A 44,767-nucleotide genomic window follows, 5' to 3' on the forward strand; every position below is an offset into this window, starting at 1 on the left:
TTTTTATGCATCTCGTTCTATCAAGAAAGAAACAAATAGGTTTTTAGAGGTGCCCTTATCATAAAGGGACTACCACCACTAATAGGAATGAAACATGATCCCATGAACACGCAATGCCCATACCAGTGGGAATTAGAAGATGAAGAGAATGTTAAAAAAAATGAAAAAATTCTATGAACGTTATACTTCTTATGAATGTTATCTCGGACTTAGTCTGGCATTAATCATAGTTGGGTTCCTTCTGCAGATACTTTCAAATCACATAAAATACTGCCTCTAGAAAAGAACATGAAGCTTGTGGGAATGTTTGGTTCTTCTTTCGCTAATTTCTCAAAGATGGTCACCATCGCCATGGCTTTGAGCATCAGCTCCATTCTTGATGTGGATTCACGTCGAAGGCCCTTAAGAGATGCCAAAATCGAGGTCAAAAAAACCAGCGAGGTTGTCTCCAACTGCTCCTTGGGTTTGTTCTGCAGCTTGTCGTATCTGCGCTTCATCGAGTTTCCCGCTCAATGCAACCCGTCGAAAATAGAAGCGCAATTTTTCAACTACTGTCCAAGGATACATCAGTCCCAACGTGATTGCGACAACCATGCCAAAGAGCATCGCTTGACGAAAAAGTTGCCATCCCGTGACACTTGACTGGAAATGGACACCAGCGAAATGAATGTGCCCCCAATGATAGCGGTGTTTACGGGCACGAAATACAAAAACACATGCAATCACAATGCCGTACAAGATCAATATGAGGAGAAGAGAGAGTACAGGAGAAAGCCATTGCAGCTCTGATGGAAGTGCAGACGACATGCCGTCCAAGGTCGATATGAGGAGAGGAGAGAGTACAATAGAAACCCATCGCAGCTCCGATGGAACTCCAGACAACGACAGTGGAAGAAAAGTAGGGCCCACCAACATCAAGAGAAGTACAAAAATAAGAATATAAAAAATTCTCACCTCGCGAAAGAACTCTCCTCCTTTTCCGTTATATTGAAAAGAGACAGAGCCGAGCTTAGTGTGATTGATCCAATATTCCTGCATCCGGACGGAGAAATAGGGTAGATAAAACCCAAGTGTCAGCACAGATAAAATCGCACCACAGAAAAATCGTTTATAACATTCCGCCAAACTCCCGGAGAAATGAAATCGAATCCCCCTCCACGAAGAACGGCTTAAGCGATAACGCTTAGAGCCAAAGAGTGCTAATGGCATCACAAATAAAATACTAAGATAAAAAACAAGAATGGCAATGATATTGAGCGCTATTATGTTCCAAATTAGGTTCCAATACAGTTCGGCATAAAAAAGGAGCGCCACAGATGGAAGGGCAATGACGACCAGCTTGAGAAATCCAATGAAGATCTCAATACCTCTGCCATGATATTCAAAGCGGTCGCCAGCAAGATCGGATTGACGATAAAGATATTTTCGAACCGCAACTTTTCCCCAAAATGTATATACCCCCAGTGTCAGAATCGAGAGGGCAATATTTTTGAGGTACAGTCCAAGAAGAGTACCTGCACGGCCATGGAATTGCAGATTAGTCATTTCATTCCTTTACTTCAATACTTCAATTTCAAGATGCTGTCGATAATATTTATTCACTCCTCGACAAAATGAAGTCACAGCGATAGAAACCAAACCACTATGGAACGCATTGCAATCTGTACGGGAAGTTTTGATCCTCCAACGTATGGACACATCAATATTATCGAGCGGGGGTTAAAACTTTTTGATCGCATTATTATTGCGGTTGCGACCAACACCACCAAAAAAACAACGTTTACTCCTGAAGAACGTGTAACCCTGCTCAAAGAAATTTTTAAAGAGACGGATCGCGTTATCGTTGAATCCTTTCACGGGCTCTTAGCTGAATACGTTAAGCAGAAAAGGGTGACAACCCTGCTTCGCGGTATTCGCAATATGAGTGATTACGAATACGAATCCCAAATGGCGCTTGCAAATAAAACGCTCTCTCCCGAAATTGAAACGATCTTTATGATGACCGAAGGAAAATATGCTCACTTAAGTTCTTCCATTATTAAAGAGATTATTGCCTTTGGTGGAAGTGGTGGAGAAATGATTCATCCTGTCGTCGAAAAACGGCTGCGAGAAAAATTGTGTCGATGAAACCTTTTACGCCTTATCTCTCTGATCGCGTACGCCAACTTGCACCTTCGGCAACACTCGCAATGGCGGCACGTGCAAAAGCCTTGGCAGCGCAGGGACACCACATCATCTCTTTTTCAGTTGGTGAACCCGATTTTGACACTCCTTCTCATATTAAAGAAGCCGCCAAAAAAGCGCTCGATGAAGGAAAAACAAAATATACAGCGGTCAGTGGAATTCCAGAACTCAAACGCGCCATCATCACGACTCTCAAACAAAACCATCAGCTTGACTATACACCTGAGGAAATTATCGTCACATGCGGCGCGAAACACGCTCTCTATAACGCGTTCATGACAACGCTCAATCCCGGAGACGAGGTAATCATCCCTGCTCCTTACTGGGTCTCTTATACAGAACAAATTCAATTGTGTGGCGCACATTCACGAATCGTGATGACAGAGGAAAAAAATCGCTTTCTTTTAACGGCGAGCCAATTGAAAAAAGCGATCACTTCAAAAACACGCATGCTGGTCCTCAACTCTCCCTGCAATCCGACGGGAAGCGTCTATCATCAAGAAGAGCTCCAACCTCTTGTCGATCTTATCCTTGAAAATAATCTCATGCTTGTCTCTGATGAAATTTATGAACATCTCGTTTACGGTCATGAGAAACATGTTTCTCCTCTTTCGCTGCATCCTGCGATGAAAGAGAGATCAATTCTCATTCATGGCGTTTCGAAAACGTATGCCATGACCGGATGGCGCATGGGATATGCTGCGGGACCAAAAAGTATTATCGAAAAAATGGATGATCTTCAAAGTCAGCAAACCACTAATATTACCTCGTTTGTGCAGGTAGGATGCGTCGAAGCGCTTGTGGGTTCTCAGGAATCGGTCAAAAAAATGCGGGACATTTTTGAACACCGAAGAAATGTGATGCTCGCGCATCTCAAACAAATACCTGAAATAACTTGTTTTTCTCCTGAAGGAGCTTTTTATCTTTTTCCGAATGTAACGGCGTACCTTCAGCAAAAAAATTCCAATGGAAACATTGACAGCGCTCACGACCTCGCAGAATATCTCCTTACAGAAGCGCATGTCGCCGTGATGCCTGGAGAAGCGTTTGGCACTCCGGGGTATCTCCGTTTTTCGTATGCGACCTCTGAAGAAAATATTGAAGAAGGAATGCAGCGTATCAAAAATGCTTTGGAAAAATTAAAAACATGACCGAAGGAGAAAAAAATGAATACCTGGAAAACACCTGAAGAGATAAAAACAGCGGGCGCTGGTCTTTTCACCATTCGCGATCAAAAATTTATCATCGAACATGAAACTCGTTTTCGAAATACCTTTGTCGATCAACTCATCTGGAATGTCGTCTTTGCCGAAAATGAAAACGTCAAAGAACTAGCACGTTGGATCATCTGGGAAGCATCGCAGAGTCTTGGATCTCCTGCCTCCTCGATCCACGATTTTTATATTGCGCGCGCGACCGATCATTGGACAGACCGAACTGTTCCCGCTATTAATATTCGCACTCTGACGTATGATACGGCTCGCACTCTTTTCCAAACCCTTCAAAAAATGAAGGGGGCTGCTTGTGTTTTTGAAATTGCTAAAAGTGAAATCACGTACACCATGCAAACCCCATCAGAATATGCGTCGTGTATTTTAGCCGCGGCTCTCAAGGAAAACTATAAAGGTCCTGTCTTTGTTCAAGGGGATCATTTTCAAGTCAACGCGAAAAAATATAAAGAGAGTCCTGAAAAAGAAATTGAAGGATTAAAGGCAGTGATACGCGACGCAATCAATGCCGGTTTTTATAATATTGATGTGGATGCCTCCACGACCGTGGATTTAAGCAGGCCAAGTCTTCTGGAACAACAACGAACAAACTTCGAAATCACGGCACAGCTCACAAAATTTATTCGAACCGTTGAACCAGAAGGGATCACGGTTTCTGTCGGTGGTGAAATTGGAGAAGTAGGAACAAAAAATTCTACCGTCGAAGAACTCACTGCTTTTATGGAAGGTTATAATGGAGCTCTTTCGCTTGGTCGTGAACCGACAGGTATGAGCAAAGTTTCAGTCCAGAGCGGCACAACGCATGGTGGAGTCGTTCTTCCCGATGGATCAATTGCAAAAGTGAAAATTGATTTCGATACACTGGAAGAACTCGGAAAAGCCGCACGCGAACAATTTCGCGTAGGTGGTGTCGTCCAACACGGGGCTTCAACGCTTCCACAATCAGCGTTCGACAATTTCCCACGACGTCAAACTCTTGAAATTCATCTGGCAACTGCATTTCAAAATCTTGTTTATGATTCAAGTGCATTTCCAGACATGCTCAAAAAGAATATCTATCAATGGCTTGAAAAAAATTGTGCGGATGAGCGAAAAACAGATTGGACGAACGAACAGTTTTATTACAAAACACGCAAAAAAGGCTTCGCCTCTTTCAAGAAAGAGTTGTGGTCACTTCCTGAAGCTACAAAGGCCAAACTTAAAGGAGAGCTCGCAGAGATGTTTGAACAGATGTTTGAAAGCTTGGGGATTCCAGAGAGCCGCACACCTGTGGAAAAATTCACTCGTATAACGAAGATGCATAAACCCTGCCCTGTTTCTCTCGAATGAATTTTCTCTCTTTTCTTCTCGTCGGTACATTTTGGGGGCTCTCCTATCCTGCGATTAAAATTATTCTTGCCGATTTTCCCCCGTTTTTTGGAGCAGCACTTCGGGTGAGTCTGTCGTTTTTCTTTTTATTTTTAATAGCACGCGTACAGCATATTCCGCTAACACTTGCCAAAGAGAAGCGACGGAAAAACTGGATTGCTGGTCTCTTTCTGCAAGGCGTCCCCCTTCTTTTTCTTTTTTGGGGACAACGATTTGTCGCTCCGGGGCTTACGGCCATTATTAATAGTACAGCCCCTCTTTGGACCTTCTTTTTTGCCATGATGTTTTTACGACAGGATGAAGGTTTCACAATCCAAAAGGTCTTAGGTCTTATGTGCGGCATCAGCGGCATGTTTCTCATCTACGGCCCGCATGTCCGTTTTCAGGGAGATCATCAGGAACTTTTTGGCATTATGGCAATTACCATAATGTCATTTTGCTACGGCATTGGGAATGTGATGAATCGACAACTCTTGCGAAATCAAACAGAAAAACATTTTCATGGAAGTATTTGTCATCAACAAGGAATCAGCGCGATCCTTCTTGTTTGCGTTTCTTTTCTTTATGAAGACTGGCCAAGCTTCTCGCATGTGATGACATCCTGGGAAGCAGTCCTTGCCATGCTCTATCTCTCTTTTTTCTCCACCGCTCTTGCCTGGATTCTTTATTTTCGTCTTCTCAAAAATTGGGGATCAGTTCGAGCCGCCGGCGTTACCTATCTCTCACCACTTGTGTCGATTGCGGTCGACAAACTGATGTTTGGAAATAGTCTGCGTCCTACGGAAATCATCGGGGCTCTGACAATTTTCGCAGGAATTTTTCTGATTCAGAAAACTTCACTAAAATCCTTTCCCCTCTTCACTCGGAGATTATGGTCAAAGGCAGAAGTGGTGAAATAAAAGAAAGTTATTGCTAACGTTCTAAACGTTAGATATGTTAACGTTATGGACGTTAAGACACTGAACAGGCTTTTGGCAGAAGGTCAAGTCGACCGTGAAGACATGTGGCCGCGGATTGTAGAAATGGAATCCAAGGCTGCTCAATTTCGTTTTGAATTTGGACTCGATGAGTTGCCTTTAGAACCGGGGTTGATTCTCATTCGCGGCCCGCGTCAATATGGAAAAAGCACATGGCTTGACATGCAGCTTCGGTGGTCCATTCAAGATCATGGAAAGGCCTCAGCATTTTATTTAAATGGCGATGAGCTTGCATCTGCAGAAGACCTTGCCCAGGAAATGATCGCTCTTTCCCATGCGTATCATCCCCATGCAAAAATCAAACGTCTCTTTATCGATGAAATCACCGCAGTTCCGGCATGGGAAAAAATTGTGAAGCGACTCATCGATCAAGGACTCTTTCGAGACGTCCTTATTATTACGACAGGTTCCAAGGCAACAGATCTTCGCCGTGGATCAGAGCGTCTTCCTGGCAGAAAAGGAAAACTCAAACAAAGTGAATATATTTTTCTTCCGATTTCCTATCGAGAGTTTAAGCATGTCACCGGAAAAGAATTGGGAGAAAAAACATGGATCGCCTATCTTTTGGCCGGGGGCTCGCCTATTGCGTGTAATGACATCTTTCAATTTGAAAGGTTACCCGAATATTTTATTCAGCTTATGCGTGATTGGATTTTAGGCGAAATAGTTGCTTCGGGCCGAAGTCGTTTAGCTCTTACACAGCTTCTGCATGTCATCATGCGCTATGGAGGAAAATCCGTTGGCTATGCGAAGCTTGCACGCGAAGGGGGACTTGCGAATAACACGGTTGCAAGCGGCTATATTGAGCAACTCTCGGATCTTCTCACCGTGCTGCCATCGTGGCCGTGGGATCACAATACAAAAACCCTTTCACTCAGAAAACCGTGCAAGTTTCATTTTGTGAATCTGGCTGCTGTTTCGGCCCTTCATCCTGCGGGGCTTCGACACATTCACGAATATGAAGCGCTCTCTCCGGACCTCCAAGGGATATTTCTTGAGTGGCTTGTTGCACAGGAACTCTGGCGGCGCGCTATTTTAGCGAACGTTGAAAATCCGGAAGCACTCGGATTTTGGGCTTCCAAAGAACATGAAATCGATTTTGTAACGCCGGACCATCACTTGATTGAAGTAAAGCGAGGGAGAGCTGGTCCACTTGATTTTTCCTGGTTTTCAAAAATATTTCCAAAATCAAAACTGATGGTCATTTGTGATACGCCATTTCAAACACAGAACATCACGGGCATGACGATAGAAGACTTTCTCTTAACAGCACCAACAACACTGAAGTACTCTGATGAATAAAATTTTTTCTGAATGACTGATGGAAAAAATGAGAGAAGAACGACTTGAATTTTCTGACCGCTTTGATGCTACTCGCAAAGCATTTGAGTTGATTCGTAACTGAACGTTGAGAAAGTATTAAATGGGTCTTTTATTGATACGGATAACATTCGCCATAAAATACATTTGTTCTGTTATAAAATGGATTCACGTGTTGGGTTGAGTAAACAAAAGAGCCATTTTCGGGATCAATCGTAATAACTTCAGGTGATACACCCGCGTTACGCAATGATACTAAAAGTAGTCCATCTTTAATTGGAGTTTTTTCTAATTGAAAAACTTGAGGATCCTCGATCGTTTGAGAAGCTCCTGAATATCTTGTGATATGAGCCAAATCATCTTTAATTTTAATCCTCCAAGTTGTCGTTTGCGATTCTGTATTTGTGTAACCTTTTTGCTCTATTTTCTTAGATGTTATATCATTCCAAAAACCTCCACTCACTAACTTGTTTGATTTACAGAGAAAATCATTCCCAGTAAGTTTGGTGCCGACATAAATTGTTTTTTCAGTGCACGCTGATGACAAAAAATCCCCCATATCAACAATAAATTCTTCATATTTTTTTACCTTTCTTTTTCGCAAGTACTTTTATTCTCTGTCGCTCAATTTTACTGACGGCCTTTTCAAAATCTTTTTCTACCGGACTCGGTTCATTCAGTGCTTTCTTGCGATAGCTTTCAAATTCCGTTTCTGCTTTAGCAACCGCGACTTCATGACTGATTTTTCCAGCATGGTTCAAAATGTCATGCTCTCCTATACGTAAGAAGTCATCGAGCTTTACAATCCAATCTCTCATATACATGGCTTTTTGCCGAACAGCCTGAAGTTCAGCAAATTCAAGATAGGCAGTGACAATCCTGTTAAGAAGCGTCAACTCCTTTTCGTGAAGATAATTTTTAGCAATAGAAACATCTGACTTTCGAGGTTTTGTTCCGGTCCAACTCGTGAGTCCCATATAAGGCTTTGAAGCATCAGCACGTTCTGAAATAATTTCTGCAGCTGTCTGTCCATGCACTGCCCAATGCATTTTGTTTTGAATCGTGGCAAAAAACTTTTGTGAAATTTCGGTATCAGGGTCGTAATCAATACTCGTAGCATAGATATCTAAAACTTTTCGCCAGAAGACTTTTTCCGATGAACGGATATCGCGAATTCGTTCCAATAATTCATCAAAGTAGTTGCCACCTCCGGATTGTTTCAGACGCTCATCATCCAGAGTAAAACCTTTAATCATGTATTCGCGTAATCGCTGCGTAGCCCAGATGCGAAACTGGGTACCTCGGTGAGAGTGGACTCTGTAACCCACGGATATAATGACATCGAGATTATAGGCCTCGATATCGCGCATGACTTGCCGATTTCCTTCATTTTGAACTGTTGCAAAATTTGCAACAGTTGAATCCGGAGAGAGTTCACTTTCTTCAAATATATTTTTGATGTGCTTAGAGATTACCGATTTATCTCTTTGAAAGAGATCAGCTATTTGATTGAGTGAGAGCCAAACGGTATCTTTTTGGAGCCGTACCTCAAGCCGAGTTTCCCCATCTTCTGTTTGATACAAAAGGATTTGTGATTCCGGTGATATCAATTGTGAACTTTTCTTCTTCATCATCTTTTATCTTTTCCCATTCAACTTCCACGGGAGTTTGGCTCTCATCTTTACGGTTACTTTATCCGCAACATAATAGAGACACGGGAGTGTATAGAGCGTAAAAAAGATCGAGACACCGATGCCCCAGTTGAGGGCCAGTGCCATCGGTTGAATGAAGGGATCGCTTCCGCCGATGCCATACGCAGCCGGGATGACACCAAACACAGTTGTCATCGTGGTCAGAAGGACAGAGCGAAATCGGACTTCACATCCTTTGATGATCATCTCTTTGAGATCGCCCCCCTCTTTTCTGAGGCGATTGATGAAAAGAAAAATGAGGGTCCCACCATCCACCACAATTCCCGTTAACCCTATGATCCCTAAGAAAGCGAGAAAGCCGATCGGCTCACCTGCAAGTCCAAAACCGATGACAACTCCCACAAGACCAAAGGGAACCGCGAGCATAATGATAAAGGTCTGCAAAAAGTTTCCGAAAGTCACAAGGAGCACAATAAAAATCATGAGCATCGCCGCAAACAAAGCGCGGAAAAGACTCTGCATCGATTCCTGCGTATCTTCATCCTCTCCACCATACGTAAAAGTGACGCCCTGATGTTCATGGGATATCGTTCCAAATTTCTTTTTCAATTGCCGATTCACTTCTTGTGAGGTGATTTTTTCGTCGTCAATATTCGCTGTTACCGTCACCACACGTTTGCGATCAAAATGTTTGATGAGACTTACGCCAGCCACTTTCTCAAGTTTCGCCACATCTGAGAGATGAATCAGATCTCCAGTTTTATTCAGAATTAAAAGAGACTCAATGGCTGCAAGATCGTGGCGTTTTTCTTCAGGGAGTTTTACCACCACATCGATTTCGTCATCTGTTTTTCGGATGGTCGTGGCTGTCATCCCTTGAAATGCTTGGCGTACGGTGGAAGCAATGTCTTGATACGAAAGCCCTGCTTGCAGCGCACGTTTTTCATCGACCACAATACGGAGTTCTCCCTTCCCTGGTTCGTAGTCATCTCGAATATCGTGCACCCCATCGATGGTCGTCAGTTCCTTTTTGAAAAGTTCCGCATGCGGCTCAAGTGACGTGAAATCATCTCCGCGGATCCTCACCGCAACAGGTTTTCCCACAGGTGGACCTGGTGGTACCGCATCAAAATTGACGCGCTCAAATCCAAGTGCACTCGGGTTTTGCACCTTTTCTCGGAGTGCTTGCATAATTTGGTCTGCATCCCGATCTCTTTTGGTTTCAGGCATCAGATAAACGCCTAACTGTCCAAGATGTGATCCTCGTTCCGTGAAGGGATCACCTGGTTCAAATTGAGTAATGCCAATCTTTGTGACCACATGATCGAGTTCATTTTTGGCAAGACTCATCGCGAGCTCTTCTAAAGGTCGCATGAGATCTTCCATTCTTTCAAGAGAGGTTCCCATGGGAGCAGCAGCGCGGATAAAAAAGGCTTCAATTCCTTTGGCGGGAAAGAGAACAAACTTCAGACCAAAAACTGCCACCAGAATCGCGCCAATGATGGTCCCGAACGAAATACCGGTGGTCCAGATCGGGTGTTTGAGAGAAAACTGGAGAGATTTTATGTAAGCGTTGCGCAGCCGGTCAAAGTAGTGATGCTGCCTCTTTTTTTCGAACGATGACACCCGTCCCCTTTTCGTGGGGCGACTCAAATCAGAAATGTGTGAGGGAAGAATAATGAACGCTTCCACAAGAGAAGCGAGAAGCGTGATGATGACGACTTTTGGAATATCACTGATAAATTTTCCAAAAATCCCACTCATGAAAAGAAGCGGCACAAATGCAATAATCGTCGTGAGCACCGTGGAGAGAATACCGCTCATGACTTCAGAGGTTCCGAGAATTGCGGCGTCGATATGCGACTTCCCCTCTTCTAAGTAACGCGAGATGTTATCCGCAACAACGAGATCTTCATCGACAAGCATGCCGATAACCATGATGAGTCCAAACATGGAAATAAGATTGATACTGATCCCAAAGAAGTTCATGGCGGCGATCGCTGAAAGAAGCGCTACAGCCATACCAGCGAGCGCACCAATCGCAATTCTTCCGGAAAGAAAAAGGACCATGGGAATCATGACGAAAATGAGTCCAATCCATCCATTTGAAACAAGCACATTTAATCGACGCTTGATGTAATACGAGATGTCATCAATAAAGGAGATTTCAAGTTCTGGATTATTTCGCTCCTTGAAATTTTCAACGAGTGTTGTGAGTTCTTCTTTGAGTCGAATCGCATCGGCCTTGTCTTTCTTGATGATCATGAGATTGATCGAACGCTCGCCATCGGTTTTCTGGATGATGCGTTCTTCTTCAAAGCTCTCTTTGACATTGGCAACATCATTCACTGTCACGCCATATCCTTCTTCATTCACGCGAAGAATGACATGCCGAATTTCTTCAGCGGTTTCGAGTTCGCCCGATGTGCGGAGGATCAATTCCCCCTCTTCTCCCTTATAAAGTCCTCCTGCGATATTGATGTTACGATTGGCGAGAACCTGCATCACCTGAGAAAGGGCAATGTGATGTGACGCCATTTTTTGAGGATTGAGTTCAACCCAAATTTCACGATCGCGCATACCATCGCGATAAACCGTCGATACACCTGAAAGATCGAGCATTTCAGTTTCAAGATTCCTGGCGATTTCACGAAGTGTCGTCTCAGGAAGATCACCAGAAAGAGATACCGAAACCAGTGGCGTATCGCGTGTTTTGAGTTCTAAAACTTTTGGATCTGCATCCAGATCAACCGGAAGGTCGTCTGCGGCATCGACTGCCTTTTGAATATCATTATAAACTTTGGTTTTATCGGGAGCGTCAGGTTCAATTTCCAAAATAATTTCGGAAAGTCCTTCCACCGAAACTGAATAGAGCTTTTTAATGTCATCAACTTCTTTGAGTTCCTTCTCAAGAGGAATCGTGATCCTTTTCTCGATCACTTCAGGAGGAGCTCCTTTATAGGGAGTGCTGACAATAATAATGTCAAAGGAGAAGTTGGGAAACGCTTCCCGTTCAATGCGAAAGAGGGCAAGCAGTCCACTCACCACGAGAAAAACAGAGATGGAATTGACCAGCAACGAATTTCGTACCGAAAATTCAGCAAGTTTCACGGGAATGTTCCTTCTGCAAGTTGAAGCGTATAGACCGATTCGATATAACGACGCCTCGCTTCAATGGCTCGTCGCTCCGCTTCAAGGAGATCATCTTGAAAACGAATGATCATCTCCGCAGAGGATCGACCTTGAGTATATTTATGAAACTCCGCGCGAAGTTTTGCACGCTCCAGTTCTTGCGCACGCGTGAGCTTCATGACTACCTCTTGATGGGAGCTGACGTCCTTATAAGCACGCGTTACACCATTTTCAATGCCGAGTTCCAAATCTTTCATCGCAAAAAGAGCTCTGGCGACTTCCGCCTTTGCGCGTCTTGCTCCTGCTCGTGCTGCACGGTTTTCAAGAGGGAGCTGTAGGCTTACGCCTACGGTCCAATTCGTATGATCCATACTCTGCACTGCAGAAGAGTAAGAGGGATCGATTTCATTGAGCGCGAGGGTTCCTGTGAGATCAAGTCTTGGCCATCGACTTAAGTTTTCCATTTTGAGCTTCACTTCAGAGTGTTCCAAATCTTTTCTAGCAGCGAGATAATCATTTCGATGCTCAAACGCATCTTTCAGAAGATCATTGAACTCTTTGTCGGGCGGTAAGAGCTTTTGAGGACCATCTTGAAGATGAAGCACGACATCAGGACCAATCTCGAGATCAGCACGAAGTGCTTCTTCAAAACGGGCTCTTTCACGTTCGGCAGAAAGAAGTTCCCCTTCACGTCGGAGAAAGATTGCCTCAGATGAGAGAACATCTGTTGACTGCGCTGTTCCAAGCTTTCGCTTTTCTCGTGTGGTGGAAAAAAAAGAACTCGAAGCTTTTACCGATTCTGCGAGCGCGTCATAATGTTGCTGTGCAAAAAAAAGATTCCAGAAATTGACAAGCGATCGAAAGATCACCTGCTGCACCGCATGTTTGGTGTGGAAATCAGCCGATTCATACGCTCGCTTTGCCATTTCCACCTGGCGACGATCATCGAGCCCAAGGGCATTTTGCACCAGCGACTGTGTCACGGAAAAAGAGAGAGTCGGTTCATAAAGAGGAGTAGTGGAAATAATAGGAACTCCACCAATCGCTGCCGCACCAAAAGTTTTTTGACGTTGATTGGTGAAGGAGAGTTCTGTTGTCGTGCCCGTAGGAATCTTTCGTGTGAGACTCACATCCCATGCTGTTGTGTCTGTTCGATCTCCAAAAAAAGTCGAAGCGCGCGCAGATGTATCGACATTGTGAAATGCTTCTGCTGAAAGATTTGTATCAAAAAGACTTTTTGTCTCGCGCAGATTTTCTTCTGCGATCTTTGTCTGAAGTTCTGTACGCTTAATCGCAAAATTCTTTTCGAGAACGAGTCGAACTACTTCATCAGTATTTAAAGTAAGCGATTCCGAAGCAAAAAGTGGAACTGAAAAGCAGAGCAGGAGACTGAGGCAGAAAAGGGAGCGAAACATGTTTCAGCTCCCTACCAACCTGGAAGAAGCATTGCAAGAATGCGTTCCATTTAACTGCGTTTCTGTTAAGTTTTTGCCTTCTTCTTTTTCTTTGCTTGGAGAGCTTCAACATCACGTCTTTGCTTCGGTGTGAGGCCACAATTTTTAAGCTGTTTCTGAAGATGCGATCCTGTAATTCCAAAACCATCGAAAAAATCTTGTACGCGTTGTGGAGAAAAAGAGTTCTTCGGACTTCCTTCTAATGTGGGGAAAATTCCGAGCCGAGAAACGGGATCCGCATAACACGATTCATCTGATTCTCGTGGAGTAAAACCGATATCCCGAACAAATCGACCCGTATCAATGTCGTTCATTTGAGTTAATCGTACAAACATCAGGATGGTCAGAACAATCGGCAAAATGGCAGTGAACCAGGAGGCGATGTCCCAATCCGTCCATTGGTAAACTCACCCATGATTTTTTCGATTGTTGAAGATGCACTATAAGAAGTTGGATGATGGTCAAAGCGCTACACTTACCATCCAAAAGCTTTCACAATCCGTTTTCGTTTTGGGCTATCAGGTATTTTTTGCATAACGAGTTTTTGGACCAGCGCAGAAAATGTTTCTACGGGTATAGTGATTGTTTCGGCTTTGTGATCAATATTAGTAATGCTTCTCGCACGAATTATCTTTGCCACATCGACTAAATCTGACTCAATGAGCCCTGCAGGAAGTGTTAAGACTTGATTTAACCATACTTCACTACATGCAAGAAATTCTTTTTCATTTTTCCATGCACGAATCAATATTCCGTATTGAATTTTCTTGAGGAAAGGACGTCGTTGTATCAAACGATTTGAATCTCCAAACTGTCGATTAATCCATGAAAGTCCATAACGAAAAAGTTCAAAAGCTTGAACATCACTTATAGGAGAACGGGCAATGCTTTTTACCGCATAATCAAATAAAAGAGCTTGGTCGTTGCTATCGGAGACCTTTCCGCTTTCTTCAATCGCCGCTTGATATATTCGTGTCGCCTGGTCAAAAAAACCTGTTTCTTCAAAGTGATAGGCTGACCATCGAAGCACATCTCCACGATATCTTTCCGGATCATCTTCGTGCTTATACTTCCACTTCTTTTCAATCGTAGCATCCAAAAGTGCTCTTGCAGCTTCCAATCTCTTCTGTGGATTGGAAATCCCCCGAATACTAATAACAGCATGCTTGTGGATGCTTATCCCATGTAGTGCACCGGCATAATCCAAAAGGGTCACAGATACAGCACTTAAAACTGTAGCTCGATCTTCTGGTGTTAGAAAAAGATCGTTTGCAACGATTCCTATGTATCTCAAAAAATCAATGTAAACATCGTAAAGAGCCTTAGGAAGCAATGTATGTGGATAACGACCCGAAATTGATCTTATAAAAGAGAGAGTTCTCTCTTTTGGATCTGATGAATTTTGAAGATGGCCAAGCCATTCTCTTGCTACTTCTTCATTTTCCTCCCTCTCCATCCGACAAACAAAATAGAGAAAGGGGTCATGAAAATAAGATTCAGCACGTTCGATGAGCGTACGAACATATTCATAACCACTCAACTCACCCGTATCTTCACCATTTTGAGTTCCATCGCCGTTGTGATCAACCAGACGTCCACTGTCTGTTTGTGGCCAAAACATTGTCTGACCACTCCTATAAATAGTAACGCTTTTACTTAACCCAAGCTCTTTGATTTCTATTCCAGTTTCTCCATGGAAACTAATGTGTATCTGCTCTCTACAGAGGTGTGTCAGTGGTGTTCCAACATAAGTATGATTCCCAAGCTTGCTTCCTCCTGTGAAAAAAAGTTTCCGAGCCAATGTAGGAGGAAAAAAGGTCGACGGAACTTTCAAAATGTAATCGCGAACTGCTGTGACACATTCTTGTTCCGAAAAAGTCCGTTCTGGATTCCCGCACGCTTTTGCATCTTCTTCACATCGAGCGATGAGAGTTCGATCGCTAAGAGAAGCGCAGATTCGAGATCTTAATCGAGTACCTGTATCACCTGCTGAATTCATCTCGTTTCACCTTTTCTCTTTATACTTCGTCGAAAGTGAAAAATAGTTGCGTAAACTTTTTTACCGAATATTTTAGAAAAGCATGAAGAGCATCACTACCGTCAGAACGATAAGAGCGATGACGGTAAACCAGCAGATAAAATTTCCCAAACGACTGTTGGTGAATTCTCCCATAATCTCTTTTCGATTAATGAGAATGAGCATGAAGATGAGAATGAACGGAAGAAGAATACCGTTGAGCACTTGAGAGAAAACCATGATGAAAAAAAGTGGGAAGTTTGGAATGAGAACCACAAGCGCGCCGATGACGAGGATCGCCGTGAAAAGGCCGTAGAAGTGCGGAGCTTCACGAAATGTTTTGTTGATCCCTGCTTCAAACCCTAACCCTTCACACACATAATAAGCTGTCGTGAGCGGCAACACCGATGCTGCAAAGAGAGAAGCATTGAAAAGCCCAAAGGCAAAAAGCCACGAACAATATTTTCCTGCAAGTGGTTCTAAAGCAAGTGCAGCATCAGATGCAGTTTCGACTCGTATCCCTGCTGGATAAAGAACAGCGCCGCAGACCACCATAATAAAAAAGACAACAAGTCCTGCCATAATGCATCCGACCCAAATATCCCACCGACAGAGTCGATAGGTCTGCACATCGATCCCTTTTTCCACCACAGAAGCCTGCATATAAAATTGCATCCACGGAGCAATCGTCGTTCCGACCACACCAATGAGCATATAAAGATAGGAAAAGTTAAATTGGAGATGTGGTTGTAAAGCTGCCTGTCCAACCTCTTGCCAATCAGGAGCTGCCATAAAACCAGAAATAATATACGTCCCATAAAAGAGACAGGCAATGAGAAAAACTTTTTCAACCGAATGATAATTTCCTTTGACGACAAGCAACCAGACAAAGAGAGCTGAAAGAGGAACAGAAATAAACGCGGGAACATGAAAAAGTTGAAGCGCGGCAGCAACACCTGCAAATTCCGCCATGGTGTTTGCAATGTTCGTCACCAAAAGCGCAAGCATCACGTAAAACGTAATCTTCACTCCGAAATGTTCACGTATGAGATCAGCGAGTCCCTTGCCGGTCACTGCTCCCATCCGAGCGCTCATTTCTTGAATAACGACTAGGAGCACAATAATCGGGACCACCGACCAGAGAAACGCATAGCCAAAATGAGCGCCCGCAATCGAATAGGTCGCAATACCACCAGCATCATTATCGACATTCGCCGTGATAATTCCCGGACCCAGGACCGCAAAAAAAAGGGCGAGATTTTTCCAGATGCGCTTCATGAAATCGATGACCTCTCTCCCCATAACTCTTCAATAACGATCGAAAAAACGTCGTCGACGGTAATAATCCCTTCAAGAATTTCTTGATCGTTAATAACAGGAGCTACAAAAAGATTATATTTATCAAATGTTTGCGCAACATCCTTCATGGTGTCGTTGATGCGAAGCGCTGGAGGGGAACGAAGCATCAAGTCTTCGATATTCATTTCAAGGGGAGCCAAAAGAAGCATGCGCATCGTCACAACCCCCACCAGTTTTTTCCCTTCATCGACAACATAAGTGCTTTGAATCGTTTCAACCTGTTTTCCTCCTTGACGCATCAATTCAATGGCCTCCCCTACTTTCATGGAAGGGGTAAGAACAAAATATTCTGTTGTCATGAGTCCACCTGCTGAATCAGTTTCATGCTTCAGAAGCCCCGAAATCTCCCTCGCTTTTCGGATCGAAAGTTCACCCATAATACGAGCGACATCCCGTTTTGAAAGAGCCTGGAGAAGATCGGTCGCTTCATCAGCAGGCATGCGTTCAAAAAGTGCAACGGCTGCCTTGGTATCAAAATCTTCGATCAGATCGCGTTGCCATTTCAAGTCGAGCTCTGTCAAAATATCGACCTGACGCGCAACATCGAGCGTGCGGAGCAGAGCTGATCGCTGATGAGGATCAAGCTCCATGAGCATCTCAGAAATATCCGAAGGGGGAATATGACGAAGTGACTCCTGATCCACATTGAGTTTGACCCTTCCTGCAGCATCACGAATGGAAAGAGGCTGAACATATTTCCAGGCAATAAATCCGTTGAGAATCAAATAGGAGGCATGACGATTGAAAAGACGAACGATGGCATCGATGGTTTTCTCCCACCCCAGTCTTCTCACCAGTCCCCGCATGCCAACATCGACGTGAGCAAGTCGAAGCTCACCTCCTACAGACAATAAATGAATATCATTCACGCGCACAACTTTTCGGTTATACGTATCGACAACTTGTTGATCGAGAATACTTTGACGAAGTGTCGGAACCCCTTCTTGCTGATATTTTTTCTGCGCACCAAAAGAATCTAAAGCGCCTTTGAGACGAAATTGTTCTTCAGAAAAAGTGAATTGACTCCAAGGGATCGTAAAAAAATTTTTTTGTACGATCCCCACAGTAACGACTAAAGCTGTAAGTTTGGGATAAGACCCACTTAGATCTGCAAAGAAGTCATAAGGATGACCGAGAAAACGGCCATATCGATCAACGACATCTTTTTTCAGAAGTTCTGTAAAAAATGTGAACATGAGTTTCCTTACGAGAGACTTTTCAAAACAATGCAACGTCATCCCTGCGAAAGCAGGGATCTCATGGAATCACTGGGATTCCCGCTTTCACGGGAATGACATCACTTTGTTAAAGAACATCAATCACATCGGGTAAAGGCTCTTCTGGAGCAAAGAGTTGTTTCTCCAGTCGCTCACGACAAAGTCCCACAAGTGTTTCAGCTTGCTCTGTCGTCAGAATCCCTCGATCGAGCATGCCACGAATTCGGTGACGTAAATTTTTTGCATAGGCAAGGCGCTTCAGTCCCGCTGGATCCACCTGCAAACAAGGGGCATGCTCAGGGTCAGACAAAAATCCTCTGACACTGTTCCATGTGAGATCCAGATATCGTTGACGGTTTTCCTCTTCAAGCTCCCATTGTGATTGCATGGCGTAAAGTTTTAACGTCTCACGAGTGCTTCTCATCTTTTGAATGATGAGAATCGTATTAAAAATACGCTTGTTCGTGGAAAAAGAAAAAAGCGTCTTCCGAAGAACTCGCTCCAGAAGCTGATCAAATTCGTCAATAGAATGGACTGGAATTTTTGCAAGTTGTGCCCAGGCTTCATCTGGAACTTTCAGATCAAAGCGCATTTCCCAATAGGTGTGGGAGAGAAGTCGTGTGGGATAACTGCGCACTATTTTGAAAGGGACATAGTAATTGTGCGCAACCACATCCATCGCAAGGTGAACCAGATAACCATAACTCGCCGCGCGTTGCCGATCGGTTTGTGCTTCAGAGAGAATGAGTTTTCCCATCCGCCAGTTGTGACAGTGGTGATGATATCCAGCATATTTTTTGCCGACAATAATATCAGGACTGGTCACACCATAAATAAAATCCTCAGGAAATTGTTGAATCAACCTTGCAATAAAGGGAACGACGAACGTCGCATCCGCAAGAATGCGCATGGCCATTTCGACGTGTGTTCCTGGACCCCACGCATAGGCCTCTGAAGGGGAAAAAAGAAGAAACCAAAGAATCATCATGACAAAAAACATAACTTCTCTATATAAGTGAACAACGAGTAAAGGCAAGCAAAGCCGCCATGTCCAAAGAAAAAATATTACATGAAGTTCATTCCTACCTTGAACATCAGCGAGCCATGGGAATTACTGAAATTCCGATCATGAAAAAAATAGCTCAAAAAAAAGAATCTCTTTCATCAACAGAAAAACAAAGTCTTCTGGAAAGCTTTTCTCAGGAAATAAGCGCCTGCGCCAAATGCAGACTCTGCAAAGGACGAAGCCGAGTTGTTTTTGGAGTTGGGAACCCAGACGCTGAGCTCATGTTTGTCGGTGAAGCTCCGGGGTATGATGAAGACCGACAGGGCGAACCTTTTGTCGGAAGAGCAGGGAAACTTCTCAACAAAATTATTGAAGCGATGGGTTTTGAGCGTAAGAATGTCTTTATTGCGAATGTGGCAAAATGTAGACCTCCCAACAATCGCACTCCCAGCGATGATGAAATGCAGGACTGCCTTCCCCATCTCCGACGTCAAATTGAAATCATTGATCCCAAAGTGATTGTCTGCCTTGGCAGTGTGGCGGCACGCGGTCTTTTGCAAACCGAGCAAAAAATAAGTCAGATTCGAGGTCAGTGGCAGACATGGGATGGAATCAAAGTGATGCCGACCTACCATCCAGCCTTTCTTCTGCGAAATCCCGACATGAAAAAATTTGTGTGGGAAGATATGAAAAAAGTAATGACGTTACTGAATCGTTGAAAGAAATTTTTTCTTCTCTCGTTTCTCTCCTGAGGGCGAAATCACAGGTTCTGCTTCTGAGGCAATCGTCGGTTTCGGGAGCGCATAACAGACAACTCGGTTACGTCCTTCTTCCTTGGCTCGATAGAGAGCAATATCTGCATGATCAATGAGATCATCAATTTCTGCGACATCATCGGGAAAAGTCGCAATCCCGACCGAAATGGAAATGGATCCTTGAAAGAGCGTCCGATCGCCTCGCGACTGTTCTTCAATCAATCGTCGCATCTTTTCTCCGACCACAATGGCGCCTCGTTTATCGGTATCCGGCAACAACAAAATAAATTCTTCTCCTCCAAAACGTGCGGCCGTATCCACTTCGCGTAAATTATTTCGAAAGACCGCTCCCAGCGCACGAAGCAGTTTATCTCCTTCGAGATGACCATGAGTATCATTATATTTTTTAAAGTAATCGACATCAATCATCAGAACAGAGAGGTCACGACGGAAACGCACTGCCCGCTTCCATTCCACTTGAATCATCTGTTGAAAATATCGGCGATTCGCAAGACCCGTTAACTCATCCTTGATCGAAAGCTCTCTGGTTTTGGTGTAAAGCTGTGCATTCGCAAGAGCAAGCGCAACTTGATTCGCCACAAGTGAAAGCATTTTGACATCCGCAGCGGTGAATGCGCTCGTTTGCGCACGACCAAAATTGATGACACCCAAAACATTTTTCTTATAGATGAGAGGAAGAGAAAGAAATGAAAGACTGCGAGAGAGTTGCTTTCCCTTATAATGAAGAAATCGCGTCTCTTCTCGAGTATCCCGAATATAAATTTTTCTCCCTGATTTTGCAGCAAGACCTGAAATACCTTCATCTTCATGAAAAATAGTTCGAAGCACGGCTTCATCATCGGTAAAGCCATACGCAGCGCGAACATGCAGCTCCTCTTTCTTTTCATCAAAGACCATGACCGCAAATTCTTCGATTTCCAAAGATTGTTTCAGAGTTTGCGTAATCATGGTGTAGAGATCATCCAGATCCACAACACTATTCACCTGCTGGCCGATCGCATAGAGCATAGCCATATCTTTAATGACGTTCTCTAAATGCGCATTCGTATGAGAAAGGACATGTTCTTTATGCTGCAACAGAGATTGCAGCTCTCGGTGTAGCTCAGTGAACTCTTCTTCTGCAGAAAAAGAATCGGAAGATTCTCCTTTTTCCAAGCGAATGGTTTCGAAAAGTTGACGAACAGGACGATCAAAAAAGAAATAACTTCCAGATGTGGTGGCAATCGCCACTGCCAACAGTGAAGCAATTCCAAACCAAATGTGCAGCTCAAACCCCAAGAACGTTTGCGTGAGATCGGCGCCAAAAAGAACAACCAGAAGGCGCAGACACCATACCGCTGCATACGCAGCCCCGGCAAAGAAGAGAACCTTGACCGGAACCGAAAGGCGCAGTAAGTTTTTCTTCATTGTTCCCAAAGTTATCATCGTCCTTTTCTATAACGGGGTTATCGGTCACCGCAAGAGAGAGTTGTCAAATCTTTCGACGAAAAAAAGAAATGCGATTTCAACTCCTTAAAACTGTTATGTTTTCCGCTCTTTTGGCTAGCGGGTTGACCTTTTTCTCCTCTGACGTTTTTCCCTCCACCCCTCCTTCAATTCGAGTCCAAGTGTTGGATCAGATGACAGAGATCATCCTGCAAAGCTCAAGTCCTGGTTTTGTGGTCACAGATGACAAGGAAAAAACACGCACGTTCAAAAAAACTCAACTTCACCTTATTGCAGAGGGACAAAATCGTTTTCGGCTTGATTCGAAACTCCTGACATCAGGATTTCTGAAGATCACCCATCCCCTCTCCACCTTTACGATTGCACATCGCACCTTTCATGGAACGCTTTTGATTGCTTCTGCATCGGAAAAAACATTCATGGTCATCAATGAACTTCCTTTGGAGTCTTATCTCGTCGGCATTATCAATAGTGAAATCTCTTCGAGCTGGCCTTTAGAATCGATCAAAGCGCAAGCGGTTGCAGCACGAACATACGCATCTGCAACGCTCGATCGGACCAAACAGAGTTCTCGCCTTTTTGATATTCGAGGGACGGTGGATGATCAAGTCTATCACGGCACACATCTCGATGATGCACGATCTGCAAACGCCGTGAAAGCAACGGCAGGAGAAGTTCTCGTGAAAGCAAAAAAACCTCTCATGGCGTATTATCACAGTTGCTGCGGTGGACAAACTGAGCACGCACATAATGCTTGGGAACACAGTCATGGACCTCCAACGGTCATTGATCATTTTTGTGAAAAAAGTCCGAAGCTCACTTGGGAATATCGAATTCCATTACATGCTTTTGAACAACTCCTTCGAAAAAATGGACATGCGATGAAAGGGCTCCTCGATATTTCGACAACACAACTCCCAGATTCACCGCGAAATAGTTTGGTTTTAATAACGGATCAAGATCGGCTTCACACAATTTCAGCAACTGAGATTCGAAAAATATTTGGGTATCAAAACATTCGAAGCACATGGTTCAATGTTGGCATAGAAAACGGCGCAGCCGTTTTTGCAGGACGCGGGTATGGACACGGCGTCGGCATGTGCCAGTGGGGAGCGAAGGGGATGGCTGAAGCAGGACATAACTATCGTGATATTTTGAAATTTTATTATTCTGATGCTGAATTGATGAAAACTTATTAAAAACCCATTTCAAAATGTTACTTATTTGTTACGGGTCCTGCCACCTGCGGTGTTCCGGCCCTCCGCTAAAGACGGAGACCTCCCGGAACACGCTCCGGTGTCACCCGAATCTTGATCTATTTTGAAATGGGTTTTTATGAAATTGTCTGACTTCAATTATACATATCCAAAAGAGCTGATCGCGCAGCGTCCGCTGAAAGAACGCGATGCCAGTCGCATGATGGTCATTGATCGCACAAAAAAAAACTGGGAACATTCAACGATAAAAAAACTTCCTGATTTTCTTCAGCCACAAGAGCTTCTTGTAATCAACAACTCCAAAGTTCTCCCCTCTCGTCTCTTTGGAGAAATTCGAAAGAAGAAAATGGAAGTATTACTTGTGGAACAGGATTGTAGGGGCGCACAAGAAATTTGGCGATGTCTCACTAAAAAAGCCAAACGTATTCGTCCTGGAGAGAAAATATTTTTTGGGATGACCGCTCACGCAACGGTCATCGGCCATGAAGATATCTATTTGCTCCTCGCATTTGAACCAGGCCATCGGCTTCGCGCAATAGAACGACGAGGAGTTCCTCCTCTTCCTCCTTATATTGAACGTGAAGGGATTGAATCTTATTCCGATGAGGATCGAGAACGGTATCAAACGATCTACGCCAAAGAAGAGGGCTCAGCCGCAGTTCCTACCGCAGGTTTACATTTTTCAGATACTCTTTTGGAGAGCTTGCACACAAAAGGAATAGAGATCGTTCCTGTCACCTTGCATGTTGGAATTGATACTTTCCGGCCTGTGCAGACGGAACAGATCGAAGAACATCGCATGCATGGCGAGGAAGTTTTTATCTCTGAAGACGCAGCGCAAAAAATAAACACGGCAAAACAGATGAACCGTCGCATCATCGCATGTGGAACCACAACGGTACGAGCGTTGGAATCCGCTTGGGATGGAGAAAAAATCGTCGCGGGATCAAAGCGTACTGAGCTTTTTATCACACCTGGTTTTCAATTTCAGGTCATTGATGGACTGATCACCAATTTCCATCAACCCAAATCGACACTTCTGATGATGGTTTCTGCTTTTGTGGAACGTGAATTCTTACTCGAATGTTATGAAGAAGCCATCAAGGAACGATATCGCTTATTTTCTTACGGCGATTGTATGCTGATTCTATGATTTACCAATAACTAACTGGCAGTTATTGGTAAAGGTAACGGTACATCTCTCATGGTTGATATTTCTTTTTCTCATGTAACGAAACACTATGAACGTTCGGCCTTCCCAGCGCTTGACGATATCCACATCTTTTTTGCGGATCATGAAACAACAGCAATTATCGGCGCGAGTGGAAGTGGGAAATCAACGCTTTTACAACTCATCAACGGACTGCTTCGTCCTTCATCGGGAGCAGTACATCTTTTCGGAACTCCCATCGATTATCAACATATCACCTTACTTCGTCGGAGCATCGGCTATGTTGTCCAGGGAACCGGGCTCTTTCCTCACTTGACGGTAAAAGAAAATATCAGCCTGCTTGGGAAAATCACGCAATGGGACAAAAGAACACTCCATGGAAGAATCGAAGAGCTTATGACACTGGTAGAACTCCCATCCCATTTTGTGACACGTTATCCTCACGAACTCTCCGGAGGAGAACAACAGCGAGTTGGTTTTTGTCGCGCCCTCTTTTTAAATCCACGCATTCTTCTTTTAGACGAAGCCTTTGGAGCCCTTGACGCCATTACCAAACAAGAAGTGCATAAAGAATTTCTGCGACTCAAACCCTTGAAGACCACAACGATTCTCGTCACCCATGATGTACGTGAAGCATTGAAACTTGCGGAACATATTATCGTGTTACACGAAGGACGTATTATTCAACACGGAACCGTAGAAGAAGTGCGGAAAAATCCTGAAAGCAGCATCACCAAAAAATTATTTGAGGCACAACTTTCATGAAGATCATTCTCTTCATATTCTTCTTTCTCTTTGCTCCACATACGATGGCTCAAACTGAGCGCCCTCTTGTCATCGGCTCTTTCATCGATGTCGAAGGTCGCATCTTAGGCGAGATGTTCGCGCAACTACTCGAAGATCGTGGCGTTGAAGTGAAGCGACAACTTGGACTGGGCGGTCCAACGGTCTGTTTTGAAGCCCTCAAAGCAGGGGAGATCGATCTCTATCCGGAATATTCAGGAAATATTCAGGCACAGATGAATAGGCCGCATGCACTCCCCTATCGTGCATTACAACAGGTGACGAAAGAAACATTTGGGTTCGAGTTGTTAGACCCACTTGGATTTAACAATACCTATGCTTTTGTTGTGCGCACTGAAACGGCCAAAAAATTTCATTTGAAACGCATCAGCGATCTCGTCTCGATTCCAGGTCTTCGATATGGTCTCAGTCATGACTTCCTCCGCCGTTTTGACGGTTGGCCAGGTCTTGCGAAACTTTATGGCATCAAAGCAACGCCCCTTGGCATTGATCATGGCCTCTCTTATCAAGCACTGGCACAAAAAAAAGTTGATCTCATTGATGCCTATTCCACAGATGGAAAACTGAAAAAATTTGACCTTGTTTTTCTGGAAGATGATCGTCACTTTTTTCCACTTTACCTTGCTGGCCCTCTCATTCGACCCAATATTGATAAACGTGCGAAAGAAATTTTAGGTGAACTGACAGGAAAACTTTCAGATGAAAAAATGCAAAGCATTAATGCTCTTGTTGAACTTGATGGAAAAAGTTTTGCGGAAGCTGCCGAACATTTCTTGCGTGAAGCAGATCTTCTTGAGCAACAAAGAACACTGCTTGTCCCGAGAAAATGGCAGGAACTCCTTCAAAGAACTTTCACCCATATTTGGCTGAGCGCTGCTGCCCTCTTTCTTGCCATGGTGATTGCGATTCCGCTTGGCATTCTCGTGTATCGATTTCGTTTCCTGGCGCAACCGCTTCTCACCTTCACCAGTATTTTGCAGACGATTCCTTCGATCGCACTTCTCGCATTTATGATCCCACTGTTTGGAATTGGGGTGAAGCCCGCCATCATTGCACTTTTTCTCTATGCGCTTCTTCCGATTGCTCGCAACACCACAACTGCGCTTCTCTCCATTGATCCTGTTTTGAAAAAAGTTTCACTCGGAATGGGACTGAGTTCATGGCAACAACTTCGTTATATTGAATTTCCCCTTTCGATGCCGCACATCCTCGCAGGGATTCGCACTGCAGCCGTGATGACGATTGGAACGGCGACCCTCGCTGCTTTCATTGGCGCTGGAGGGCTTGGAGAGCCGATTGTCGCGGGACTGAATTTAAATAATCCCGCAATGGTGATGGAAGGAGCAATTCCATCTGCTTTGCTTGCAATCCTGACTGAATACGGTTTTGAACTTTTAGAACGATGCCTGATTCCCAAACATCTCACCCAAAAAGTGTCGGAGAGATAAATCTTGCTCTCAACTTACCAATAACTAACTGTCAGTTATTGGTATATTGGTAAGTTGACATTCAGCTCTATTCTCTCAATAAGCAGCGCATGTTTCGATTTGAACTCATCAAAACTTCTTCGCAAGGGACTCGTGGACGTATTGGAAAAATGACGACAGCGCACGGAGAAATCACCACTCCCTGTTTTATGCCAGTTGGCACACAAGGCACGGTGAAAGGTATCACACCAGAGGAATTAAAAACGCTTGGCGCACAGATTATCCTTGGGAATACCTATCATCTTTTTCTGCGGCCAGGACATGATCGAATCAAACGACTTGGCGGACTTCATCGGTTCATGAACTGGGATCGACCGATTCTCACCGATAGTGGTGGCTATCAAATTTTCTCGCTTGCGGATCTCCGTTCCAAATTTACCGATGACGGAGTCGAGTTTCAAAGTCACTTGGATGGAGGAGAAAAACATTTTCTCTCGCCAGAGCTCGCGATTGAAATTCAAGAAGCGCTTGGATCGGACATCATGATGGTGCTCGATGAATGCACACCTTACCCCGCTGATGAAGATCAGACACGTAAATCTATGGAACTCTCGCTTCGATGGGCGCAGCGATGTTTACAAGCACGCACTTCAAACAATGCACTCTTTGGGATTGTGCAGGGAGGAATGTATCCGCATTTGCGTAAAGAATATATTGAGCGATTGCTAGACATATCGCTTAAAACAGCGGGTCTGTCTGCTCGGTCCTTGCGCGCTCCAGTAGGTGCTGACAAGGACCATCGCAGCGACCCGCTGAACACAGCTCATGACCAAGATGTTCACCAAGCTATTCATGAACACTTTGACGGTTTTTCCATTGGCGGTCTCTCTGTCGGCGAGCCGACATCGATCATGTATGAAATCACAGAAGTGTGTACGTCACTTCTGCCAAACGACAAACCTCGTTATTTGATGGGTGTGGGAACTCCTGAAAATCTGCTTGAATGCATCGACCGCGGCATCGATATGTTCGACTGCGTTTTGCCAACGCGAAATGCGCGAAATGGATATCTCTTCACTTCCACCGGAGATATCAATATCCGCAATGCACGACATTCCGATGACGGCACACCGTTGGATAAAAATTGCCAATGCTACACCTGTAAAAACTATAGCAGAGCTTATCTGCGTCATCTCTCGCTTGCAGGGGAGATGCTTGGAGCAAGACTTGCCACACTTCATAATTTACATTTTTATCTCGATTTGTTAGAGCGAGTTCGCGTTTCATTACAAAAAGAAACCTATCCCGAATTTAAAAAAGAATTTCTGTTACAACGAAAGAAAGGATTACCATCATGATTGCAGAAACAGCGCCAGCAACGCAGGGGAATTTTTTGACCTCTCTCATGCCTCTTCTTCTTATTTTTGGTATTTTCTATTTTCTTCTGATTCGTCCCCAACAGAAACAACAGAAAAAACATCGTGAGATGCTCGGCGCTCTTAAAAAAGGGGACAAAGTCATTACTCGCGGCGGTGTCTATGGCACTGTTTTTGGAATTACCGAGAATCAAGTGACGCTCGAAATCGCCGACAATGTGCGCATTCAATGTACACGCGATGCAATTGCAACCATTATCAACTCTTAAGACACCATGATGCCCACAACCTGGAAATGGAAAGTTGCTCTTCTCGGATTTTTAACCCTTCTCTCTCTCTCTGTTGTGCTTCCTTCTTTTTTGGGAGAAAAAACACCTTCATGGATGCCTCAAAAAACGATTCATCTTGGCCTCGATCTGCAAGGTGGCATCTACGTTGAATTTGAAGTCGAGGTGGACGAAGCCATTCAGAACAAAGTGGAACTACTTGTTGACGAACTGAAAAAAACAGTCGCCGAAAAAAATATCTCTCTGACGGAAATAACTCAGCAAACCTCTCCAAAACATACCATCCTCATACGAGGAAATACCGAAGCGATTCAAGCGACGGTGGATGTCATCGAACAAAACTATCAAGAGACTTTGGTTTTTGAGGGATCAGAAAACGGCACCGCAATTTTTCGGCTTGATGAGAAATATCATAAATATCTTTATGACCAAATGATCAAACAAGCGCTTGAAAAAATTCGAAATCGTGTCGATCGTTATGGAGTTGCTGAACCCTCGATTCAACGCTTAGGTTCTCATCGCATTGCCGTTGAACTTCCTGGCATTGATGATCCTGATCGCGCCATTGAAATTGTAAAAAAAGCAGGCGTGCTTGAATTTAAAATGGTGGATGAACGACTTTCTCAAGCGGAGCTTATCAGACTGATCGATGAAGCGCGCAAAGAGCATTCAATCGCTCAAGATAATTTTTCCATTGAAACGGCAAAAAAATTAACAGAGCTTCTTCAGTCTCAACTTCCCGAAGGAACTGAAATTGCTTTTGAAGTGACGTACGATCCGATTGCTCGAAAAATAACGGGGGGAACTCCTTATCTTCTCTCCAAAAAAATTGAAGTCAGCGGTGAAATGCTTCGTAATGCTCAGGTGAATGTTCAAAACAATGAACCTTATGTCGGCATTGCTTTTGACGCTCAAGGGACCGAACGTTTTGCGGATACCACAAAAAATAATGTTCAGAAACGTCTCGCCATTCTTCTTGATGGCGTCGTGACCTCTGCTCCTGTCATTCAAGAACCAATCCTCGGCGGACAAGCTTCCATTAGTCTTGGATATGGAGCGTATCCTGATCTTCTCAAAGAAGCAGAAGATCTTGCTCTGGTCCTCCAAGAAGGAGCGCTTCCAGCACGACTTACCGAAGCAACAAAAACAGTTGTCGGTCCAAGTCTCGGCGCTGATTCCATTCGAGATGGAGTGACAGCAACCGTCATCGGCGCCATTGCCATCTTTATTTTTATGCTTCTTTATTACAAAGGTTCTGGACTCATCGCAAATGTCACTCTTGTTCTCAATCTTCTGTTCATTCTCTCGGCTCTCGCTTTGTTGAAAGCGACGCTCACCCTCCCTGGAATTGCCGGTATTGTCCTCACGCTCGGCATGGCGGTTGATGCCAACATTCTTATCTTTGAACGCATTCGTGAAGAATTGCGACTTGGAAAATCTGCGCGAGCTGCAGTTGAAGCGGGATATCACAATGCCATGCGCACGATTATTGATGCGAACGTCACGACCGTTATTTCGGGCATTGTGCTGTATCAATTTGGCACCGGCCCTATTAAAGGCTTTGCTGTGACTCTTATCCTTGGTCTTGTCATTAGCATGTATACTGCCTGCCTCTGTTCGCGAATGGTCTACGATTACTTCCTGACCGTCAAACGTGTTGAAAGGATTTCCGTATGAAGTTTCAGATTCCTTTTTCGAAAATCGAACCTCTCTCTCTTGGCATTTCAATTCTTGCCGTGATTGCTTCTGTGGTCATCATTCTCGTTCGAGGATTTAACTACGGCATCGATTTTCAAGGAGGAGCAAAGTTGGAATATCAATTTGCAGAAACCGTCAATGAAGAAAAAATCCGCCAACTTCTGAAACCTCTCAAGTTAGGAGATGTCAGTGTTGTGCGCTTTGGAAAAGCTGAAGATAATCGCATGAGCATTAAAGTGGAACTTCCCGAAGAACATACAGCCATTGGACCTATGATTACCACAGAGTTGGAAAAATCTTTTGGACAGGGAAACGTGAAACTCGAACAAGAAGAGACGGTTGGTCCACGAGTAGGAAAAGAACTGCGAAAAAAAGCATGGCTTACGATTCTTTTTTCCTGGCTCCTGATGTTGATTTATATCGGATACCGATTCGATTTTCTTTTTGCGCCAGGCGGCATTATTGCTCTTATTCACGATGTTGTGATCACGCTCGGTTTTTTCTCTCTTTTGGGAAAAGAAATTAATCTGACCATTCTCGCTGCTATCTTAACCCTGATCGGTTATTCCATTAACGATACGATTGTTATTTTTGATCGTATTCGTGAAAATAAACATCGCATCTCTCTCTCCACGCTTACTGCTGTTGTTGATGAAAGCTTGAATGCAACGCTTTCGCGAACGATCATTACTTCTTTAACGGTCTTCTTTGTCGTGGTGGTGCTCTTCCTCAAGGGTGGCGGAACTCTGCATGATTTTGCCTTTGCGCTCATCATTGGTGTCATTGTTGGAAGTTATTCCACTCTTTTTGTCGCAACGCCGGTGTATAAAGCTCTTTATCGTTCTCAAGCTCGGTCAAAAAAATGAGCTGGAAGATTTTGCCCGAAAACACTCTTGTTCAAAAACATCTCGCCAAAGAACTTTCTCTTCACCCCATCACGGCACAACTATTAGTGAATCGCGGTATTTTCGATATTGAAAGCGCGCAGCGCTTTTTGAGTCCGCGGCTGGCTGATCTTCCTGATCCCTTTTCTCTTATCGATATGGCCCCTGCGGTGACTCGGATTCTGCACGCTCTTCAAGAACATGAACAAATCGCCATTTATGGTGATTACGATGTCGACGGCATCACCGCCACAGCGCTTCTCGCCCGCTTTTTTCACAGCATCGGCACTTCCGTGCTCACCTATATTCCGCATCGAATCGAAGAAGGTTATGGACTGAGCCAAAAAGGAATTGAATACTTGAAACAAAAAGGAGCGCAGCTCCTGATTACGGTGGATAACGGAATTGCTGCAAAAGAAGAAATTGCGTTTGCAAAAACGCTCGGCATGGAAGTGATTGTCACAGATCATCATACTGTGGGGCTTTTGCCCTCTTCTGCGATCGCCGTCGTGAATCCGCAACGATGTGAAGAAGGAAATCCATTTCGAGTTTTAAGTGGATGCGGCATTGCTTTTTATCTTGCCTGTGCGCTTCGAAAACGAATGCGCGAAGAGAATTTGCTTCCGCAAGATTCGTTCGATGTCAAAGAACTCTTAGACCTCGTTGCCCTTGGCACGATCGCTGATGTGGTCCCTCTGACAGGAATCAATCGTATTTTGGTTTCAACAGGACTCAAGCAATTGCAAACCACGAAATATCCCGGCATTCGCGCACTCATGGATATCGCTTCATTAGAGCCTACTTCCCTTTCAACTCGCTCCGTAGCATTTGCGCTTGCACCCCGACTCAATGCTGCGGGACGTCTGGCACATGCTGACGAAGCCTTGGCGCTTTTGATGACACAGGATGAAATGAAAGCAACGCAGTTGGCTCAAAGACTTGATCATTTAAATCGTGATCGACGAGGACTTGAAGCGACCATGTTTGAAGAAGCGCTCTTTCAGATACAAGGAAGAGAAGATGGTGGCGCACTTATCGTCTCTGCTCCTCATTGGCACCCGGGAGTCACGGGCATTGTGGCATCCAAACTTGTGGAACAGTTTGATCGCCCTGCTGTGGTGATTGGCGGTTATCCCATCTGTCGTGGTTCTGTTCGTTCAACGAAAAATCTCAACATCATAAACTGTCTCACGGAAACAGCGCAGATGCTGGAACGCTATGGTGGTCATGCCGTCGCTGCGGGGCTTACGATCCTTCCTGAAAAAATTGAGGCATTTCGCGAAATGTTTTCACAGATCTGCAAGGAACATCTCGCCAATGCTTCTCCCATGTTTACTTCTGTGGACGGCTCTCTCTCGTTTAACGTGTTGAGTCCCCAATTGCTCGATGAAATAAAATTATTTTCTCCCTTTGGAGCGGGAAACCCTGAACCTCTTTTCTGTTGCGATGATATTGCAATTCGCAATCATCGTATTGTCGGTGAAAAGCATTTAAAATTTGAAGCCTTTCATGAAGGAATTTCTCTCGATGCCATCGGTTTTTCTCTCGGCAAGACACGGCTTCACTCGATGCAAAACATTTCCATAACCTTTTGTCCGGAATGGAATGAGTGGAATGGTTCGCGTAAAATTCAGTTGAAGGTGAAAGAATTGAGACAAAGACTATAAACTATGGACCAACTATGGTCTGTTTTCAAAGGGTGTCATCGCGAGCCCGAAGGGCGTGGCGATCTCCTGAAATCAATGTATACGAGAGATTGCTTCGTCACCCGCCATAAAACATGACGGGATCCTCGCAATGACATACTTTTGCAAGCAGGACATAAATTGAACACAACTTTTTGAACTCTCTACCGAAGAACACCATAACAGACAACAAAAGGAGAATGTATGTCAGAGGCATTTGATTTCGAGATCAGCATACCCAAACCAATACCCCAAGAAGCTGAAGAATTACGTTCTCGTCTTATTTCCTTTCGTCGTGTTATCGATGCATGTGAACAAGGACAGCAAAGTGCCTGCAAAGAAGCTCAGCTCGACCTTAATTTCTCCCGCTTGGCTTATGAACAATTAGTTTCTTTGCAAGGTGGTCGGCGTGCAACTAGAAACGACCGCTGTCAAGTGCAGCAAATTTCTTATGACACAGGAAAACAAGTTACGAGTAAGAAAGTTGTGGCCGGAGGAATACATTTCTGCGTGCCATCAGAGGGTTATTGGTTAACATATTATGCAGAAAACATTCAAAATGCACAGGATGGACTTGCTTCCGTGTATGCACAACGCCGAAGATAAAAGTCCGTTTTAACAAGTGCTCGAGGTGAATTAGTATGTCATCCCTGCGTAGACAGGGATCTAGTATTTTCGATGGTTCTGGATTCCCGCTTTCGCGAGAATGACATACAAAAGTAATTTATGAGATAGCTTCTATAGAGTTCATCATGTTCGAAATAAAAGTCATTAAATATTTTAAAGCCAGTCACGGTCTCTATAATTTTCAAGGAGAAGATGAACCGATCCACGAGCACCACTGGCGCATGGAAGTCGTCGTCACATCTGAAGAGGTCGATGTTTCCGGGTGTGCGATCGATTTTCATGAAGTCGATCAAGCGATTGCAGAAGTCATTCGTCCCTATGAAGGAAAAGCCTTTAATGACGTGGAACCTTTTATTGAAATCAGCCCCTCAGCAGAACTGATCGCCAAACATTTCTACAACCGGCTCGCGCCGGCTTTCAATAAACAACACACCGCACTGTTATCGGTAACAATATGTGAAGATGATTATCATCGAGCAACCTATTTCACTTAAGGAATTCCCGGTAGAGGCATTGATGGAAAACCAGTATTTTCTGCAAGCGGTATTTCACGATGGATCGGCATTATTTCCCAATTACCTTGATTGCGTAAAACTGCAAGAAGACCATAGACAATAAGAGGATTGTCTGTTTCCAATTCTTCTAAAACAAAGACAAGCTGTTCTGTTGGAAAATATTGGAGAGCCGCGCGCGCAGTCTCATTATAGTTTGTCAGTGTTGCGAGGAGAACAAGCGCTGTTAAAGCCGTGTCATCATCGTGTAGTGCCATAACAATATGTCTGCCAACGCGAAGAGATTCCGCTACTGGAAGAGCCGGAGAATATCCTAATCGCGCAAGACGTGCGAGAGCGATTGCTGCTGAAGGGTGATCTTCTGCATATCGCATGATTAATTCAAAAGAACTGAAAGGGAAAATGCCTTCATCCACAAATATGCGAAAAGTATCTTCTGGCAATTGACCCAAAATAACAATTTTCTGATGTTCACGAAGATGTGGCGTCTGCAGAAACCATTGAAGCGCTTCAAGTGAACCAGCTTGCAGATATTCATGAAGTCGGGCAATTGCCCTATAGCGTTCTGTTTTCAAAGTATTTTGATCATCAGCAATGTCGATCAATGTTTGAATTTCAACCGTGCTTACTTCCATTCTATTGTGTCTTTGTTGCACTGCGTCTGGTTCTTTTTGCTGATCTTCCACAGGAATATTTTCATTTTCCACAAGAGGAACATCCGCTTCACCGGGAAGTACAATGCGTTGTCTTCTTAACCTCGGCTCTTGTATCACTTCTCCGGGAAGACCTGGAGCTTGTCGTCGTTCGCGGTCACGAAGTTCAATGAGTCTCCCCGTGAGCCGTCGAAAATCTCCCCACTGCATCGCCTCAACATACAGCATCGGAATTTCCAAATTATCCTGCATTTTTTGTTGCATCAGCGCGTACAGTTCTGGATCGAGTTCTGCACGAAGTTTGCGACCATTGATGTCATACCGATAATCAAGTGGTGGTTCATGCAGATCCAGCAATGCAGCTCCTGGAGCTGCGATTGCAGAAATGACAACAGCACCCAGAAATATCCATGCTCCCGCAAAATAAAATCCAGAACTCACCGTCAACCGAGCTGCTTGCGGAACAGCTTGCCTTGCCGCTGGTGATCGAAAAAGCTGACGAAGAAATGAGTCCGGTAATCGAACATAGCCTGGACGTGACGATGGGATCGGCACCTCGGGAGGGGGCAACGGCATAGGCGTTACAGGTGGTAATGGAACTGGAATCATTCCAGGCACGTGAGCGCTGAGAATTCCCGATAATTGGGTTGAAAATGTACTTCCAAAAATGGTCATTAAAGCGATTTCCTTTTCATTCGCAATTTTATCGCCCGCTTCAAAAAAAGGTTGCGTTGAAGGAAAAACTTCACGAGGATGCCGCCCATGAAGGAAACATCAGCCATAGCGGTCCTTTCAGGGGGTCTTGATAGCACGGTGGCAATGAAACTCGCAAGGAAGAGTTCCCGCATTGTTCTCGCTCTCACCTTTGATTATGGCCAGCGCGCAGCCAAAAAAGAGATTGCTGCTGCGCAGGGCAGCTGTCAAAAATGGGATATTCCACATAATGTTATTGAGCTTCCGTGGCTCGCAAAAATCACACATACAGCGCTTGTACAGAAAGAGCGCAAGCTCCCAAAATTCAACGCCACAGAGCTTGGACAAAGCAAGGATCGGGAACAGAAATCGGCGATAGCCGTGTGGGTACCGAATCGGAATTCGGTTTTCTTAGCTATTGCTGCAGCGCATGCTGAAGCGCTGGCGGCTGACGCGATTGTGGTCGGATTTAATGCTGAAGAGGCGGCAGCATTTCCAGATAACAGCATCGACTTCATAAAGACATTGAACCAAACTCTTACTTTCTCAACACAAAATAAAGTGAAAATTATCTGCCCAACTGCGGAGATGAACAAAATCGATATCCTCAAAAAAGCAGTGGAACTTGACATTGATCTTGAGAAGCTTTGGTCCTGCTATGAAGGTGGAGAAAAACCTTGTGGTGTTTGCGAATCATGTGCGAGAACAAAGAGAGCGATGCAGGTCATAACACCCCATACCCCCTCTCACCTTAAGAGGGGGAAACAATAATGAAACAACATTTCCTCAAAAGAACACTTTGCTATGATGGGTCACAACTTCGCTCTCACTGGATCTTCGAGCAAACAGATGAAGCCGGAGATGCGATTCTCTCCTTTATTGGTCCGGCTGATGTGCCGACCACAAATATGGTGGATCTGATAGATGTACGAAATAATGCTCCGATTGCAAGTCGATCGATGCTGCATTTTTTGATCGAACATTTTGAAACCGATCTCGAAAAGACGATCCTGCGTCAACGATTGCTTGTCGCAAGTGCTTTAGAATTGTTATGCACACACATCTCAGTAATGCGCCTGTCTGCTCTGGTCTCGCGCGCGCCCGCTAAAAACCTTGCGGGTGCTGACGAGGCCCATCACAGCGGCGCAGATATATCGTGGTTGCAATTAAAAAGAATTGGAAATGATCTCTATGACGGTGACCGAAAACTGTCGGTCTGTATTGCAGCCCCATCAACAGTTTCCTGTTGTATCCATTTTGGCATCAACATCGACAGTGAAGGGACACCAGTACCAACGCGTGGACTTGCTGACTATCATATCGATCCACAACCATTTGCTGATGAACTGATGAAACGTTATGTGGAAGAAGAAGCATCACTAAAAATTGCACGATGTAAAGTGAGAGCAATTGAATGATTAACCAAACTGGTCCACATTTTCTCTCAGGGTACGGACGCTGCGGTTACGCTCCGCGCGTCCTCTGTTTCCGTCGGCGCGATCTATCAGAAAGCATCGACGCGCCTCAGTCAAAGGCCCCCTGCGAAAAAATCTTCACCAGTTTGGTTAAGAGTCCATTGTTTATAACATATGAGGAGATAGAGGATGTCATCATCAGCACGACTCATTGAAATCTTTAGCTCCATCCAAGGTGAAGGGACACTTGTCGGAACGCCGATGACCTTTATTCGCTTTGAACAGTGCTCTTTTGGTTGCCACTACTGCGATACGCCTGAGAGTTTCAAAAAACATGCAACTTTTCGTGTGGAGATTCCACCGCGATCAGCACAATTTCAAACTTTTCCAAATCCGGTTTCTGCTGAAACGCTCAATGAAATTCTCATCTCCTTCACAGATCCTTATATAGCAGTAACTGGCGGGGAACCCGTGGAACAAGGCGACTTCCTCGTCTCGTGGCTCCCAACAGTAAAGCACCGCAAGGTGCTGCTGGAGACAAATGGTGTTCATGCCGACGAACTCAAAAAAATTATTTACTTCATCGATATCATAAGCATGGATGTAAAACCTCCAACATCGACCGGCACAGGAAAATCATATTGGAAAGAACATGCCGCATTTCTGGATGTGGTACTTGAAGCAAAAAAGGAAATTTATTTAAAACTCGTCGTCACAGAAAATCTCACAAATGAAGACATTGAAAATTGTATCTCTCTTATCCTAGAAAAGCGGCGAACGCCGCTGATTTTGCAGCCGGTGAGTCAAACGAAAACTTTTCAGAAAACCGTTTCTGCACAGCGACTATATGAGATTGAGCAGAGGTGTCGCGCAAAACTTTCGGATGTTCGTGTGCTTCCGCAAATGCATAAAGTGTGGGGAGTGCTCTAATGCGGCGCTTGCGCAAAACGTATGAAGATCATGAGCTGATAACACTCGCATCATATGCTCAGAAAAGCGGCGACAGCCGCGGAAGAAAACAACCAGAACCTGAGGATCCTTATCGCACCGCATTTCAACGCGATCGCGATCGAATTATTCATAGCCAGGCTTTTCGTCGGCTTGAATATAAGACTCAAGTTTTCGTCAATCATGAAGGTGATTACTATCGCACGCGACTCACCCATACACTTGAAGTCGCACAAATTGCGCGAACCATTTGTCGAACACTTCAGCTCAATGAAGATTTGGCGGAAGCAATTGCCCTCGCCCACGATCTTGGTCACACTCCGTTTGGTCATCGCGGCGAAGAAGTGCTTCATCTTTTGATGAAAGACTCTGGTGGTTTTGAACATAACCGACAAAGTTTTCGAGTTGTCACTTTTCTGGAACATCGTTACCCAGACTTCCGTGGCTTAAATCTCACGTATGAAGTCCTTGAAGGGATTGTGAAACACAGTGGAGAATTCGATAAATCAGAGATCCCCGAGTTTCCTGACAAAGGCTATCCTTCTCTCGAAGCTCAAGTGGTCGATATGGCCGACTCCATTGCGTATATGAATCACGATATTGATGACGGTGTAAAAGCTGGAATGATTACACTTCATCAACTGGAAAAAGTAGAGCTGTGGCAACAATCCTTTGATGATATTGTTCGCCGTTTCCCGGACACTCCAAAAAAAGTTCAGATCAATCGTTCTATCAGTCATCTGACAACGCAACTCGTGAACGATCTCTATGATGAAACCGAAAAACGTTTAGAAAAACTTTCGTTGCAGACTCCAGAAGATATTCGGGAACGAGGAAAAGAAGTCGTTTCCGCAAGTAAGGAAATAGAAACTCAAACAGAAAATTTAATGCAATTTCTTCATGCGAATCTCTATCGTCATGAGCGCGTCGAACGTATGGCAAAAAAATCGGAAGAGGTGCTGACGCACCTTTTCAGGAATTACGTCTCAACTCCAAGTTTACTCCCACCGTCACTTTGCAAGGTCGTAGAAAAGGGTGAAACCCCAAAGCGCGCCATCTGCGACTATATCGCCGGCATGACCGACCGCTTTGCACTGGATGAACATGCGAAACTTATAAAGAACTAATCGAATTCAAAATTTTTATGAGATGAATACAAACTTTGATGCATCCAGTAGGCGGAGAAAACTTTTTTCACGTAGAGATTGGTTTCACGATACGGAATTTCTTCTATAAATTCTTCAACTTCAAAGTTTTTCTGACGTTCAGAGCGTTTGAGCCAACGGCTTACCGCCTCTTCTCCAGCATTATAGGCAGCAATCCAGGCAACCGGTTTTTCCGGAAACATTTTCGCTAATTTCTCAAGATAACGAACACCGTAATATATATTCGCTGAAGGTTTATACAGAAGTTCTCTATTAAAAACTTCTTCTGTTTCCTGCGGCTCTAATTTCTCCGCAGTCGTTGGCATCAACTGTAAAAGTCCAATCGCTCCGACATCGGAAAGAGCATCGGGACGAAACAGCGACTCGGCCCACATCACTGAGTAGACAAGCGCTGGATCAAGATCACTCTTTTGAAGAGCCTCAAGAACAAAAGAACGATAGGCTTGTGGATACATCTGCTGCCACACATAGATTTCAAAAGGATCTCCATTCGGGAATCGTTCTCGTATAGAACGAAAGCGATCAGACGCAATACGATAGGCATAATTATGAGCAAAATTTTCCGATGCAAGGAAGAGCACAAGAGGATCGAGCTTTGGATGATATTCACGAAATGCATTGAGCTCGCGCGCAACTTCTTCACGCAGTCCAAGACGATGAAAAAGGAGAGCTTTTGCCAAATGAGGCGATGTAGACGCTATTTCCTCTGGGCTTGGCAAATGGACCTGCCATACATTCGATGCCGTCATCACAGGAGTTTCAATTTTTTTATGAAGCGCTTGAAGACGATGGGACGCCAAACCTCGATAATATCCGACCGGTTTTTCCTCCCAAAGTTCGCGATAAAGAAGTATCGCCTCTTCTCTTTTCTGAAGTTTTTCAAGCACCCGCCCTTTCCAATAGCGGACACGATCAGAAATAGAATTTCTCTCTCCAAGAAGCTGGTCAAAAACTTCAATCGCTTCTTTATACTGACCGAGTTTATAAAGACACCATGCTCGATTCCAACGCGTGTTCATCGCCAAATCGCCATGAGGATGAAGGGTCAGCACATTCGTCAATGATCGAAGCGCATCTTCATATTTTCCCTGCACCAGTTCTAACGACGCTCGATAGTAAATTGTTTGACGTCGAGCAACAGGCGCATCTTTGTGACGTATGAGAATTTTCTGTAAAAATTGATCTGCTTTCTCGTATTGCGAATTTTTGGCATAGGTCCATACAAGCTGAGAAAGGATTTCATCCTGCAGCTCACTGTCATCTGATTCTTTTTCGATTGATTCTAAAAGCTCAAGAGCACGCTGATACTGATGAAGACGAGCTTCACATTTGGCTAAAAGGAGCTGCGCTCTTCTTTTGAGTTTTGACGAAGAGATCGTTTCCATGAACCGAACCAAACGTTTTTTCGCTTCAACCCAAGCTCCATGTTCTTCAAAAGATTCCACAATGCGATATTGCAGCTCAGGCTCGGGAAACCACTTCTCCAGGAGCTTCGCTCTTTTCTGGGGAAAAAGAGAAAAAAGTTCATGCGCAGCAGAAAGTTCATTTTCATTTGTCGATGTCACGAGCAAGGCTTCCAGTATTTTTTTTGCGTCATCCCACTTTCCCAAAGCAGTTACATTTTTGAAAAGAAGAACATTGATTTCTCGAAATTCAGATATCGTTTTGGCTTTTCCACGAACTTCCTCAAGGAGAAAAAAACTTTTTTGATAGAGTCTTTGCTCAAAAAAAATTTTCGCCAAAAGTTTTTTTGCTTCATTATTCCAAACAGAATCGGGCTCTTGCTGCATAAGGAAATGGAGAATATTTCGGGCTTCTTGCCACTTTCCTTGTTGGAAAAGAAGACGTGCACGATAAAAGAAAAGATAATCTTGAAGAAGAGGAAGATTTGCTTCCTCAAGAGAAAAGAAAATATTTTCAGCTTCGACCCAGTTTCCCTGTTGATACGCGACAGAGCCAATAAGAAAAAGAAGTTCTTCTTTGCGTAACTCAGCTGTCTGTTGCAGGAGTTTTTGTGCATCCAGAAGCGCTGGGTGGAGAAATCCGGGAGAACGTAAGAGAAGATGAAGTTTTTGCTCAAGCGGCTTTTGAGGTTCGACGCGCTTGTTCATACTATGAGCAGAAGAGACAAAAAATAATAAAGAGAAAAAAATTGCAGCGAATGTCATCCTGAACCCGAACGTCATTCCCGTAAAAGCTGGAATCTCATGAAATTCAGGAGATCCCTGCTTCCGCAGGGATGACCTGCTAGGCAAACAAAATCTAAAACGATGTTCCGACTTGCAAGAGAAGGACGCCATTTTTCGCACTTGTTCCAAGCGTATCATCTGTTAAATTTCCTAAACGATCTCGATTGAGAACGATAAGAGCATATCCCACTCGTCCCACAATGGGGAGTCCGTACCCAACAATAAAGTCAGCACGTAGTTCACTTCCTACTCCTAAGAAAAAATTATCAAAGAAGGTAGAAAATTTATCACTTCCCCCTTCATGCGCATTAAAAGCATTGCCATAATCAGCAAAGAAGGCACCATGCAAATTTTTAAGAAAAATGGGAGCGGTTCCAAGACCACGTTGGGGCGACGTCAGAGGAAAACGATATTCACTGGAAAAAAGCATGGCGCGCGTGCGAGAAAAAGAGGCTGTCGGCAAACCACGCAAAGGAAAATAAAAGAAGGAACCTCCACCTGCCATCGAACCCTCTCCGAGCGCGCCCCCGAGGCTAAAGGTTCCTTGAATCAATCGATCACCACGCGTCATGCCACCTGCGCCACGAAACGCAAGCACATGTCGGCGACCTAAATGAAGATATTCACGCCAATCGCCCACAAAAATAGTTTGTTCATTTCCACTGGCAGATCCAAGAGCTTTATCCGTTATCGACGTAAAGAAACGAACAGATCTTCCCCCCTGTAAGCTTATGGAAGCGGGATATTCTTCTGCATCGCCATAGGCATAGACAAAACGAAATCCAGAAAAAATTCCCAAGTTTAAAAGAGCGCTTTCAGCCGCAGAAAGAGAGGTCTTCGGAAAACGATCTTCATAAAAAAAGGAGGTGGAAACTGCATGACGTCCAAAAGGAAAACTCAAAAAACCGTAACCACTTCGTCTCTCTTCAAAATAGCGAACCGTACGTCGAACGAGATTATTATTTGAATCTTGTGTCAGAAACGTTAAGTTTCCGTAGTTCACAACTCCATCGTTGACTCCCATTCCAACCGCCGGACGATAACGATTATAGACATAGGTACCGAAATATCCGAGATGTTGAGCATCTAAGCGATAAGAAACGCCTCCATTCCAACCATGAAACCGGAGAGCATCAGTGCCGCCCGTAAGAGCCGAAAAGATCGTCGTATCGCCGGTATAGAAAACATTGGGGGCAATAAAACGTGGGAGAAGAAGCGATTTTCCAAAAGCGTTATAGTCTTTAACGGTGTATCGACCAGTTTCGAAACCCTCCTTGGTAACGGGTCCTGCCGTCTGCGGTGTTCCGGCCCTCCCACTTATTGCGGGAGACCCTCCCGGAAGCACCTCCGACGTCACCCGATTTATGGAGTTTCGAAACTGGTCAAACGACCGGTTCTTTGTAAATCGTATTTTTTTCAACTGATACCCTTTTGCCGTGTAGGCTTGGACAATAATTTCGCCATTGGGTTGAAGCGCCGGATGAAACACACCTGTCATCACATTGCTTATTTGTTCCACACGACCAGTCGCAACATTGAGACGATACAGATTAAAAATTCCTGTTTCGTCTGAAACATAAGAGAGATATTTTCCATCCGCAGACCAAATGGCATCTTCTTCGCGACCTTCGCGTTTCACCAAGCGTTTCAGTTGCTTTCCTTGTGCTGAAAAAAGAAAAAGCTTCCACAGTTCATTTTTCTGATGAAGGGTCACCACAAAAGTCTTTCCATTGGGAGACCATGCAGGATGAGAAAATCTGGTTTCAGAAAGATCCACCAGCGTTTTTATTTCTTTTTTATCGCGTTGATATATTTTCAACACATCTTTCTCTGCAGAGCCTGAGACATATAAAACCTGATTTCCGTCAGGATGAAGAGCGAGATCATGAGCGCGTTCGCCTTGAGTTAATCGAACCACTTTCTTTGTTGTGAGATTATATTCCCACAGATCATAGTACGAAGAATAACGTTTATGACTCGCCAACGCGGAAAAGATAAATCCCGATCCATCGTTAAGCCATGACAGGGCGACAGCTCCCTGCTTTTTTCGAAGCGCTTCGGTTTTTCCGGTTTCAAGATCAAGCAGATGAAGTTGAGATGCATGTTCAGGAGAAAAAACAGCATACACGAGTTTTTTTCCATCGGGGGAGAGTCGGGGAATTTTATATTGTTGATGACGCTTTGGAGTCAGAACATTTGAAAGCTCGGTTAATTCTCCACGATTTTCTTTTTCTTGCGCATATTTTTGTTCAAGTGTTGCATGCCATTCTTTCCACAATTTGAGAAAAGATTTTCCATACACTCTTTTCGCTTGATGATTAACCATGGTCAGCAAAAGCGAATGCTGCGTGTAGTGATTGAACTGAAGAAATTTTGCTTCACCATAGGTATGAATAAGATATTGAATAAACTTCGATCCGAAAAGATACGCCACATGATAACTGGGCCATTCCCAGCTCAGACCATCGGCTTGATTGATACCAGGGAAACGTCCTTCAACAACAGAGGTCCGAATAATCATTTCCGAAAGTGACGCGTATGTTCGTCCAAATCCGCTCTTGGAACTTTCTTCATAGGTTGCAAAACCCTCTTTCACCCATACGGGAGTAATACCAGCAGGAGCCACGACCTTGCCGAAGAGAAGTCGAAAGGGTTTCCAAATACCGCGGGCGGGATCGAGATGAAGAATATGCGTGTATTCATGTGTGATCAAAACACGAAGCCAATCATCATAATATGACAGACTCGATTCTGATCGTGGCGCTACCACATTGAGCGTGATCCAATTATACGGAAGAACCGTTGCAAAACCGTTTGCTTCATCGGTGTTATCCAGCAAAACAACTTCTGTTTTCCCCCATGGCTTCCACCGAAGCTCGGGTGAAAACTTGGCATGCACCTCTTCAAAAAGGCCTGCGGCCTTTTCTGCGGTGACTTGCAGATGTAAGGGATAATTTATGTTGAAGTGTTCTGTGGTAATCGTCTTCCACTGAAGTTTCGGATCATAGCGACCAGCAAAGGAAGGAAATGAAAAAAGGAGAAAAAATAAACTAAGTGTGAAGAGACGAATAAAATACATTTGGTTGAGAATACTGATTTTTCCTTCACTCGAAAAGAAAAAATTTTATCCAACTATGGCAGAGTGGAAAGCCAACTCGCAGCGCTTGCAATACGAATGTTTCCCACTCGTTTATCCACACCTGGACGCTGCACAAGCTGCACAGCGGGGACCTGTAAACGTTCTGAAAAAGAAATCAACGAATCTTCAGGACGAACCTCGGCCAATTTTGCTTCAACCAGAAGCCACGGACGTCGATCCTTGGTGAGACAAAAATCGACTTCTCTACGCTCACGATCGCGTAGAAACGAAAGATCAAAATCTCCATATCCTAAATCGCGCCAAAGCGAAACCGCTTTGAAAAGATGACTCGCAACCATATTTTCAAAACGTGCGCCTTCATCTGTAACCTGCGACCAATCCCAAAGGTAAACTTTTTTCTCTTTATGAATACTGCGGGAAATATTCGTAGTATAAGGCTTGAGCGTAAAAATGATATAAAGACGCTCCAGCACTTCAAGCCACTGTCGAACCGTGTTGTATGCAACTTGGAGATCTTCTTTAAGGCTATTGATGCTCAGGAGAGAACCGATTCGAGAAGGAAGCAGAAGCAATAAGTGCTCAACGAGCGTCAAGAGAGAAATATTGGTCAAATCGCGAATCTCTTCTCGAACCAGCAATTCCCTTCTTTGGAGGGACCAGCGAGAATGAGCCTCTTTCGTCGCTGCAAAAAAAGGTTCAGGAAAACCTCCGAAAGTAAGTAATTGTTCAAAGCCGTCATAAGAATAGAGAGTTTCTTGTGCAATCAAGAGTTCTTCCGGTCGACCGATACGATCTGGCCGAAGGAGCTCACCGCACGTAAAGGGATGGAGATGAAAGAGAAAATATCGGCCAACCAGACTATCACCACCTCGGCGGTAGACATCAAGCCGAGCGCTGCCAGTGACGAGCATCTGTAAAGTGTCGCGGTATTTATCGTACGTTCCTTTAAGAAAATTTTTCCAGCGTTCATATTTATGGAGTTCATCGAGAACAACGCATTTATGGTGAATAAAGCTTTTTTTCAAAATCTCTTCACGGTCTTCGGCAAAATCCCAATTATAATATTGGCCGCCGACTCGTTGAAGGAGTTGTTTCGCAAGTGTTGTTTTTCCGACTTGGCGCGGGCCAGAAAGAAAGACCATCTTCTTCATGAGATCGCGTTCAATAAATGGGGAGAGGCTACGCATGCTTCTTATATACCACTGAAAACTTGGCATGCCAAGTTTTCATTTAAGTATAAATGAAAATGAGCCACATGCAGGCACACTTACTGACACGCCCCATTCATACACTGACCATTGGTGATGTTTCTGGTTCGATCAGAGCATTGAGTTCCATTTGGCTGTTGTCTGGTTCTCACAGTGTTGCCATCGCAGTAATGGGTGAGACACGGAGTGGGAGGAGCAGCCGATGATTGCAGGAGGGCGAGCTGGACAAGACACGCGCGCGTTGGGGGTTGTGGTTGAGCTGGAGGTGGAGGAAGCGGAACGATCAACGACGGTCTTGGTTGCGTCGCACATCCGAGGATGGGAGCGCTTTGACACTGTCCTTGTTGGCACTTTCCCATGAGACACGTGGCTCTGTCCTCACACGGGTTTCCATTGGGACGACGCCCGGTGGAGGTTATCTTCAGTCCATCAAGTTCACAACGATAGGTTTCGCAAGGATTGAGGAGATGACGTCCGAAGAGATCGTTGAGATAATCGAGGCAGCGTTGGTACGGTTTCCCCGCATCATCGGGATCGGGAAGACGAGCAATCTCTGGTCGTGGAGGTGGA

The 44,767-nt window shown here is 44.4% G+C and carries 36 protein-coding genes and 1 pseudogene; 21 read left to right on the forward strand and 16 right to left on the reverse strand.

All coding sequences use genetic code 11. From position 1 onward, the window contains the following. Positions 1–402: 402 nt before the first annotated feature. Entirely contained in the window at positions 403–1,545 is a 1,143-nt protein-coding gene (locus A3C46_00290; GenBank protein OGQ21281.1) for a hypothetical protein, read from the reverse strand. 99 nt (positions 1,546–1,644) lie between these two features. Here A3C46_00290 and A3C46_00295 point away from each other — a divergent pair, with 99 nt between their 5' ends. From A3C46_00295 to A3C46_00315, 5 genes are read left to right on the forward strand one after another with little or no spacing between them, the layout of a single operon-like run. Beyond that, complete coding sequence (locus tag A3C46_00295) at positions 1,645–2,127, forward strand: pantetheine-phosphate adenylyltransferase (GenBank protein OGQ21282.1); 483 nt, start codon at positions 1,645–1,647, stop codon at positions 2,125–2,127. After that, entirely contained in the window at positions 2,124–3,335 is a 1,212-nt protein-coding gene (locus tag A3C46_00300; GenBank protein OGQ21283.1) for an aspartate aminotransferase, read from the forward strand. The genes A3C46_00295 and A3C46_00300 overlap by 4 nt, the downstream gene beginning before the upstream one ends. Before the next feature lie 15 nt (positions 3,336–3,350). Beyond that, complete coding sequence (locus A3C46_00305) at positions 3,351–4,742, forward strand: aldolase (protein ID OGQ21284.1); 1,392 nt, start codon at positions 3,351–3,353, stop codon at positions 4,740–4,742. Continuing rightward, positions 4,739–5,680, forward strand: coding sequence for a hypothetical protein (locus tag A3C46_00310; GenBank protein OGQ21285.1), 942 nt, complete (start codon positions 4,739–4,741; stop codon positions 5,678–5,680). The genes A3C46_00305 and A3C46_00310 overlap by 4 nt, the downstream gene beginning before the upstream one ends. A 45-nt stretch (positions 5,681–5,725) precedes the next feature. After that, a complete protein-coding gene (locus A3C46_00315; GenBank protein ID OGQ21286.1) occupies positions 5,726–7,060 on the forward strand; it encodes a hypothetical protein in 1,335 nt (444 codons plus the stop codon). 130 nt (positions 7,061–7,190) lie between these two features. Here A3C46_00315 and A3C46_00320 read toward each other — a convergent pair whose 3' ends face one another. From A3C46_00320 to A3C46_00360, 9 genes are all read right to left on the reverse strand, one after another. Further along, the gene (locus tag A3C46_00320; protein OGQ21287.1) at positions 7,191–7,682 is read right to left on the reverse strand and encodes a hypothetical protein; all 492 of its coding nucleotides are present in this window, start codon (positions 7,680–7,682) and stop codon (positions 7,191–7,193) included. Then, entirely contained in the window at positions 7,654–8,709 is a 1,056-nt protein-coding gene (locus A3C46_00325; protein OGQ21313.1) for a cell filamentation protein Fic, read from the reverse strand. The genes A3C46_00320 and A3C46_00325 overlap by 29 nt, the downstream gene beginning before the upstream one ends. Positions 8,710–8,715: 6 nt before the next feature. Next, on the reverse strand, positions 8,716–11,841 hold the full coding sequence (locus A3C46_00330; GenBank protein ID OGQ21288.1) for a hypothetical protein: 3,126 nt from the start codon (positions 11,839–11,841) through the stop codon (positions 8,716–8,718). After that, positions 11,838–13,277, reverse strand: coding sequence for a hypothetical protein (locus A3C46_00335; protein ID OGQ21289.1), 1,440 nt, complete (start codon positions 13,275–13,277; stop codon positions 11,838–11,840). The genes A3C46_00330 and A3C46_00335 overlap by 4 nt, the downstream gene beginning before the upstream one ends. A gap of 65 nt (positions 13,278–13,342) precedes the next feature. Then, positions 13,343–13,675 carry a hypothetical protein gene (locus tag A3C46_00340; protein ID OGQ21290.1) on the reverse strand — a complete coding sequence of 111 codons (333 nt, stop codon included), beginning with the start codon at positions 13,673–13,675 and terminating at the stop codon, positions 13,343–13,345. A gap of 116 nt (positions 13,676–13,791) precedes the next feature. Next, positions 13,792–15,315 (reverse strand): hypothetical protein, encoded by a 1,524-nt coding sequence (locus A3C46_00345; GenBank protein ID OGQ21291.1) that lies wholly within the window; start codon positions 15,313–15,315, stop codon positions 13,792–13,794. A gap of 72 nt (positions 15,316–15,387) precedes the next feature. Then, positions 15,388–16,611, reverse strand: coding sequence for an Mn transporter (locus A3C46_00350; GenBank protein OGQ21314.1), 1,224 nt, complete (start codon positions 16,609–16,611; stop codon positions 15,388–15,390). Continuing rightward, positions 16,608–17,888, reverse strand: coding sequence for a hypothetical protein (locus tag A3C46_00355; protein OGQ21292.1), 1,281 nt, complete (start codon positions 17,886–17,888; stop codon positions 16,608–16,610). The genes A3C46_00350 and A3C46_00355 overlap by 4 nt, the downstream gene beginning before the upstream one ends. 109 nt (positions 17,889–17,997) lie before the next feature. Then, a complete protein-coding gene (locus tag A3C46_00360; GenBank protein ID OGQ21293.1) occupies positions 17,998–18,909 on the reverse strand; it encodes a hypothetical protein in 912 nt (303 codons plus the stop codon). Positions 18,910–18,956: 47 nt separating this feature from the next. Between A3C46_00360 and A3C46_00365 the strand changes: the two genes are divergently transcribed. Continuing rightward, positions 18,957–19,634 (forward strand): uracil-DNA glycosylase, encoded by a 678-nt coding sequence (locus A3C46_00365; GenBank protein ID OGQ21294.1) that lies wholly within the window; start codon positions 18,957–18,959, stop codon positions 19,632–19,634. Here the strand turns inward: A3C46_00365 and A3C46_00370 are convergent. Beyond that, positions 19,620–21,116 carry a hypothetical protein gene (locus A3C46_00370; protein ID OGQ21295.1) on the reverse strand — a complete coding sequence of 499 codons (1,497 nt, stop codon included), beginning with the start codon at positions 21,114–21,116 and terminating at the stop codon, positions 19,620–19,622. The genes A3C46_00365 and A3C46_00370 overlap by 15 nt on opposite strands. A 71-nt stretch (positions 21,117–21,187) precedes the next feature. Here A3C46_00370 and A3C46_00375 point away from each other — a divergent pair, with 71 nt between their 5' ends. The 11 genes from A3C46_00375 (at position 21,188) to A3C46_00425 (ending at position 32,807) form a co-directional block, all read left to right on the forward strand. Beyond that, positions 21,188–22,336, forward strand: coding sequence for a hypothetical protein (locus A3C46_00375; protein ID OGQ21296.1), 1,149 nt, complete (start codon positions 21,188–21,190; stop codon positions 22,334–22,336). 136 nt (positions 22,337–22,472) lie between these two features. Next, a complete protein-coding gene (locus A3C46_00380; protein ID OGQ21297.1) occupies positions 22,473–23,507 on the forward strand; it encodes a tRNA preQ1(34) S-adenosylmethionine ribosyltransferase-isomerase QueA in 1,035 nt (344 codons plus the stop codon). Positions 23,508–23,558: 51 nt separating this feature from the next. Beyond that, a complete protein-coding gene (locus tag A3C46_00385; GenBank protein ID OGQ21298.1) occupies positions 23,559–24,290 on the forward strand; it encodes a hypothetical protein in 732 nt (243 codons plus the stop codon). Between the two features lie 44 nt (positions 24,291–24,334). After that, positions 24,335–25,777 (forward strand): hypothetical protein, encoded by a 1,443-nt coding sequence (locus A3C46_00390; GenBank protein OGQ21315.1) that lies wholly within the window; start codon positions 24,335–24,337, stop codon positions 25,775–25,777. A gap of 89 nt (positions 25,778–25,866) precedes the next feature. Continuing rightward, the gene (locus A3C46_00395) at positions 25,867–27,114 is read left to right on the forward strand and encodes a tRNA guanosine(34) transglycosylase Tgt (GenBank protein ID OGQ21299.1); all 1,248 of its coding nucleotides are present in this window, start codon (positions 25,867–25,869) and stop codon (positions 27,112–27,114) included. Then, complete coding sequence (locus A3C46_00400) at positions 27,111–27,401, forward strand: preprotein translocase subunit YajC (GenBank protein OGQ21300.1); 291 nt, start codon at positions 27,111–27,113, stop codon at positions 27,399–27,401. Before A3C46_00395 ends, A3C46_00400 begins: the two co-directional genes overlap by 4 nt. A gap of 9 nt (positions 27,402–27,410) precedes the next feature. Beyond that, a complete protein-coding gene (locus tag A3C46_00405; GenBank protein ID OGQ21301.1) occupies positions 27,411–29,096 on the forward strand; it encodes a protein-export membrane protein SecD in 1,686 nt (561 codons plus the stop codon). Further along, positions 29,093–29,983, forward strand: coding sequence for a protein-export membrane protein SecF (locus A3C46_00410; protein ID OGQ21302.1), 891 nt, complete (start codon positions 29,093–29,095; stop codon positions 29,981–29,983). The genes A3C46_00405 and A3C46_00410 overlap by 4 nt, the downstream gene beginning before the upstream one ends. Beyond that, positions 29,980–31,668: a single-stranded-DNA-specific exonuclease RecJ gene (locus A3C46_00415; protein OGQ21303.1), complete on the forward strand. Its 1,689-nt coding sequence runs from the start codon at positions 29,980–29,982 to the stop codon at positions 31,666–31,668. Before A3C46_00410 ends, A3C46_00415 begins: the two co-directional genes overlap by 4 nt. 222 nt (positions 31,669–31,890) lie before the next feature. Continuing rightward, positions 31,891–32,292, forward strand: a complete 402-nt coding sequence (locus A3C46_00420; protein ID OGQ21304.1) for a hypothetical protein — start codon at positions 31,891–31,893, stop codon at positions 32,290–32,292. A 146-nt stretch (positions 32,293–32,438) separates the two neighbouring features. Next, positions 32,439–32,807, forward strand: a complete 369-nt coding sequence (locus A3C46_00425) for a hypothetical protein (protein OGQ21305.1) — start codon at positions 32,439–32,441, stop codon at positions 32,805–32,807. Here A3C46_00425 and A3C46_00430 read toward each other — a convergent pair. Continuing rightward, positions 32,804–34,153: a hypothetical protein gene (locus tag A3C46_00430; GenBank protein OGQ21306.1), complete on the reverse strand. Its 1,350-nt coding sequence runs from the start codon at positions 34,151–34,153 to the stop codon at positions 32,804–32,806. The two genes, A3C46_00425 and A3C46_00430, sit on opposite strands and share 4 nt — an antisense overlap. An 87-nt stretch (positions 34,154–34,240) precedes the next feature. Here A3C46_00430 and A3C46_00435 point away from each other — a divergent pair, with 87 nt between their 5' ends. The 4 genes from A3C46_00435 to A3C46_00450 all read left to right on the forward strand — a co-directional run bounded on the left by A3C46_00435 (position 34,241) and on the right by A3C46_00450 (position 37,661). Beyond that, complete coding sequence (locus A3C46_00435) at positions 34,241–34,942, forward strand: 7-cyano-7-deazaguanine synthase QueC (protein OGQ21316.1); 702 nt, start codon at positions 34,241–34,243, stop codon at positions 34,940–34,942. Further along, positions 34,942–35,589 carry a hypothetical protein gene (locus A3C46_00440; GenBank protein OGQ21307.1) on the forward strand — a complete coding sequence of 216 codons (648 nt, stop codon included), beginning with the start codon at positions 34,942–34,944 and terminating at the stop codon, positions 35,587–35,589. The genes A3C46_00435 and A3C46_00440 overlap by 1 nt, the downstream gene beginning before the upstream one ends. A gap of 186 nt (positions 35,590–35,775) precedes the next feature. After that, positions 35,776–36,516, forward strand: coding sequence for a hypothetical protein (locus A3C46_00445; protein ID OGQ21308.1), 741 nt, complete (start codon positions 35,776–35,778; stop codon positions 36,514–36,516). After that, entirely contained in the window at positions 36,516–37,661 is a 1,146-nt protein-coding gene (locus A3C46_00450; protein ID OGQ21309.1) for a deoxyguanosinetriphosphate triphosphohydrolase, read from the forward strand. The genes A3C46_00445 and A3C46_00450 overlap by 1 nt, the downstream gene beginning before the upstream one ends. Here A3C46_00450 and A3C46_00455 read toward each other — a convergent pair. The 4 genes and pseudogenes from A3C46_00455 to A3C46_00470 all read right to left on the reverse strand — a co-directional run bounded on the left by A3C46_00455 (position 37,658) and on the right by A3C46_00470 (position 44,767). Then, positions 37,658–39,868, reverse strand: coding sequence for a hypothetical protein (locus tag A3C46_00455; protein ID OGQ21310.1), 2,211 nt, complete (start codon positions 39,866–39,868; stop codon positions 37,658–37,660). The two genes, A3C46_00450 and A3C46_00455, sit on opposite strands and share 4 nt — an antisense overlap. Positions 39,869–39,962: 94 nt before the next feature. Next, positions 39,963–42,968 carry a hypothetical protein gene (locus A3C46_00460; protein ID OGQ21311.1) on the reverse strand — a complete coding sequence of 1,002 codons (3,006 nt, stop codon included), beginning with the start codon at positions 42,966–42,968 and terminating at the stop codon, positions 39,963–39,965. A gap of 53 nt (positions 42,969–43,021) precedes the next feature. After that, a complete protein-coding gene (locus A3C46_00465; GenBank protein ID OGQ21312.1) occupies positions 43,022–44,176 on the reverse strand; it encodes a hypothetical protein in 1,155 nt (384 codons plus the stop codon). 80 nt (positions 44,177–44,256) lie between these two features. Next, positions 44,257–44,767 (reverse strand): annotated as a pseudogene (locus A3C46_00470) (hypothetical protein).

The sequence above is a fragment of the Deltaproteobacteria bacterium RIFCSPHIGHO2_02_FULL_44_16 genome, assembly GCA_001798185.1.
In the GTDB taxonomy this organism is placed as follows: Bacteria; UBA10199; UBA10199; order 2-02-FULL-44-16; family 2-02-FULL-44-16; genus 2-02-FULL-44-16.

Bases quoted from the DNA above. Each gene is read 5' to 3' on its own strand.
- A3C46_00415 (OGQ21303.1), top strand. From the start codon at position 29,980: ATGAGCTGGAAGATTTTGCCCGAAAACACTCTTGTTCAAAAACATCTC.
- A3C46_00325 (OGQ21313.1), bottom strand. From the start codon at position 8,709: ATGAAGAAGAAAAGTTCACAATTGATATCACCGGAATCACAAATCCTT.
- A3C46_00305 (OGQ21284.1), top strand. From the start codon at position 3,351: ATGAATACCTGGAAAACACCTGAAGAGATAAAAACAGCGGGCGCTGGT.
- A3C46_00400 (OGQ21300.1), top strand. From the start codon at position 27,111: ATGATTGCAGAAACAGCGCCAGCAACGCAGGGGAATTTTTTGACCTCT.
- A3C46_00405 (OGQ21301.1), top strand. From the start codon at position 27,411: ATGCCCACAACCTGGAAATGGAAAGTTGCTCTTCTCGGATTTTTAACC.
- A3C46_00350 (OGQ21314.1), bottom strand. From the start codon at position 16,611: ATGAAGCGCATCTGGAAAAATCTCGCCCTTTTTTTTGCGGTCCTGGGT.
- A3C46_00460 (OGQ21311.1), bottom strand. From the start codon at position 42,968: ATGTATTTTATTCGTCTCTTCACACTTAGTTTATTTTTTCTCCTTTTT.
- A3C46_00295 (OGQ21282.1), top strand. From the start codon at position 1,645: ATGGAACGCATTGCAATCTGTACGGGAAGTTTTGATCCTCCAACGTAT.
- A3C46_00290 (OGQ21281.1), bottom strand. From the start codon at position 1,545: ATGACTAATCTGCAATTCCATGGCCGTGCAGGTACTCTTCTTGGACTG.
- A3C46_00300 (OGQ21283.1), top strand. From the start codon at position 2,124: ATGAAACCTTTTACGCCTTATCTCTCTGATCGCGTACGCCAACTTGCA.
- A3C46_00410 (OGQ21302.1), top strand. From the start codon at position 29,093: ATGAAGTTTCAGATTCCTTTTTCGAAAATCGAACCTCTCTCTCTTGGC.
- A3C46_00370 (OGQ21295.1), bottom strand. From the start codon at position 21,116: ATGATAACTTTGGGAACAATGAAGAAAAACTTACTGCGCCTTTCGGTT.
- A3C46_00335 (OGQ21289.1), bottom strand. From the start codon at position 13,277: ATGTTTCGCTCCCTTTTCTGCCTCAGTCTCCTGCTCTGCTTTTCAGTT.
- A3C46_00465 (OGQ21312.1), bottom strand. From the start codon at position 44,176: ATGCGTAGCCTCTCCCCATTTATTGAACGCGATCTCATGAAGAAGATG.
- A3C46_00380 (OGQ21297.1), top strand. From the start codon at position 22,473: ATGAAATTGTCTGACTTCAATTATACATATCCAAAAGAGCTGATCGCG.
- A3C46_00430 (OGQ21306.1), bottom strand. From the start codon at position 34,153: ATGACCATTTTTGGAAGTACATTTTCAACCCAATTATCGGGAATTCTC.
- A3C46_00345 (OGQ21291.1), bottom strand. From the start codon at position 15,315: ATGAATTCAGCAGGTGATACAGGTACTCGATTAAGATCTCGAATCTGC.
- A3C46_00360 (OGQ21293.1), bottom strand. From the start codon at position 18,909: ATGTTTTTTGTCATGATGATTCTTTGGTTTCTTCTTTTTTCCCCTTCA.
- A3C46_00450 (OGQ21309.1), top strand. From the start codon at position 36,516: ATGCGGCGCTTGCGCAAAACGTATGAAGATCATGAGCTGATAACACTC.
- A3C46_00315 (OGQ21286.1), top strand. From the start codon at position 5,726: ATGGACGTTAAGACACTGAACAGGCTTTTGGCAGAAGGTCAAGTCGAC.
- A3C46_00445 (OGQ21308.1), top strand. From the start codon at position 35,776: ATGTCATCATCAGCACGACTCATTGAAATCTTTAGCTCCATCCAAGGT.
- A3C46_00435 (OGQ21316.1), top strand. From the start codon at position 34,241: ATGAAGGAAACATCAGCCATAGCGGTCCTTTCAGGGGGTCTTGATAGC.
- A3C46_00440 (OGQ21307.1), top strand. From the start codon at position 34,942: ATGAAACAACATTTCCTCAAAAGAACACTTTGCTATGATGGGTCACAA.
- A3C46_00425 (OGQ21305.1), top strand. From the start codon at position 32,439: ATGTTCGAAATAAAAGTCATTAAATATTTTAAAGCCAGTCACGGTCTC.
- A3C46_00385 (OGQ21298.1), top strand. From the start codon at position 23,559: ATGGTTGATATTTCTTTTTCTCATGTAACGAAACACTATGAACGTTCG.
- A3C46_00355 (OGQ21292.1), bottom strand. From the start codon at position 17,888: ATGTTCACATTTTTTACAGAACTTCTGAAAAAAGATGTCGTTGATCGA.
- A3C46_00365 (OGQ21294.1), top strand. From the start codon at position 18,957: ATGTCCAAAGAAAAAATATTACATGAAGTTCATTCCTACCTTGAACAT.
- A3C46_00310 (OGQ21285.1), top strand. From the start codon at position 4,739: ATGAATTTTCTCTCTTTTCTTCTCGTCGGTACATTTTGGGGGCTCTCC.
- A3C46_00455 (OGQ21310.1), bottom strand. From the start codon at position 39,868: ATGACATTCGCTGCAATTTTTTTCTCTTTATTATTTTTTGTCTCTTCT.
- A3C46_00420 (OGQ21304.1), top strand. From the start codon at position 31,891: ATGTCAGAGGCATTTGATTTCGAGATCAGCATACCCAAACCAATACCC.
- A3C46_00375 (OGQ21296.1), top strand. From the start codon at position 21,188: ATGCGATTTCAACTCCTTAAAACTGTTATGTTTTCCGCTCTTTTGGCT.
- A3C46_00395 (OGQ21299.1), top strand. From the start codon at position 25,867: ATGTTTCGATTTGAACTCATCAAAACTTCTTCGCAAGGGACTCGTGGA.
- A3C46_00390 (OGQ21315.1), top strand. From the start codon at position 24,335: ATGGCTCAAACTGAGCGCCCTCTTGTCATCGGCTCTTTCATCGATGTC.